Genomic DNA, 55,966 nt, shown 5'->3' with positions numbered 1-55,966 from the left:
TGGAACAGATCCGCGCCGACCATCCGGGGCTCCCGGTGGTCCTCGTCGGGCATTCCATGGGCGGCCGCGTCGCGCTGCGCGTCGCCGACGATCCCGCGGTGACCGGGGTGTGCGCGATGGCCCCGTGGACGCCGCAGGGCGAGCCGGTGGACGCCGTCGCGGGCCGCGCGGTGCTGATCGCGCACGGCACCCGCGACCGGATGACCTCGCCCGCCGAGTCCTACGCCTTCGCCGCGCGCGCCCGCGAGGTCACCGACCTGGTCGCGCGGTTCGAGATCGCCGGCGAGGGCCATTCGATGATCCGCCGTCCCGCGGTCTGGACCCGGCTCATGTGTGCTTTCACACTGGACCGGATCGGAGTGGGCGAGACGGACGAGACTCTTCGTCAGGCCTGGTCCCGCCCCTCCGGCGACCGGCTGCGCATTCCGGGGTAACCGGAGGGTGCGGCCCGGTCGCGAGGGCGACGGGGACGAAGCGGGAATATCATGGGGAAGGGCTCGAAAAGCCCGTTCGGAGGGAGTGTCTTGTCCACGTCACGAGTCGATCCGACAGTGGTCTCAGCGGTCTCGCAGCCGGTGCCCGACGAATCCCGATGGCCCGGTCTCGCCACGCCGCCGCATTCGCCGCTGCGGGCGCGCGCGGCCGAGGCGCTCTTCCGGCACGCGGTGAAAACGCTGGACGTGCGGGTGACGTTCCCGGACGGCACCGTGCTCGGCGCGGGCGGCCCGGACGCGCCGGAGATGCGCATCCACCGGCCCGCGGCGTTCTTCCACCGGCTCGGAGCCGACGCGAAGATCGGCTTCGGCGAGGCGTACCTGGTCGGCGACTGGACCGCGGAGGACCTGGCCGGCGTGCTGACGCCGTTCGCCGAGCGGCTCGCCACGCTCGTGCCGCCCTTCCTGCAGCGGTTCCGCCGGTTCGCCGAGCGCATGCAGCCGTCCGCGGAGGAGAACACGATCGAGGGCGCGCGGTCGAACATCCACCGGCACTACGACCTGTCGAACGACCTGTTCAGCGCGTTCCTGGACGAGTCGATGATGTACTCCTCTGCGCTGTTCGGGCCCGGGGACACGCTCACCCAGGCGCAGCACCGCAAGCTCGACAGCGTGCTCGACTACGCCGGCGTGCGCAAAGGCAGCGAGGTGCTGGAAATCGGCACCGGATGGGGCGAGTTGTCCATCCGCGCGGCCTCGCGCGGCGCGAAGGTCACGTCGCTGACCATCTCGCAGGAGCAGAAGGTGCTCGCCGACGCGCGGATCGCCGAGGCGGGCCTGTCCGACCGTGTCGACGTGCGGCTGTGCGACTACCGCGAGGCCACCGGCGAGTACGACTCGGTGGTCAGCGTGGAGATGATCGAGGCGGTCGGCGCGTCCTACTGGCCCACGTTCTTCTCCACGATCGGCAAGCGCCTTCGCCCAGGCGGGCAGTTCGGCCTGCAGGCGATCACCATGGACCACGACCGGATGCTGGCCTCGGCGAAGTCCTACACGTGGATCCACAAGTACGTCTTCCCCGGCGGCATCATCCCGTCGGTGCAGGCGATCGAGGACGGGATGCGCGAGAACACCCGGCTGAAGCTGGCCGGGATGCGCGAGTTCGGCCAGGACTACGCCCGCACGCTCAAGCTGTGGCGGGACCGCTTCCAGCAGCGCTGGGACGACATCCGCGGCTTCGGGTTCGACGACGTGTTCCGGCGGATGTGGGAGTTCTACCTCGCCTACTCCGAGGCCGGGTTCCGGTCGGGGCACCTGAAGGTCCACCAGTTCGGGTTCGCCGACCCGCGCTGACCTCTCCTCCCCCTTCCGGAACAACCCGCGTAGGGTCCCGCACGTCCACCGCAGGAGGACCGTGCAGGACTCTGCGCGGCCACACCCACCGGATCGGGGAGACAGGCCCATGACGTACGGAGGCGACGACGGCAGGCGGCGGATGCCGCCCAGGCCACCGCAGCCCCCCGCACGCCCGCGTCAGCAGCAGCGGGCGCAGATGCTGCCGCTGCCGGGGAGAGGGCAGAGCCCCTACGACGCCCGCACCCGGCCGATGGGCGCGCGCGGCGAGGCCCCCGCTCCGCCGCCCGCACCGCCGAGGCAGGACCCGCCGGAGTACGGCGGCCGCCAGCCGCGGCCGCGCCGTCGCCGCCGGTGGAGCATCGGCAAGATCCTGATGACGCTCCTGATCGTGTTCGTGCTGTTCGTCGGCGCGATCTGGGCGTATCTCGAGTTCTCCATCAACCGGGTGGACGCGATCGGCGACTACTCCGGGCGCCCGGCAGCCGCGTCGGGCACGAACTGGCTGATCGTCGGCTCGGACAGCCGCCAGGGCCTGACCGCGGAGGACGAGGAGCGGCTGGCCACCGGCGACAGCGGCGAGGCGGGCGGGCAGCGCACCGACACGATCATGATCGCGCACCTCCCGGACAACTCGACGAAGCCGACGCTGCTGAGCCTGCCGCGCGACTCGCAGGTGAAGATCCCCGGCCACGGCACGAGCAAGATCAACGCCGCGTTCGCGCTCGGCGGGCCGAAACTGCTGGTCCAGACGGTCGAACAGGCCACCGGGCTGCGGATGGACCACTACGCGGAGATCGGCTTCGGCGGATTCGCGAACATCGTCGACGCGATCGGCGGCGTCGACATGTGCATCGACAAGGACATGAGCGACCCGATGACCGGCATCGACATCAAGGCGGGCTGCCAGAAGCTCGACGGCCGGTCGGCGCTCGGCTTCGTCCGGATGCGGCACGCCTCCGCGACGCCGCGCTCGGACCTCGACCGGGTCGCGAACCAGCGGAAGTTCATCGGCGCGCTGGTGAGCCAGGTGGCGAGCCCGGGGACGCTGCTGAACCCGTTCGACTTCTTCCCGCTGCTGGGCTCCGCGCCGGACGCGCTGACCATGGACACCGGCGACCACGTGCACAACCTGGTCGGCCTGGCGATCGCGATGCGCGGCATTTCCTCCGACGGCGTCACGACCACGACGATGCCGATCACCGACGCTTCGGCGCAGCACTGGGACAAGAAGAAGTCGGCGCAGCTGTTCGACGCGCTGAAGAACGACACCGAGGTGCCGCAGGACATCGTGGTGAACTGACGTTTTCTTGGGAAACGGCGGCGGCCTTCGCGAAATTCGCGAGCCTGCCGCCGTTTCTGCTGTCAGGATGGCTCGCATGGAAACTCTCGCCGACGGTGTGATCACCCTCGTTCGCTGGCGCCCGGACCATCGCGACGCGCAGGTGGCGACCGTCGTGGGATCCCTGGACCACCTGGCCGCCTGGATGCCCTGGGCGATCGACGGTTACGACTCCGCCAAGGGAGACGAGTTCCTCGCCCGCGCGGCCGCGCAGTGGGAGAGCGGCGAGGAGTACAACTACGCGATCTTCACGCCGGACGACGAACTGGCGGGCAGCTGCGGGCTGATGCGCCGCGGGGACGGGTGGGAGATCGGGTACTGGCTCGCGAAGTCCCAGACTGGCAAGGGTTATGTGACGCGGGCGAGTGCTTTGCTGGTGTCTTTGGCTTGGCGGCTGGACGCCACTTTTGTGTTAATCAAGCACGATTCGGAGAACGTGCGCAGCGGCGCGGTTCCGGCTCGGCTGGGGTTTTCGCGGGTGGGGGAGGAGAAGGCCGAGGGGCGGCTTCCGTCGGCTTGCAGCGGGGTGAATGTGGTGTGGCGGCTTGAGCGGGCCGCTTGAGTCTGCGGTTGGCTTCTGTCGAAAGCCGTGAGGGGAACCCTGAGGGAATCAGATTCCCGGAGGGTTCCCCTCACGTACGTTCGCCGGGGTAGTCAGGCGTCCGCTCGCTCCCGAAGCACCTTCAATGCCCGATCCGCATGCGCCGTGAAGTTCAGTTCGCTCTTGATCACGTCCAGCACCCGCCGGTCCTCGCCGATCACGAACGTCTGGCGTTTCGTGTGCAGGGGCAGGATTTTGCGCCACACGCCGAACTGCTTCGCCACCGTCCCGTCCACATCGGACAGCAGCGGATAGTCGAAACCGTGCTTCGCGGAGAATTCGCGCTGTTTGCCGACCGCGTCCGGGCTGATGCCGACCCGTTGCGCGCCCGCCTCGGCGAATTCCGCGGCGAGGTCCCGGAAGTGGCAGCTTTCGGCGGTGCAGCCGCTCGTCATCGCGGCCGGGTAGAAGAACAGCACGACCGGGCCGTCGGCCAGCAGGGCGGACAGGGTGCGTTCGACGCCCTGGTCGTCGGGGAGGGTGAAGTCGGGGGCGAGGTCGCCAGGCTGCATCGGAGTAACCTTTCGGTCGTCGGCAACGTCATCTTGCCTGGGTGCCGGACACGTCGTCGCGGCGACCTCGGCAAACGACCGCGAGACCGTCTGAACCCTCCTGCTCACCAGCCCTGCTCGCCCCGGTTCCTCCGGGGCGCGTGCTGGCCGTCGCCTGATAGAGATCAGCTGTCCGTAACTTCTGAGCCGCTGAGACCGACAAGAAAGGACGTCAACTGCGGCTGAAGTCGATTGCGGAGGAAACTGTGGCGCTGCTCAAGAAGAAGACGCCCGAAGAGGCAGCCGCGGAAGCCGCGGCGAAGGAGCAGGCACGCCTTGCGGCGGAGGACCGCAAACGCCAGGCGCAACTGGAGAAGGAAAGGCAAGCGTTCGAGCAGTCCCCAGCCGGGCGCGCCCGGGCGGCATTCAGGAACGGCGACCACGTCTTCCAGTTCTCTATCGACGTAATGAACCAGAAGGCCGTCATCGTCGCGATGGTCGGCGGCACGACGACTCAGCGGACGAGCGACCCTGTCGACGTGCTCAACTCCGTGTGCCGCGAAGGCTGGGACCTGGTCAACGGTTCGTTCGTCTTCGTCGAGCAGGGCCAGGAGAGCCGTGACAAGTTCATGTCGTCCGGACAGAACGTTGCGGTCAAAGGCGAAGTGGTGGGCTACTACCTGTTCAAGCGCTGCGAGGCGAACCGGCAGGCGGCATAGGCGCACGAACGCCAGCGTCAGCTGGCGTGCCGGGCGATCATTTCGTCGACCTCGTCGCCCGTCGCGGACTCCGCTACGAACGAACCCCGCGCTGCCAGCACGCCCTGTTCCCGCAGGCGTGCGGCATGACCGTGGTCGCGCACGCCCTCCGCGCCGATGCGCAGGCCCAGTTCCTTCGCTCGCGTGACCAGTAGCGACAGGTGCCGCACGTCAGTCTCCGCCGGGTTCGGGTCGGCCAGTGCGTCGACGACCGGGCCGCTCAGGATCACGTGTTTCACCGGGAGCTGGTAGCGCGGGATGAGTTCCAGGTCGGACGATCCGGTGATCGTGAGCACGAGCTGCGCGCCGAGGTCGGCGAGCACGCTGAACGAGTCCAGCAGTTCGCCCTCGCTGTCGAACATCGACTCGCGGTCGGTGCACAGCCGCAGCGCTCGTGCGGGCAGGCGGTGCCGGTCGAGCTGGTTCTTGACCATCAGCACCAGGTCCTCGTCGGTGGCGAGGCGCTTCGGCAGGCGGATGCACACGTCCGGCGCGGCGGGGCCGTACTGTTCGCGCCAGCGCGCGGTCGCGCCGAGCGATTCCTGCAGCAGCCATTTGCCGAGCGGCACGGTCATTCCGGTGGTCTGCGCGAGCGGATAGAACTCCTCGGGCCCGAGTTCGCCGCGTTCGGGGTGGCTCCAGAGCAGTCCGGCGTTCACCGCCGCGATCTCGTCCGGCTTCGCGAGTTTGACCGTCGGCTGGTAGATCAGCGAGAACTCGCCGTTCTCCAGCGCACCGGCGATCACCGCACCGAGCTGGTAGCGGTTGCGGTCCCGTGCGTCGAGCTGCGGGTCGAACAGCATCCACTGCGCCTTGCCTGCCTCCTTGGCGCGGTGCAGCGCCAGTTCGGCCGCGCGCAGCAGGTCGCCGTGGCTGCCTTCGTTCGCCGGGCGCACGACGATCCCGATGCTCGCGCTGACGCCGATGCCGTGTCCGTCGACGTACACCGGCTCGCTGAGTTCCTCGAGCACCCGGTCGGCCAGCAGGACCGTCTCCTGCCCGGTCAGTTCCGGGCCGCGCAGCAGCACCGCGAAACCGTCGCCGGACAGCCGCGCGACGTAACCCTCGTGCTTGCCGGCGAACACCGCCGTCAGTTTCCGCGAGATCTCCTTCAGCACCTGGTCGCCCATGCCGGCGCCGAGCCCGTCGTTGATCACCTTGAACCCGTCGATGTCCAGGTACAGCAAGGCGATCTCGGAGGAGCCGCCCGAACCGAGCGCGAGTTCGAGCTGGGCGGTGAACGCGGCGCTGTTGGGCAGCCCGGTAAGCGGGTCGTGCAGGTTCTGGTGCCGTAGCCGTTCCCCGAGCAGGTGCAGGTCGTCGTCATCGGCGGCCATGAACACCGGGAAGTACGTGCCCGGCCGGTCGCCGGGCAGCGACGCGAGCGTGACGTTCGTGGTCAGTTCGCCGTCGCGGCTGTGGCCGAGCTGCACGCTCTGCACGGTCCGGCGCGCGTCGGCGGTGAGCGGCAGGCCTTCGAGCGCGGTGCGCAGCCGGGTGGCGTCCTGCGGGCCGGCGGCGAGGTCCGCGATGTGCTTGTCCCGCAACGCGGCCGCGGACGTGCCGAGCAACCGGGCCAGCGCGCCGTTCGCCTCGACGACGTTCCCGGCCGGGTCGGTGAGCGCGATGCCGAGCGGCGCGGAGGAGAAGAGCGCGGTGAACCGCCGCGTGGCGCCCGCGTCCTCGGGACGCGCGGCGACCTCGCCGGCGAAGTCGAGCAGGATCCGCTCCACCTCGGCGGGAGGGAGCGTTACTCCGTTGGTGTCGGTCAGCGCCGCCGCGTACTTGCGCGCGACGTCGACCAACCCTGGCATGGCACCAGGCTCCGGCACACTCCACCTCTTCATACGCGGACAAAGACCAGCTCAGACCCGGTGCGGAGGATCCGAAGACCCACACTGGGTACGAGTTGGCCGCAAGTGATGCCACGGCATCACGGACCAAACAGGGTGTCTACCGGCTGAACGAGTGATGGGCACTACACAACTGGTGACATCAAGTCACCTTGAGTACACGAAGGTGGCTTGTACTGCAGTTTTGTCTCCAGCTGTCGACCTTTCTGTCCCGCTCGGCGGCCGTCAACGATAGGCCAACCGGGCGGGCAGTCCGTCGGCGGGCACCGGAAGCGAGACGTAGTCCCACTTCGCGACGTAGTCCTCGGGCACCGACCAGCGGTGCGCCCGCAGCAGTTCGTGCATGAGCGCTTTCACCTCCAGGCCGCCGAACTGCAGCCCGATGCACTTGTGCGCGCCGCCGCCGAACGGCATCCACGCGAACCGGTGCGCTTTGTCCTCGCGGCGGTCCGGGCCGAACCGCTCGGGGTCGAAGCGCAGCGGATCGGTCCAGTGCTCGGGGGAGTAGTGGTTCAGCGTCGGCGAAACCGCGACCATCGTGCCTTCCGGCAGGTAATGGCCGAGGACGGCAGTGTCCTTTGTGGTCTTTCGCGCCAGCGACGGCACAGGCGCGCGCAGCCGCAGCGCTTCCTTCATCACCAGGTCCAGCGTTTCGAGGCTTTCCAGCGCGTCGAGGTCCGGCAGGTCGTCGCCGAGGCGCAGCGACTCCTCGCGGGCGCGGTCCTGCCATTCCGGGTGTTTCGCGAGGTAGTAGGCCATCGCGCTGGCGGTGATGGTGGTCGTGTCGTGCGCGGCCATCATCAGGAAGATCATGTGGTTGACGATGTCGGCGTCGCTGAACCGGTCGCCGTCCTCGGAAACGGCGTGGCAGAGAGCGGAGAACAGGTCGTCGCCGTCCGCGTCGCGCTTGGCTGCCAGGTTCTCGCCGAAATAACGCTCCAGCGTCCGCCTGCCGCGCAAACCCGCGGCCCAGCGACCGCCAGGCACCGGATAGCGCACGACGGCGGTACCGGCGCGCACAGCGGCCACGAACGCGCGGTTGATGCGCTCGGCGTCGGAGGCGGAGCGCATGCCCATGAAAACCTGCGTCGCGACGTCCAGCGTCAGCTGTTTGAACGCCCAGTACAGCTGGGGACGGCCGGACGGCAGCGCGGCGACGCCTTCGCGCAGCGCCGGACCCATCTGCGCGACGTAGCCGCGGAGCCGGTCGCGGGTGAACGCCTCCTGCATGATCCGCCGGTGCAGGTGGTGCTCGCCGAAATCGAGCAGCATGAGCCCGCGCTCGAAGAACCGCTCGATGAAGAACTTCCAGCCCTCCTGGGAAAACGCCTTGTCCTTGTTCACGAGCGCGGCCTGGGTGGCCTCGGCTCCGGACAGGGTCACGATCCGCTGGCCGAACACGCCCATCCACGACACCGGGCCGAACTGCTCGAAGCGGTGCAGGCTGAAGTCGAGGCCGAACCGCATCCCGTCGAGCGTGTGGCCGATCAGCGGCGGCCCGTCGTCGCCGAGCACCGGCTTCAGGCCGCTGCCCGCCGGGGGCGCCGCGAGTTCGCGGACCGGCCAGCGCGCGCCGAGCCAGCGTTCGTCGAACTTGCGCGGCAACGGGATCGCGGTCAGCGGCGGCATCCGGCCGCGCAGGTTCTCCGACAGCCGCGTGACGCCGTCGCTCCCGGCGTGGGCGACCTTGCCGAGCGCGCCGCCTGCCGCCGGGAGCCTCGTCCTTCCGGTCACGTCCGCCATGGCGACCACCTCCCGGTCAGGGTATCGGCCGCCTCCACGGTCCCGCGTTATTGACGCATTGACAATACCTCGCGGGCCTGCCGTTCGGGTGATCCTCGGACCGGTGCCGGGCAGCGGGACGCGCTGCCCGGCACCGGGACGCGTCAGCGAGGTTCGGCGCGCAGTTCCCGGGCCGCGCCGACCAGATGCCGCAGCGCCGGCTCGACCTCGGCGTAACCGCGGGTCTTGAGACCGCAGTCCGGATTGATCCACAGCCGTTCCGCCGGGACCGCGCCGAGCGCCGTACGCACCAAGTCCGCCATCTCGGTCTGGTCCGGCACCCGCGGCGAGTGGATGTCGTACACGCCGGGCCCGACGCCGCGGCCGAAGCCCGCTCCGTTCAGATCGGCGAGCACTTCCATCTTCGAGCGGGCGGCCTCGATGCTGGTGACGTCGGCGTCGAGGGCGTCGATCGCGGGCAGCACGTCGCCGAATTCCGAGTAGCACATGTGCGTGTGGATCTGCGTTGTTTCCGCGACGCCTGAAGTGGCCAGCCGGAACGCGGGCACTGCCCAGTCGAAGTACGCGTCGCGGTCCGCCGCGTGCAGCGGCAGCAGTTCGCGCAACGCCGGTTCGTCGACCTGAATGATGCGGATTCCGGCGGCCTCCAGATCCGCGACCTCGTCCCGGACGGCCAGCGCGACCTGGCGTGCGGTGTCGGCCAGGGGCTGGTCGTCACGGACGAACGACCACGCCAGGATCGTGACCGGGCCGGTCAGCATGCCCTTCACCGGACGGTCGGTGCGGCTTTGCGCGTACTGCGCCCATTCGACGGTCATCGGGCGTGGCCGGGAGACATCGCCGAAGAGGATTGGCGGGCGGACGCAACGGGATCCGTACGACTGGACCCAGCCGAGGGCGGTCGCCGCGAAGCCGGTCAGTTGTTCGGCGAAGTACTGGACCATGTCGTTGCGCTCGGGTTCGCCGTGGACCAGGACGTCTAGGCCGAGGTCTTCCTGCAGCCGTACGACGCGGTCGATTTCGGTGCGCATCGCGGTGCGGTGGGCGGTGTCGTCGAGTTTGCCCGCGCGGTGTGCGGCTCGGGCTCGGCGGACCTCGCTGGTTTGCGGGAAGGAGCCGATTGTGGTGGTCGGGAGTGGGGGCAGGTTCAGTGATTGTTGTTGTGCCGCAGCGCGTTCTGCATACGGCGCGCGGACGGTGTCTACTGGGCGGAGTGCGTTGACTCGTGCACGGACGTTGGCGTCGTTGAGTTCGGCGGCTCCGGCTCGGTCGGCGGCCGCGGCTCGGGCTGGAGTGAGGTCTGCGGTCTCTCCGCTGAGGGCTCGGCCTAGCAGGACGACCTCGTCCACCTTTTGCTTCGCGAACGCCAGCCAGTTCTTGAGGCGCGGGGCGAGGTCTGTTTCCGCGTTCACGTCGTAGGGGACGTGAAGTAGCGAGCACGACGTTGAGATGCTCACGTGTGCGGCGGTGTCTCGCAGTTGTGCTGCGTGGGCTAGTGCGACGTCTGGGTCGGTGCGCCAGACATTTCGGCCGTCTACTACTCCGGCTAGGACTTCCTTGTCTCGCAGTGCTCCTTCTGCTGCAATTTTGTCCACAAAGGACTCATCGGTTACCAGGTCCACGGCTATTGCTTCGATGGGGGAGCGGGCCAGGACGCCCAGTGCTCGGCCGAGGCCGCCGAAGTATCCGGCTGCCAGGAGTTTCGGGCGGTGGGTTTCCTTGGCCAGCCAGTGGTAAGCGCGGGTGAGTGCGTTGAACTCCGGCGTGGTTCGGTCTGTCGCGAAGGCTGGTTCGTCCAACTGGACCCATTCGACGCCCTCGTCGGCCAGCTTGCCCAGAAGTTCGGCGTAGGCGGGCAGTAGTTCGTCCAGCAGTTCCAGCGGGGTGAAGCCGGGTTCGGTGGGCTTGGCCAGCAGTAGGAAAGTGACCGGTCCGACGAGTACCGGGCGTGGCGTGATGCCTAGCGCTTGTGCTTCGCGGACTTCGTCGATCGGGGCGGTGCCGGTGAGTGCGAAGCGGGAGTCCGGGCCTAGTTCGGGGACCAGGTAGTGGTAGTTGGTGTCGAACCACTTCGTCATTTCGAGGGCGGGTGCGTCCGGGACTCCCCGCGCGGCGGCGAAGTAGGTGTCCAGTGGCGACAGGCCCAGCAGGGTGAAGCGGTCCGGCAGAGCGCCGAAGAGGGCGGCGGTGTCCAACACCTGGTCGTAGAGCGAGAAAGTGCTGGACGGGATTGAGTCGAGGCCCTGGTCTCGCAGGGCTGTCCAGGTTTGCTCGCGCAGCTGCCGTCCGGCGGTCAGGAGGTCTTCTTCGGTGGTTTTTCCTGACCAGTAGGACTCGAGTGCTCGTTTGAGTTCTCGGGCTGGGCCGATCCGCGGATAGCCGAGAATCGTGGTGCCGATCGTGTTCACAGCAATGCATCCTCACGTGCTCGCCGGAAGAGTCCGGGCACGCGGAAGTCGTGCTTCGGTCGGTGCCCTTCCCGCGAGGCCCGGACTCACGCACGCCGTCGGCGTGCGTGCCATTGGCAGGTATTCGGACTCGTGGGCGTATCGCTCGTGCCTACCGGCTGTCGCTTCCCGGGCTGGGCGCCCAGTGCTTTACCGCGTTTCGCGGTGACAGCTTTCGTTCCCACATACCGCTGCGGGGCAGTCCCGGAATCGCACCGGGTTCCCTGTTGCCTCGCCGGGACGCGGCTGCGTCCTGGCGAACCAGTGGCGTGGGTCAGCTTACCGAATCCGGGGCCAGGAGGCGGGTGTCCCAGGATTCGGGAGGGATCGTGCTGTTTGCCGGAGCAGGCGGGAGCGTCGGAAGGTGCTCGTCGTCAGCAGGCGGGAGCGTCGGAAGGTGCTCGTCGTCCGGCGGTGACATCGCACTCGGCGTGTGCGAGACGAACGGGGGAGTTGCACTGTGCTGTCTGGCGTCTTGCCGACGTCGAGCATGGTGCGGCTGATGTTTTTGGCGCACTTCCCGTTAACGCCTGGCCATTGCTCACTGACAGGTCGTATTTTCTGCTTATTTTTCAGTCGCCGCTCGAAATCGCTGCGCACGCAGGGCGTATCCGTTGACTGGGTTGTCACCCGGTCAGCGGTTCCTTGCGTGCAACAGGAAGGACAAAGTGTGGTGTTGGTGGCCAACCAACATTCGGGGGATGCAGGGGTTCTGCGCTTTCTGCTCTTGCGTAAGCGGAAGATCGCGTCCGGATCACCCGGTGAAAGTTCGTGACTTCGCGAAGGAGGGGCGATGCGAATTCTTTCTCCTGTTCGATCATTTTCTGCGGTTTTAGTGCTTATTTCTTCGATGTTTGCGGCGGGTGTCAGTCAGGCAAGCGCGGCCAGTCAACCAGCGTGCACGATTTCTGATCACTGCTACGCTGTGGGATTCATCGGATCCAAGCAGCAGCCGTTGTGGATGAACGGGGTCGGTTCGGATCTGACGGTCGGCTGTCTTCATGTGGACAACCGAGATGCCGAGTTCGCCAACTGGGAGCAGTGGCTTCTCACCAACCTCAACAATCCGAAGCTGGACACCTGGGTTGAAGCAGGAATGACCGCGGGTACACTGTACAGTTCCCCAGGGCGAGAGAAAGGGTTTCTGTGGTACTGGGCAGATCAGCGGCCAGGTGTTCCGTACCGTGAGTTCTACATCAAGTCCGCACATGAGCTCACCAGCGAGAACGTGACCTTCCGCTGGGTTCCCAACAGTCCCAATTGGGAGATTCGCCAGAACGGGGGTCTCGTCGGTATTTCCGAAGGCAACGGGGCATTCGGCGGCCAAGCGGGCAATGGACTCGAGGTAACGGTCCCGAGTGCTCGAGTGTTTGCCAACTCTTCAAAGTTTCAATACCAGGATACCGGCAACCAGTGGCATCCCGCTCAAGCGGAACTGGTCAACGATCGACCAGATCTGTTTCTTATGTACACAAACGGGCAAAACATAACAGGTGCAACGCGCAAGCCTTGCATAGACAAGACGGAGAAGATGTCTGCCGAAAGCAACGTCACGCCGCCCACTTCCGCCGACCTGCTGGGCGTGGCGAAGAGGTTGGCTGCCGCGAATGGCGAGAGCAGCCCGGCCGATATTCGATATGTGAAAACCGACCGCAATGCTCTTAAGTATATTGACGGAACGCAGCCCAAGGCCAACGATCCGGTGTACTTGATTCAAATGACCGGTAACTTCGTGGGGTACGCCGCCAAGATCCCCCGGGGAAGCAATGCCCCCAGGGGAAACGTGCTCACCGTCACGGTAGATGCGAAATCCGGGCAGATGCTGGGCTGGTCGATCCTGGTGGAGCCACACGACCTTGCGACGTTCGGAGTGGTGTCGGCGTTGCAGTAGCGCGGGGCCCGGCAAACGAACTCGGCCGCACCCTGGGCAGGGTGCGGCCGAGTTCCAGCAGGTGCCTCGGGGTGGGATCAGTCCCAGTCGAGCGCGCCGCCGGACTGGTATTCGATGACGCGGGTTTCGAAGAAGTTCTTTTCCTTCTTCAGGTCCATCGCCTCCGACATCCACGGGAACGGGTTTTCGTTCTCGCCGTAGATCGGGGTGAGGCCGATCTGCTGGGCGCGCCGGTCGGTGATGAAGTGCATGTACTGCTCGCACAGGTCAGCCGACAGGCCGAGCATGCCGCGCGGCATGGTGTCTCGGGCGTACTTCACCTCGAGCTCGCACGCGTCCTGCAGCATTCCGCGCACCTCGGCCTGGAACTCTTCGGTCCACAGGTGCGGGTTCTCGATCTTGATCTGGTTGATGCAGTCGATGCCGAAGTTCAGGTGGATCGACTCGTCGCGCAGGATGTACTGGTACTGCTCGGCGATGCCGACCATCTTGTTCCGCCGGCCCAGCGACAGGATCTGCGCGAAACCGGTGTAGAACCACATGCCCTCGAAGATCACGTAGAACGCCACGAGATCGCGCAGGAACGCCTGGTCGGCCTCCGGCGTGCCGGTCTCGAAGTCCGGGTTCTCCAGGTTCTGCGTGTACTTCAGCGCCCACGCGTCCTTGTCCGAAATGGACGGGACCTCGCGGTACATGTTGAACAGCTCGCCCTCGACCAGGCCGAGGCTTTCGCAGATGTACTGGAAGGTGTGCGTGTGCACGGCCTCCTCGAACGCCTGGCGCAGCAGGTACTGGCGGCACTCCGGGTTCGTGATCTGGCGATACACCGCGAGCACGATGTTGTTGGCCACCAACGACTCCGCCGTGGCGAAGAAGCCGAGGTTGCGCTTGAGCATCTGCCGCTCGTCCTCGGTGAGGCCGTCCGGCGACTTCCACAGCGCGATGTCGGCCTGCATCGCGACCTCGGTCGGCATCCAGTGGTTGTTGCACGCCGCCAGGTACTTGTCCCACGCCCACCGGTACTTCATCGGCAGCAGCTGGTTGACGTCGGCGCGCGCGTTGATCATGCGCTTGTCGTCGACGTTGATCCGGGCCGCGCCGACCTCGATCTCGCCGAGGCCGGTCGCGTCCGTCGTTTCCACGTTCGTCATGGTTCAGGAATTCCTTACTGGCAGGCTTCGCAGTCGGGGTCGTCGATCCGGCAGGCAGCGCCCTCGGTGGCGACGAAGTCGACGTCGGTCTTCGGCATCTCCTTCGGCTCCGCCGGGACGGTCGCGGCGGGCGACGGCGACGGTGCGGGGGAGGCGGCCGGGACCGCGGCGGACGGCGACGGCGACGGTGCCGGGGAAGGCGCGGCGGCCGGGGCGGCGGCGGCCGGAGCGGCCGGGGCGGGGGTGGCGGAGACGGCGTTCAGCTTGCCGTCCGTGCCGCGCAGGGTGCTCTTCTCCACGTGCGTCGCGGACTGCGCCCGCAGGTAGTACGTGGTCTTGAGGCCCTTGTGCCAGGCGTAGCGGTACAGCTCGTCGAGCTTGCGGCCGCTCGGAGCCGCGATGTACAGGTTCAGCGACTGCGCCTGGTCGATCCACTTCTGGCGCACCGAACCGGCGTCCACGATCCACTTCGACTCGATCTCGAAGGCGGTCGCGTACAGCGCCTTGAGGTCGTCCGGAACGCGGTCGATCTGGCCGAGGCTGCCGTCGAAGTACTTGAGGTCGCTGACCATGACCTCGTCCCACAGGCCGCGCGCCTTGAGGCTCTTGACCAGGTGCGGGTTGACGACGGTGAAGTCGCCGGACATGTTCGACTTGACGTACAGATTCTGGAACAGCGGCTCGATCGACTGGCCGACGCCGGAGATGTTGGAGATCGTCGCGGTCGGCGCGATCGCCATCACGTTCGAGTTGCGCATGCCGACGGTCTTGACGCGCTCGCGCAGCGGGGCCCAGTCCAGCGTCGTGGAGGTGTCGACGTCGAGGCCGTCGCCCTGGCGGGCGTCGATGAGCAGCTGCATCGAGTCGATCGGCAGGATTCCCTTGCTCCACAAGGAACCCTCGAACGTCTGGTACTGGCCGCGCTCCTCGGCGAGGTCGGTCGAGGCCGAGATCGCGTAGTAGGAGAGGTGCTCCATCGACACGTCGGCGAACTTCACCGCGTCGGCGGACGCGAACGGCACGCCCAGCTCGAACAGCGCGTCCTGGAAGCCCATGATGCCCAGGCCGACCGGACGGTGGCGCAGGTTGGAACGGCGCGCCTCCGGGATCGTGTAGAAGTTGATGTCGATCACGTTGTCGAGCATGCGGACCGCGGTGCGCACGGTCTTCTCGAGCCGCTCAGTGTCCAAACCGGACGGAGTGACGTGCTTGAGCAGGTTCACCGAGCCGAGGTTGCAGACCGCGACCTCTTCGGTGTTCGTGTTCAGCGTGATCTCGGTGCACAGGTTGGACGAGTGCACGACGCCGACGTGCTGCTGCGGCGAACGCAGGTTGCACGGGTCCTTGAAGGTGATCCACGGGTGGCCGGTCTCGAACAGCATGGTCAGCATCCGCCGCCACAGCTCGACCGCGCGGACCTTGCGGAACACCTTGATCTCGCCGCGCGCGGCGGCCGCCTCGTACTCGCGGTAGCGCTGCGCGAACGCGTTGCCGTAGAGGTCGTGCAGGTCCGGCGTCTCGTTCGGGGAGAACAGCGTCCACTCGGCGTTCGCCTCGACGCGGCGCAGGAACTCGTCCGGGACCCAGTTGGCGGTGTTCATGTCGTGCGTGCGCCGCCGGTCGTCGCCGGTGTTCTTGCGCAGGTCGAGGAATTCCTCGATGTCGACGTGCCAGGTCTCCAGGTACGCGCACGCCGCGCCCTTGCGCTTGCCGCCCTGGTTGACCGCGACCGCGGTGTCGTTGGCGATCTTCAGGAACGGCACGACGCCCTGGGACTGGCCGTTGGTGCCCTTGATGTGCGCGCCGAGGCCGCGGACCGGGGTCCAGTCGTTGCCGAGGCCGCCCGAGTACTTCGCCAGCAGCGCGTTGTTCTTGTACGCCTGGAAAATCGAGTCCAGGTCGTCGTCCACCGTGGTCAGGAAGCAGGACGACAGCTGGGCGCGGTTGGTGCCGCTGTTGAACAGCGTCGGGGTCGACGCCATGAAGTGGAACGTCGACAGCAGCTCGTAGAACTCGATCGCGCGGGCTTCGCGGTCGTCCTCGCGGATCGCCAGGCCCATCGCGACGCGCATGAAGAACGCCTGCGGCAGCTCGAACCGCACGCCGTTGTGGTGCTGGAAGTACCGGTCGTACAGGGTCTGCAGGCCGAGGAAGCCGAAGTCGAGGTCGCGCTCGGCGTGGATGGCGGCGGTGATCTTGTCCAGGTCGAAGCGCAGCAGTTCGCCGTCGACCAGTTCCAGCTCGACCGCGCGGCGCAGGTAGGCGCGGAAGTACGCCGGGTATTCGGCCGCCATCTCGTCCTGGCTGGCCTGGCGCGGCTGCTGCGCGAGGTAGCTCAGCGCCTCGCCGCGCAGCTTGTCCAGCAGCAGGCGGGCGGACACGAACGAGTAGTTCGGCTCCTGCTCGACGAGCACGCGCGCGGCCATGATCTGCGCGAGCGCCAGTTCGTCGGCGGTGATGCCGTCGTAGAGGTTGCGCTTGGCCTCGGCCAGCACCGGCTCGGCGGAGACGTCCTCGAGCCCGGCGACGGCCTCGCCGACGACGTGCGAAACACGCGCCCAGTCGAGCGGGCGCAGCGTCCCGTCGGCGCCCTTGACGCTCAGCGCGACCTCGGCGGACGCCGGCGCGGCGGCCTCGCGGGCCTTCGTGCGCTCGTCGCGGTAGAGCACGTAGGCGCGGGCGACCTTGTGGTGCTCGCCGCGCATGAGGGCGAGTTCGACCTGGTCCTGGATCTGCTCGATGTGCAGCGCGGTCTCCGGGCCGGTGTGGCGCAGCAGCGCCGCCTCGACCTGCCCGGTCAGCTCCGCGACCACGTGGTGCACGCGGGAGGACGCGGCGGCGTCGCCGCCCTCGACCGCGAGGAAGGCCTTGGTCAGCGCCACCGAGATCTTGCCCGCGTCGAAGGGCGAGACGCTTCCGTCCCGCCGGATGACGCGGACCGCGCTCGGGGCCCCCTCCGCCGCCGACGGCGGCCGCTGACCGGTTTCCACTGACATGCGTGTCTCCAACAGTTCCTCGAAATGGGCGCGTTCGAGCGGCACACGGCCGGTCAAGGCCATGCGCTGCGGTTTCGGCGAAACAGCCCGGCCGCCCTCTTCAAGCGGTCTCCCCGTCGCTGGGGGCTGCCGGTTCCCAGAGACTACATGTTGGGGTGGGGGCTCGCACGGGCCCCAAGGTATGGCGTGTCGGTCTCACCCTGGCGGGTTATCCGATCACCGAGGGCAAGATCCGAAACGGAGCCTCGTGGCACCCAGTGCGGCACTGGCCACGGGCCGTTTCCCGGCGAGATACGCCAGCGGACCGGCCGGGTTGACCGACCAGTCGGCGGCCGCCGCGCGGGGCTTCGAACGCCACTCGACCGGGGTACGCAACGGGCTGCCGCCGCGGTCCTGAGCGATCTCGAAGCGTACCGGGAGCGTGATCGGGAGCCCGACCCGCGGGGTGAAGGCGGCGGTGGCGATCCAGTCGTCGGAGGTCGCCGCGGTGAAGGTGCGTCCGCCGGTGAAGGCGAAGGACGCGAGGTCCTTCGGGATGCCCCACAACTCGCGCCCGCCCGCGCGCGAGACCTCGCTGTCGACCCAGATGTCGGTGATCGACGCGGCGAGCCCGCGGCCGCGCACGGCGACGCAGGAGAGGAGTTCGTGGTAGCTCAGCTGACCGGACGGCAGGTAGTCGATCCAGGCGGTGAAGACGGCGGCCTGCTTGCCCAGGAGCAGCGGTTCGGTGCCGGCGGGCAAGGCGGGCAGCTCGTCGACGGGGACTCGCCACATCGACACGCACGCGTCGGCGGCGAGGTGCCACGGTTCGGGCGGGTACTCGGTCATTCGTCGATCCATGGCAGGTAAGGCGGCAGATCGCGGTCCACGCGCAAGGGGAACTCCGGCGGGCGTTTCTGGAAGAACGAGGCGATGCCCTCGACAGCGTCCGGGTTTGAGCCCAGCTGGGAGATGAGCTTCGAGTCCACCTGGTGGACGTCGAACGGAGACGGGGCCGAGGCCATCCGGTAGAGCAGCTGCCGGGTGACCGCTACCGCGACCGGCGCGGTCGTTTCGGCGATCTCCCTCGCCTTGGCTTGGGCTTGGGCGAGGACGTCCCCGGGGGCGTGGATCTGGTGGACGAGTCCGGCCTGGAGTGCCTCGTCGGGTCCGAAGAGCCGTCCGCTGACCATCCAGTCGACGGCCGCGCCCATCCCGACGAGGCGGGGGAGGAACCACGCGGACGCGCCTTCGGGGTAGATGCCGCGGCGGGTGAAGACGAAGCCGAACTTGGAGTCGGTGGAGGCGAACCGGTAGTCGCAGGACAGCGCGATGGTGATGCCCGCGCCGACGGACGCCCCGCGCAACGCGGCGAGCACCGGCTTGTTCATCGTGAAGATCCGCTTCGAGACGCGGCCGGCCGGTTCCTGCCAGTCGTCCGGCGGGCGGTCGCCGAAGTCGAAGCCGCCGGAGGAGAGGTCGGCCCCGACGGAGAAGTCCTTGCCGGTGGTGCCGAGCACGACGGCGCGGACGTCCTCGTCCCGGTCGGCCCGGTCGAGGGCGTGGGCTAGTTCGTCGGCCATCCGGATCGTGTAGCCGTTGCGGGCTTGGGGCCGGTCGAGCAGGACGGTCGCGACCTTGGCGGCGACCTTGTAGGCGATCTCCGCGTAGGAGTCCATGGGAGGACGGTAAGGGGCTTGTTTTCACGGTGTCAATAGCGGTGGGGTCCGCCTCGTCGCCTGGCGGCGACATCGGCCTCGTTGGTTGCGTGGGGCACCCCGAAGGTTGATTGTGCTGACGGTTCGGGGGTGCTTGTCAAGGCGGGAAAGATGCCTTGACAAGCACCCCCGAACCGCAGATGGGCTTCGTATCGGGGTGCGGGGGAGGTGTGGGTGCCTCGCTCGTGGGGTGCACCGGTGCGGTTTGGGTTGGCGCGGGGCTAGCGCCCCAATGCCGCATTGGGTGCGTCCCATGCACCCAATGTGGCGTTCGGTGCGTCCCATGCACCCAATGTGGCGTTCGGTGCGTCTGACGCAACCAATGCCGCATTGGGGCGGCATCCCGGTGGCTGGCGGCGGGCGTCGTGGGTCGTGAGGGGAACCCTGAGGGAATCAGAGTCAATGAGGGTGGCCCTCACGGACTCCGTGCCGGAGCAAAACAATCAGGCGCGCTTGATTTTTCTCTCGACAGGGGTCACGCTGGGTCCGCACGAGGTGGTGCGGCGGACGCAGGGAGGCGCAGGAATGGCTGATCTCGCGGGGATCCTCCGGGATCTCGCGGCCGAATCGCAGGCGGTCGACGACCTGGTCGCCGGGTTGCCCGCCGGGGAGTGGGCGCGGCCGACGCCCGCGCCCGGCTGGAGCATCGCGCATCAGGTGGCGCATCTGGCGTGGACCGACGGCAAATCGCTGATCTCCGCGAGCAGGCCGGAGGACTGGCAGTCCGAGGTCGAAAACCTGTTGAGCATCGGCGAGAACTACGTCGACCAGGGTGCCGAGGACGGGGCTCAGCTCCCGCCGGACGAGCTGCTGGCGCAGTGGCGCGCGGGACGGGCCGCCCTCGCCGAGGCGCTCGCCGCGGTGCCGGACGGGCAGAAGCTGCCGTGGTACGGCCCGCCGATGAGCGCGGCTTCCATGGCGACCGCGCGGATGATGGAGACCTGGGCGCACGGCCAGGACATCGCCGACGCGCTCGGCGTCACCCGCGAACCCACCGAACGGTTGTGGCACATCGCCCGGTTCGGCACGCGCACGCGCGATTTCGCGTACAAACTCCACTCGCTCGCGCCGCCGACGGAGGAATTCCGGGTCGAGCTGACCGCGCCGGACGGCAGCACGTGGGCGTTCGGGCCGGAGGACGCGGAGCAGCGGCTGACCGGCAGCGCGCTCGACTTCTGCCTGGTCGCCACGCAGCGGCGGCATCCGGCGGACACTGATCTGGTCGCGACCGGCGCGGACGTCGAGGAATGGCTGGGCATCGCGCAGGCATTCGCCGGGCCGCCCGGGGCGGGGCGCAAGCCGGGGCAGTTCGCGTGAGCGCGCCGTTGCGCGTCGGGAACGCGTCCGGGTTTTACGGCGACCGGTTCTCCGCCGTGCGGGAAATGCTGACCGGCGGCCCGCTCGACGTCCTGACCGGCGATTACCTTGCCGAGCTGACCATGCTCATCCTCGGCCGCGACCGGATGAAGGACCCGGCGCGCGGCTACGCCAAGACGTTCCTCCGGCAGATGGAGGCAAACCTCGGCCTGGCGAAGGAGAAGGGCGTCCGGATCGTCGCGAACGCGGGCGGGCTCAACCCGGCGGGGCTGGCCGACGCGTTGCGTGAACTGGCCGAGAAGCTCGGCCTCGATGTCCGCGTCGCGCACGTCGAAGGCGACGACTTGATCGCGCGCGCCGATGAGTTCGGCTTCGAGAAACCGTTGACTGCCAACGCTTATCTCGGCGCGTGGGGCATCGCGGAGTGTCTTAAGGCTGGTGCCGACATCGTGGTGACCGGGCGCGTTACGGACGCGTCGGTGATCGTCGGGCCGGCGGCGGCGCACTTCGGCTGGGCCCGCGACGACTACGACGCGCTCGCCGGAGCGGTCGCGGCGGGGCACGTCATCGAGTGCGGCGCGCAGGCGACCGGCGGGAACTACTCGTTCTTCCGGGAACAGCCGATCGGCCTGCCCGGGTTCCCCCTGGCGGAGATCCACGCGGACGGCTCCAGCGTGATCACGAAGCATCCGGGCACGGGTGGCGTGGTCAATAAAGGGACTGTGACGGCGCAGCTGTTGTACGAAATCACCGGTGCGCGGTACGCGAATCCTGATGTGACGGCGCGGTTCGACACGCTGTCGCTGTCGGACGACGGACCGGACCGCGTGCGGATCAGCGGGGTCCGCGGGGAAGCGCCGCCGCCGACGTTGAAGGTGTGCCTCAACCGGCTCGGCGGCTTCCGGAACGAGACGACGTTCGTCCTTACTGGACTGGACATCGAAGAAAAAGCCGCGCTGGTACGGGAACAGCTGGAAGGCGCGCTGGCGAAGCGTCCGCCAGCCGACGTCCGGTGGACGCTCGCGCGCACCGATCACGCGGACGCCGACACCGAGGAACGCGCCAGCGCGCTGCTGCACGTCGCGGTGAAGGACAACGATCCGAAGATCGCCGGACGTGCGTTCAGCGGAGCGGCGATCGAGCTGGCGCTCGCGAGCTACCCGGGATTCCACGTGACCGCTCCGCCCTCGGACGCTTCGCCGTTCGGGGTGTACTCGGCGGCCTTTGTGGACGCTGCCGCGGTTCCGCATGTCGCGGTGCTGCCGGACGGGTCCAAGGTGGACATCGCGCCTGCTGCCGAGACGCTTGCACTGTCTGAAGTGGACGAACCGGCGCTGCCGGAACCGTTTCAGGCGAACAAGGTGCGGCGCGTTCCGCTCGGGCTCGTCGCGGGCGCGCGCAGCGGCGACAAGGGCGGCAACGCGAACCTCGGCGTGTGGGTGCGGTCCGAGGAGGCGTGGCGCTGGCTCGTGCACCGGCTGACGGTCGGGGAATTCCGCCGTCTGCTGCCGGAAACCGAAGGGCTGCCGGTCACCCGGCATCTGCTGCCGAACCTGTGGGCGATGAACTTCGTGGTCGAGGGCATTCTCGGCGACGGCGTCGCTTCGCGGGCCAGGTTCGATCCCCAGGCGAAGGCGCTCGGCGAATGGCTGCGGGCGCGCGAACTCGACGTCCCGGAGGCGCTGCTGTGACCGTGGATCCGTTCCGCACGCCGGAACGCACCGAACTGCGCGCGACGGTGCGCCGGTTCGTGGAGAAGGACGTGCTGCCGTACCTGGACGACTGGGAGCGGGCCGGGGAACTGCCGCGCGACCTGCATCGCAAGGCCGGGCAGTTGGGTCTGCTCGGGGTCGCGTTCCCCGAATCCGCGGGCGGCGGCGACGGCAATTACCTCGACGCGCTCGTGGTCGCCGAGGAAATGCACTACGCGGGCGGGTCCGGCGGGCTGTTCGCGTCGCTGTTCACCTGCGGGATCGCGGTCCCGCACATCGTCGAGGCCGGCGACCCGGTGCAGATCGAACGCTGGGTGCGGCCGACGCTCGAAGGCGAGAAGATCGGCTCGCTGGCGGTCACCGAACCGGACGGCGGTTCTGACGTCGCCGGGATCCGCACCACTGCGGTGCGCGAGGGCGACGAGTACGTGATCAACGGGGCGAAAACGTTCATCACTTCCGGCTGTCGCGCGGACTTTGTGACCACTGTGGTCCGAACTGGCGAAGCGGGCGCGCACGGGCTTTCGCTGATCGTGGTCGAGCGCGGGACGCCAGGGTTCACGGTGTCGCGCAAGCTGGAGAAGATGGGCTGGGCGGCGTCGGACACCGCGGAACTGTCTTATGTGGACGTCCGAGTTCCGGCGGAGAACTTGGTCGGCGCGGAGAACAGCGGCTTCGCTCAGGTGGCCACGCAGTTCGTCACCGAACGGCTTTCGCTGGCGGTGCAGGCATACGCGCACGCGCAGCGGGCGCTGGATTTGACGCTGGACTGGTGCCGGATGCGCGAGACGTTCGGGCGTCCGCTGATCTCGCGGCAGCTGGTGCAGCACAAGCTCACCGAGATGGCCTGCAAGGTCGACGTCGCGCGGACGTACGCCCGGCAGGTCGCGCTCCGGCACGTGTCCGGCGAAGAAGTGATCGCCGAGGCGTGCTTCGCGAAGAACACCGCGGTGCAGACCGCCGAATGGGTCGTGAACGAGGCGGTGCAATTGCACGGCGGGCTCGGCTACATGCGCGAGTCCGAAGTGGAACGGCACTACCGCGACGTCCGCATTCTCGGCATCGGCGGCGGCACCACCGAAATCCTCACCGGACTGGCCGCGAAGCGATTGGGATACACCGCATGACCACTATCAGGTCCACAGTGGACACCCGGGCCGACGAGTTCGCCGCGAACCGCGAGGCGATGCTGGAGAAGCTCGCGGAGATCGACGCCGAACAGGCGAAAGCGGTCGCCGGCGGCGGGGAAAAGTACGTCGAACGCCACCGCAAGCGCGGGAAGCTGCTGGCGCGCGAGCGGATCGAATTGCTGCTGGACGAGGACTCGCCGTTCCTGGAGCTGTCGCCGCTGGCCGCGTGGGGTTCGGACTACAAGGTCGGCGCGAGCGTGATCACCGGGATCGGCGTGGTGGAAGGTGTCGAATGCCTGATCTCGGCGAGCGACCCGACCGTCAAGGGCGGCGCGAGCAACCCGTGGACGACGAAGAAGTCGTTCCGGGCGGCGGACATCGCGGCGCAGAACCGGCTTCCGGTGATCAACCTGGTCGAGTCCGGCGGCGCGGATCTTCCGACGCAGAAGGAAATCTTCATCCCGGGCGGCCGCGTCTTCCGCGACCTGACGCGGTCCTCGGCGGCGAAGGTGCCGACCGTCGCGCTGGTGTTCGGCAACTCCACCGCGGGCGGCGCGTATCTGCCCGGCATGTCCGACTACGTCGTGATGGTGAAGGAGCGCGCGAAGGTGTTCCTCGGCGGGCCGCCGCTGGTCAAGATGGCGACCGGCGAGGAATCCGACGACGAATCCCTCGGCGGCGCGGAAATGCACGCCCGGACGTCCGGGCTCGCCGATTACCTCGCGGTCGACGAGGAGGACGCGATCCGGCTCGGCCGCAGCATCATCAAGCGGCTCAACTGGACCAAACAGGGCCCGACGCCCAAACCGGACTACGCCGAACCGCTGTTCGACGCCGAAGACCTGCTCGGCATCGTGCCGACCGACCTGAAGATCCCGTTCGACCCGCGCGAGGTGATCGCGCGCGTCGTGGACGGTTCGGACTTCGACGAGTTCAAGCCGCTGTACGGGCCGAGCCTGGTCACCGGATGGGCGAGCATCCACGGGTATCCGGTGGGAATCCTGGCCAACGCCCAGGGCGTGCTGTTCGGCGAGGAATCGCAGAAGGCCGCGCAGTTCATCCAGCTGGCCAACCAGATCGACACGCCGCTGGTGTTCCTGCACAACACGACCGGCTACATGGTCGGCAAGGAATACGAGCAGAGCGGCATCATCAAGCACGGTGCGCTGATGATCAACGCGGTCTCGAACTCGAAGGTGCCGCACCTGTCCGTCCTCATGGGAGCGTCCTACGGCGCCGGGCACTACGGGATGTGCGGCCGGGCCTACGATCCGCGGTTCCTGTTCGCCTGGCCGAGCGCGAAATCCGCGGTGATGGGACCGGCGCAGCTGGCCGGTGTGCTGTCCATTGTGGCCCGCGCCGCGGCGGCGAGCCGGGGACAGGAGTACAGCGAGGAAAACGACGCCGCGATGCGCGCCATGGTGGAAAACCAGATCGAGGCGGAATCGATGCCGATGTTCCTCTCCGGCATGCTTTACGACGACGGCATCATCGACCCGCGCGACACCCGCACGGTGCTCGGGCTGAGCCTGTCGGCGATCCACAACGGACCAGTGAAGGGCGTCGAAGGCGGCTTCGGCGTCTTCCGGATGTGAGGGCCATGATCCAGAATCTGCTGGTCGCCAACCGGGGCGAAATCGCCCGCCGCGTGTTCCGCAGCTGCCGGGACGCCGGAATCGGCACTGTCGCGGTGTTTTCCGACGCGGACGCCGACGCGCCGCACGCGCGGGAAGCCGACGTCGCCGTCCGGCTGCCGGGCAACGCACCGGGCGAGACCTATCTGCGCGGCGAACTGATCGTCAAAGCCGCGGCGGACGCCGGTGCTGACGCGATCCACCCCGGATACGGCTTCCTGTCCGAGAACGCCGGGTTTGCCCGGGCAGTGCTCGACGCCGGGCTGACCTGGGTCGGCCCGCCGCCCGCGGCGATCGAGACGATGGGCTCCAAAGTGGAGTCCAAGCGGCTGATGGCTGCCGCCGGGGTTCCGGTGCTGTCCGAATTGGACCCTTCCTCGGTAACCGATGCCGATCTTCCGTTGCTGGTCAAGGCTTCCGCTGGCGGCGGCGGTCGCGGCATGCGCGTGGTCCGCTCGCTGGACGAGCTGGCTGAGGCCGTCGAGAGTGCTCGCGCTGAAGCGGGATCGGCGTTCGGCGACCCGACGGTGTTCTGCGAGCGGTACCTCGAAACCGGACGGCACATCGAGGTCCAGGTGCTCGCCGACTCGCACGGCACCGTCTGGGCGGTGGGGGAGCGGGAGTGCTCCATCCAGCGGCGGCACCAGAAGGTGGTCGAAGAAGCGCCATCGCCCTTTGTGGACGATGCCATGCGGGCGGAGTTGTTCGACGCGGCACGCAAGGCCGCGCAGGCGATCGACTACGTCGGTGCGGGAACGGTCGAATTCCTCGCTGGCCCGGATGGCCGGTTCTACTTTCTGGAGATGAACACGCGGCTGCAGGTCGAGCATCCGGTGACGGAGAACGTCACCGGACTGGACCTGGTGGCGTTGCAGCTTTCGGTGGCCGAAGGCGGCCGATTGCCCGCCGAACCGCCTGCTGCTAATGGGCATTCGATCGAAGTCCGGCTGTATGCCGAAGACCCGTCGGCCGGATGGCAGCCGCAGAGCGGGACGCTGCACACGTTCGAAGTGTCCGGAGTGGACCGCGAATTCGTCCACGGTGCCGGGCTGCGCCTCGATTCCGGCGTGGAGTCCGGCTCGGTGATCGGCGTCCATTACGACCCGATGCTGGCGAAGGTCATCACGTGGGCTCCCACGCGGGCGGAAGCCGCGCGTCGGCTCGCCGGTGCCTTGGCTGGCGCGAAGATCCACGGCGTGGTCACCAACCGCGACCTGCTGGTCCGGATCCTGCGCCACGAAGCTTTCCTTGCCGGAGAAACGGATACCGCGTTCTTCGACCGGCACGGACTGGACACTCTGGCCGCGCCACTGGCCACTGTGGACACCGAACGCTGGTCCGCGCTGGCCGCCGCACTGGCCGATGCTGCGGGAAACCGGGCCTCCGCGACCACTCTGGGACGGCTGCCCAGTGGCTGGCGCAACGTCCGTTCCGGCGGACAGCGCAAGGTATTCGCCAAGGGAGACAACCGTTACGAGGTCGTCTACTCGCTGACCCGCGACGGTCTGCGTGCCGAGGGATACGACGACGTCGCCTTGGTCGCCGCGACGCCGGACCAAGTGGTCCTCGACATCGCCGGAGTGCGCCGGACCTTCGCCGTCGCCAGGCACGGCGCGGTGTCCTATGTGGACTCTCCGTTGGGTTCGGTGACATTGACCGCCGAGCCGCGGTTCGCCGATCCTGATTCGGCTTTGGCCGCGGGTTCACTGCTCGCGCCGATGCCGGGCACGGTCGTGCGGCTCGCAGTGTCCGCAGGGGACAGTGTGCGGGCGGGCGATCCGTTGCTGTGGCTGGAAGCGATGAAGATGGAACACCGGATCTCGGCCCCGGCGGACGGCGTGGTCGCCGAACTGCCGGTCGAGGTCGGGCAACAGGTCGAGGTAGGCGCGGTGCTGGCTGTGGTGGGAGAGACCGAATGAACGCGATGAACTTCGTCGAGCCCGAAGAGCGGGTGGCGCTGCGGAAGGCCGCGGCCGATCTGGCGGGCAAGTACGGGCACGACTATTACGCGAAAAAGGCCCGCGCGGGCGAGAAGACCGACGAGCTGTGGAACGAAGCCGGGCGGCTCGGCTACCTGGGCGTGAACCTGCCGGAGGAATACGGCGGCGGGGGAGCCGGGATCGCGGATCTCGCCGCGGTGCTGGAGGAATTCGCGGCCGCGGGCTCGCCGCTGCTGCTGATGGTGGTGTCGCCGGCGATCGTCGGGACGGTGCTGTCGCGCTTCGGCACGCCGGACCAGAAGAAGCAGTGGCTGCCCGGAATGTCGGACGGCAGCAAGAAAATCGTCTTCGCGATCACCGAACCGGACGCCGGTTCCAACTCGCACAAGATCACGACGACCGCCCGTCGCGACGGCGGCGACTGGGTGCTGTCCGGGCGCAAGGTGTTCATCTCGGGCGTCGACGAGGCGGACGCGGTGCTCGTCGTGGGCCGCACCGAGGATGCGAAGACCGGTCGCCTGAAGCCCGCGCTGTTCGTGGTGCCGACGGACACGCCCGGGTTCGAGTTCACGAAAATCGACATGGACATCGTCGCGCCGGAAAACCAGTTCTCGTTGTTCCTGGACGACGTGCGGCTGCCCGCGGAAGCCCTGGTGGGCGAGGAGGACGCGGCGATCGCGCAACTGTTCGCGGGCCTGAACCCGGAACGCATCATGGGCGCGTCGTTCTCGCTGGGCACTGCGAGGTACGCCCTGGACAAGGCGGTCGGCTACGCCAACGAACGGCAGGTGTGGGGCGCGCCGATCGGGTCGCACCAGGGGCTCGCGCATCCGCTCGCGCAGGTGAAAATCGAGCTTGAGCTGGCGAAACTGATGACGCAGAAGGCCGCCTCGCTGTACGACGCCGGCGACGATTTCGCCTCCGGGGAGTCCGCGAACATGGCGAAGTACGCGGCGGCGGAGGTCGCGATCCGCGCGGTCGACCAGGCAGTGCAGACCCACGGCGGAAACGGGCTGGCGACCGAATACGGCCTGGGAACCCTGGTGACGGCCGTGCGCCTGGGCCGGATCGCGCCGGTGAGCCGCGAGATGGTGCTGAATTTCGTGGGGCAGCACAGCCTCGGGCTGCCGAAGTCGTACTGAGCAAGGGTGAAGTCATGAGGTGCGTCGGCAATCGGAGGCCCGGCCGTGGAGTGCGGCCGGGTGCCCGGTGCGGGCCTGGTCTGAGGTCCGGGAGGGCTCCCGTCACGGACTTCCGCCGGAGCGGACCGGTTCGGGCGGGTGAGGGCTGATGCTTCGCGAGCTGCAACAGGAACGCAGCTGCACCACTCGGCGCGTGTCTGGTCTGAGGTCTGGGTGCGGGCTGGCTCGGGCAGGTGAGCGCTGATGCTCCGCGAACCGCAACAAGAACGCAGCCGCACCACCCGGCGGCGGTTGATCGAAGCCGCGATGGACTGCATCGGGGAGCGCGGGTGGCACGGGGTGACCGTCGCGGTCATCGCGGAGCGTGCCGGGGTTTCCCGGGGCGCCGCGCAGCACCACTTCCCGACGCGGGAATCGCTGGTCGCCGCGGCGGTCGAGTTGCTCGGCGAGGCCCAGCTGGACGAACTGCGCACGCGCGCGGCCGGATCGCCGGGCGGCTCGTCGCGGATCGAGTGGGTCGTCGAGATGCTGCTGACGCTCTACACCGGGCCGATGTTCCGCGCCGCGCTGCAGCTGTGGGCCGTCGCGTCGACGGACGACCAGTTGCGCGACGTGCTGGTGCCGCTGGAGGCGCGCGTCGGGCGGGAGGCGCACCGGGTCGCGGTCGAACTGCTCGGGGTCGACGAGGCTCAGCCGGGCGTTCGCGAACTGGTCCAGGCCACTCTCGACCTCGGGCGCGGGCTCGGCCTCGCCAACCTCCTCACCGACGACACCCGCCGCCGCGAGCAGATCGTGCGCGAGTGGGCGCGGACGCTCGAGTCTCGCCTGGCGGGAACCGAACAGGTCTAGGCATCGTCACATTCCCGAACCGCTACAGTGTGGCTGTTAACACATTCGGCCCAATCAGCGATAACGTTGAGTAAGTAGCCCACGAGGAAGAAGGCGATCCCGGTGTCCGGTGCAGAAGGGGTGACCGTCGAGCTGACCCATCGCGCGATGGCCATGCTCAAAGCGGTCGCGCAGCAGCGCGCGGAGATGTCCACCAGCTGCGAGCCCGACCTGTTCGTCGACGGTTTCGCTTGCTGCGACCAGATGACCGCACACGCACTCGCCAAGGGCGGCTACGTCCGTCCGGGTATCGGGGTCACCGCCGCGGGCCGGGTCCCCGCCGAACTGACCGAGGCCGGCGCGGCCGCGCTGTCGGTCACCGCCGCTGCCTGATCTTCACTCGTTCGGCCGCGTCCGTGCACGGTGTGTGACGGACGGCAGAACGGGGGCCTCCCGGGCGGGAAGGTCCCCGTCGCCAGACCCGACGGCCGCGATCCAGGCGTGCGCCAGGTGGTTCAGTCCACCGGGGTGACCCGCGAGTCTTCGCTCGAAGGGTGCCCGGTTCGCTCAGCCGAACCGCCGCCGGTTTGATCCGGGCCGGTCGAACCCGCCAACCTGACCCGAGTCGGCGGAGTTGCTGCCCGGCTTGATCCGGGCCAGCCCAATCGCTGCTCAGCCGGGCCAGGGCCAGTCGAGCCGCCGTCAGTCCGGCCGAGGTCGGCAGGATCGCTGCTCGGCTTAGCGCGCGTCGGCCGGACCGCTGCCAGTTCGGCCCAGGTCGGCAGGATCGCTGCTCGACCTGACCCGCCTCGCCCCAACCGCCGCCCGGCTCGGCCCAGCCCGGCTCCCGGTCAGCCGTTGTACCCGGCCACGACCTTCGTGAACGCGTAGTTCTCCTGGTCGATCCCGCTGCAGCCGCCGCAGTCGCGGTTTGTCGCCCAGAACGTGACGCGGCCCAGGTGGTGTTCGGCGGCCCAGTCGCGGATCGCGGTGAAGTCCGCGACCGACACGACCTCGCCCGCGCGGTCGGTCTTGCCGTTCATCGACGACAGTCCGGCGCGGTGGTAGGCGGTGGCGTCGTCCCAGCCGAACGTCGACTTCAGTTCGCCGACCAGGCCGTCCACCGCGGATTTCGTCATCGCGACCATGTCGCCGCCGTCGGAGAAGTCGAACGGCATGAGCGACCACACGTCGACGTCCGCGCCCAGTGCCTTCGCCTGCGAGACCAGGCGCTTGCCCCAGTCGTTCGGGCCCTGCGGCGTGGTGCCCATGGTGATCACGACGCGCACGTTCGGGTTCTTCTCCTTGACGATCTTGACCGCGCCGAGGATCCGGTCCTGCACCGCCGCGTTCTCGAACTCGTCGGTGTTCTCGATGTCGAGGTCGATCGCCTTGAGGTCGTAGGCGTCGATCACCTTCTGGTACGCGCCGGCCAACTCCTCCGGCGATCCGCAGTTCGGGCCCAGTTTGTTGCCCTGCCAGCCGCCGAACGACGGGATCACGTCGCCGCCCGCGGAGCGGATCTTCTGGATCATCGCGGCGTCGGTCCCGTCGAGGGGCCGGTTGCCGTCCCAGGCGGGCGTGCAGCCGCCGCCGGAAAGCATGAACGCGAGGGTGAACGCGCTGACGCCGGTCGCGTCCATCGCGGCGGACGGATCGCTCTGGCCGCCCCACTGGTACAGGTACGGGGCCGCGAGGACCGGGTCTCCCGCGGCTGAGGCGGTGCCGGTCGCGGTGGACAGAGCGGCGCCCGCGGCGAGCGCCAGCACGCCGAGACGTCCGGCGAGTTTCCGGCGGGAACTGGTGCGGCGCAAGGATTTCATGGGTCCTCCAACGGGGGAACGCGCACCTCGCGGCACGCGTCATCGGAGCACCTGGCGAAGCCGGACGTGGCGGCGGCGCCCCGCAGGCACTCGGGGGAGTGTGTGCGCAGTCACAATGGACTAGACCATTGAGAAGTGTCAAGACATGGGCGGGAGTGGGAAAAAACCTCACCGAGGGCGCCGAGGTTGCCGGGAGGTTCCGGGGCGCCGGTCAGCGGGACGATCGGGAAGCGGTGCGTGGCCGGGAGGGCAGCCGAGTCCGCTCAGCGAGCGCGGCCGCGGGGCTGTGTCAGGCTGGAAGGGCGAGCGAACGAAGTGGGAGCGTCATGACCGAACCGGTCCGGATCAGCCGTGCCGACGTCGCCCCGGAGCAGCAGGCTGTCCGGTACGAGCTGGCGATTCTGTCGTTCCAACTGCTCGACGGGCCGAAAGCCGTCGAAGGCGTGCTGCCGTGGGTCGAGGGGCACGGCGAACTGCTCGGCTGCTGGCAGACGGAGAACGGTCCGCTCGGCAGGCTGGTCGTGCTGCGCGGGTTCGAGAATCAGCAAGAGTTGGACGAGGAACGCTTGCGCGCCCGGCACAGCCGCGCACCGTTCGGCGGCGGCTGCCTGACCGACCTGTCGCTGCAGAGTTTCGCGCCATTCCCGTTCGTGCCGCCGGTGCGGCCGGGCAAGTACGGCTCGGTGTACGAGATCCGCGACTACCACCTCCGGCCGGGCGGGCTGACCGCGACGATCGACGGCTGGCGCGAAGCGTTGCCCGCGCGGCATCTGGTCGATCCGCTGACTGTCGTGATGTACGCGCTCGACGGCCCGGACCGGATCATCCAGATCTGGCCGTTCGCGAGCCTGGACGAACGGCTCGCGATCCGCCGCGACCTCTACGCGAAGGGGATGTGGCCGCCGCCGGGTGCGCCAGAGGAGATTCTCGACGCGGACTCGGTCATCGCGGTGCCGCTGGAGTTTTCGCCGCTGGCGTGAGTCACGTCGGTTCGCCGATGTCCTCGAACCAGAGCGCCGGTTCCCGTTCGATGAATTCCGTCATCAGGGCGACGCAGGCGGGGTCGTCGAGGAGGTCGACGCGGACGCCGTGGTCGGCGAGCCAGCCGTGGCCGCCGGTGAAGGTCCGGGATTCGCCGATCACCACGTGCGGGATGCCGAATTGCCGGACCAGGCCGCTGCAATACCAGCACGGCGACAGCGTGGTGACCATGATCGTGTCGCGGTAGTGCGGGCGGCGGCCGGCGGCGCGGAAGGCGGCGGTTTCGGCGTGCAGGGACGGGTCGCCGTCCTGGACGCGGCGGTTGTGGCCGCGGCCGAGCAGCTTCCCGTCGCGGTCGAACAGGGCCGCGCCGATCGGCACGCCGCCCTCGGCTTTTCCGGCTTCCGCCTCTTCGCGGGCGACAGCGAGCAGGTCGTCGAGCATGCGTCACTTTCGCACGTCGCCGCGTCGCCCTGGCGATCGAGGACCGAAGCTGTCCGCGAAGCGTGGCAGAGTGCTCGGCATGTACGGAACCTCCGAACGCCTGTTGCGCCTGCTCTCGCTGTTGCAGGCGCGTCGCGAATGGCCTGGTCCGGACCTCGCGGGCCGGCTGGGGGTCGACGTGCGGACGATCCGCCGCGACGTCGAACGGCTGCGGCAGCTCGGTTATCCGGTGCACGCGACGCCGGGGGTCGCGGGCGGGTACCGGCTGGGTTCCGGTGCGGCGCTGCCGCCGCTGCTGCTGGACGACGACGAGGCGGTCGCGGTGGCGGTCGGCCTGCGCACGGCGGCGAACGGCACGGTGGCGGGCATCGAGGAGACGTCCGTGCGGGCGCTGGCGAAGCTCGAACAGGTGCTGCCCGCGCGGCTGCGACACCGGGTGCGGGCGATGGATTCGGCGATGGTCCGGATCCCCGGCGGCGGACCGAAGATCGACGCGGAGCTGCTGACCGTGGTCGCGGCGGCGTGCCGGGACAACGAGCGCCTGCGGTTCACCTACGGCACCCACGCGGGCGAGGTGACCGAACGCGACGTGGAACCGTTGCGGCTCGTGCACGCTGGATGGCGCTGGTACCTCGTCGCGTGGGATCTTGGCCGAGACGACTGGCGCACCTTCCGGCTGGACCGCATCGACGGCCTCCCGGTGCCCAGTTTCCGTTTCACGCCAAGGGAACCACCGGCCGAGGACCTCGCCGCTTACGTGTCGAGCCGGATCGCGACCGCGCCGTATCCGCACATCGTGACGCTGCGCGTGTCGGCTCCGGCGGAAGTGCTGACGGCGTGGATTTCCCCGACGACGGCGGTGATCGAGCCGATCGACGACGAAACCTGCCGGATCCGGACCGGCGCGAAAACCTTCGAATCCATCCCGTTTTACCTGGCGCAGTGGGAATTCGACTTCGTGGTGGAGGACGGGCCGCCGGAATTGCTGGACCGGATGGCGAACATCGCGGAACGATTCGCGCGGGCGACGTCAGGCCGGACTTCCGCCGGTGGCGACGGCGAGCAAGTCCGCGGCGGCGGTTGACAGGGCTTCGGGGAAACTGTTGCTGTCGCGGTGTTTCTCGGTCATCCAGCGTTCGGTGGCGAGTCGTAGGACGGAGAGTCCGAGGTCGGTGGCGAGTCGGGCGGTTTGGGGATCGATGCCGCGGTCTTTCAGTGCGCTGGTGAGGGTTTCGGAGATGGTGACGAGTTTGATCAATTTTCGTTCGCGCAGCGGGGGATTGGCGGCGATCACGGTCGCTCGGCGCAGCAGGATGGGTGAGGTCAGGTCGGACTTCCGCCGGTGGCGACGGCGAGCAAGTCCGCGGCGGCGGTTGACAGGGCTTCGGGGAAACTGTTGCTGTCGCGGTGTTTCTCGGTCATCCAGCGTTCGGTGGCGAGTCGTAGGACGGAGAGTCCGAGGTCGGTGGCGAGTCGGGCGGTTTGGGGATCGATGCCGCGGTCTTTCAGTGCGCTGGTGAGGGTTTCGGAAATGGTGACGAGTTTGATCAGTTCCCGTTCGCGCAGCGGGGGATTGGCGGCGATCACGGTCGCTCGGCGCAGCAGGAATTCGCGCGGACGGAATACGCGTGGCGCGGTGGCGAAGGCAGCCAGCAGGGTCGGCAGCGCGGGCGTTCCTGGCGGGACGGCGTCGATCGCGGTGACGAATTCGGTTTCCAGTTCCTGGCTGCCGCCGAACAGCACTTCCCGTTTGTCCGCGAACCAGCGGTAGAACGACCGCTCGGTGAGGTTCGCGCGCTGGGCGATCTGCGCGACCGTCGTGCGGTCGTAGCCCTGTTCCTCGAACAGCTCCAGTGCGGCTTGCTCGAGCCGGTTCCGGGTGTTGCCCTCCCATCGCGCCATGGGGCCAGTGTAGCGACAGCAGATGCTGTCATCACTCTGGTAGCGTGAGTGACGACAGCTTCTGTCATCACTCACGAGGAGACAGCCGGATGCGCACCCTTCGTTTCTCTGAACACGGTCCTGCGGCCCAGGTCCTGCGGGTCGAGGACGCCGCGGCCCCCGAACCCGGGCCGGGGCGGATCCGCGTCGCGGTCCAGGCGTGCGGTCTGAACCCGGCGGACTGGGCGTTGTGCGAGGGCCTCTTCGCCGGTGACCTGCCGCGCGGGATCGGCCTGGAGGTGTCCGGCACGGTCGACGCGCTCGGCGAAGGCGTGACCGGCGTCGAGGTCGGCGACCCGGTTTTCGGCATCGCGCCGTTCACCGGCCCCACCGCGGGCGCGTCTGAACAGGCGCTGCTCGACACGTGGTTCCCGCGGCCCGACGGGCTCGACGCGGTCCACGCGGCGGCTCTGCCGATGGCGGTCGGAACAGCTTACGCGGCGCTCGACGCACTCGGCTCCGGCACTTTGCTTGTACACGGCGCGGGCACCACCACCGGGTTCGCCGCGGCGCAGATCGCGCTCCTGCGCGGGGCACGCGTGATCGTCACCGCGGGCGAAACGCACGCCGCCGCCCTCCGTTCGGCTGGTGCGGAAGTCACCGGCTACCAGGACAGAATCGCCGAACGCGTGACGGCGCTGGCCGGGGGACCGGTCGATCGCGTGCTGGACGCGGCGCCGTTCAGCGGCAAGGTGAGCGAGCTCGTGCGCACGGTCAAGGAGCCCGGACACGTGCTGACGCTCGACCTCAGCTCGGACCAGCCCGGGGTTCAGACCATTGTCAGCTCGGGCGCTCAGCCGCGCTACGACGTCCTCGGCGAGTTCGCGGCGCTCGCGGCGGAGGGCCGGTTTTCGATCCCGGTTTCCCGGATTTTCCCCCTGGACGACTGGCGGGCCGCGCTCGAACTGAGCCAGTCGCGGCAGGCACGGGGCAAGCTGGTGCTGGCGCTCTAGCCCGCGCCGAGCATGCGGAGAACGAGTTCGCCGTACTCCTTGCCGAGTTCAGTGGGGGTCTGGCGGGTACGTTCGCTGTACCAGCGCGCGACGTCGACGCCCAGCGACAGCACCGCGCGCGCCGCGATCCCGACGTCGCCGACGGTGAACGCACCGGACTCGACCCCGTCGGCGATCACCTCGCGCACGCGCTGCTCGATCTTCCGCCGAAGCTGCGCGACGACCTGGTATTCCTTCTCCGGCAACGCATTCAGCTCGTACTGCACGACCCGCGCGACCGTGTGCCGCCGCGCGTGCCAGGCGACGAAATCCTCGACGAGGAGCCGCATCCGCTCCACCGGACCGGTGACGCGCCCGATCACGTCCTCGACGAGGGCCAGCGTCTGCTCGTGCCCGTTGCGGCTGATCGCGAAAAGCAGCGCGGCTTTGGACGGGAAGTGCACGTACAGCGCGGCCGGGCTCATCCCCGCCGCGCCGGCGATGTCCCGCGTGGTGGTGGCGTGGTAGCCGCGCTCGGCGAACGACTCCACCCCGGCGAGCATCAGCCGTCGCGCGGTCTCAGGCTGCACGTCGGGCCACAGGTCGGCCGAGAGCGTGGTCATCCGGCGATCCTCCTCTAGTCCCGCGCCGGCCGGTGAGTCCGCCCGTCGGATTCATTGTAAGCGCTCGCTTTGTGGAGGAATCCGGTGATAGATCCCGCAATCGGGGATGTCATACCGATGAGCCTATCCGAGCCGCGCGGTTGAGACGGAGAGAACTAGCACCTTTAGGTGGTCGTGTGCTCGCGCCATGCAGCCGCTGGAGCCAGCCTCCGGAACACCGGCACGCGAGCTGTGCCGAGGGCGAGCTTCCGGCGGCGCCGGCGCGCCAGTTGCCCGGAAGTCCGTTCCGGAGCGGACGATCGGAGCAGCCGCGGCGACGGGTTTCGGACAAAATGCGGGTCGCCGCTGGGCCTGAACGAAACCATCAACTACGCCCGGGCGCGGTCTACGAAGCGACGCACACCAACGCGTGCGCGGAACGCGGCGACTCCGGCGGTTCGTTCGTCACCGGCGGCCAAGCCCAGGGCGTCACCTCGGGCGGCTTCGGCAACTGCAGCGCCGCGGCGAGACCTGGTTCCAGCCGGTGAACGAAATCCTGCAGACCTACGGACTGTCCCTCGTAGCCGCCTGACCCCGCCGGCTCGCCCGGACTCGGGTGCCGGCCGCTTCCCGGGTCGGCACCCGAGTCGCGTCGCCCAGCGCGTCTTTCCCGAACCGGAAAACTCAGCCGCCCGGCTGGTGCCGGGGCGACGTCCGCTGTGGACGCAGCCCGAGGGGTCTTCTCGTTGTGGCAAGCATCGAGATCGTCCGGCGTATTTGCAGGACTGTGAATCGGCCTCGCGAAGACCGGACTGACGTGCCGAACCCCAGAGCAAGCACGTTCCGACGTTCCCGCCTGGCACCGGCGGGGTCGTGAGCCGGACGAGAGCATCCGGCTCAGGAAGTCGGAAGCGGCGGCTGAGGTTCGAAAGAGCTGAATTTTCGGTATGCCCGGCGGGTACGCGCGCACGATCTTTGGCGCCGGATGAGGCCCGCCCGCTGTGCCGAGGTTCACGCGCTTCCGCCGGGTTTGCTCGATCCCCGCCGAGGAATCGAGATTCTCGCCGGACTTCGACACTTTACGGTGGAGGTTCGCTGAGTCCGGCGGTATGCTGAGGAGCGTGACGCGCGCAGATCTCATGACGGCGAGGGCCGACGTATCCGTCGCCCCCGACGGCCGGGTGACGATTCCGGCACAGCTTCGGCAAGCGGCGGGGATCTCTCCGGGATCGAACCTTGTCGCCTACGTCGAACGAGGCAGGGTGGTTCTCGAGGACCGCGATCATCTGCTGCAGAGGGTGCAGGACGAAGCGATCGCGGCGGCGCGGGCAGCCGGCGCGGCCGGAAGCGTGACGGATTCCCTGATTGCCGACCGGCGAGCTGAGGCGGCGCGGGAGGGCTCCAGCGGCAATGCGGCCGCGTCAGGCGAGCAGGCGGGGGGTTCGGCGTGACGGCGGTGCTGGACGCGAGCGCGGTCCTCGCGCTGATCTACCGCGAGGACGGCCACGACCAGGTTGCCGCGCAGATCCGAGGGGCGGTGATCAGCGCCGTGAACTTCTCCGAGGTCGTGCGGAAGCTCGCTCAGAACGGCCATCCGGCGCCGGCGGAAGCGGCAGGTGTCGTGCTTTCCCTCGGCGCGAAGGTGGCCGCGTTCACCGCTGCCGAAGCGGTAGACACCGCGGTGCTGTGGAGCAGCACCCGCAGCGGAGGGTTGTCGCTGGGCGACCGCGCGTGCCTCGCGGTCGCCCGTAGCGTCCCGGAAGGCCGTGCCGTCACCGCGGACAAGGCCTGGACACGGGTCGATGTCGGCGTGCCGGTCGACCTCATCCGCTGACCGCGCGCTCGGCGGCGTGGCGGGCAGCCTCGGACGGCGGCTGCCGGGACGAGCTGCGGCTCCGGCTTGCCCGGGAACGCGGCGAGACCCACCCGGACAACGCGATCCCGATTCTGCTCGCGGCCGCCGGTTTTGCGCCGGACTTTGCGGCCGGACGTCGAGGACGAGATGCGGCAGGCCAAGGCGGCGCTTGAGTCGTCCGGAGAGCTGCCGCCGGTGATTGACTCCCGCGGCGGTGGGTAATCAGTGATCGTGACTGCTTCCCCCATTGCCGTCCTCGACATCGACGGGACGCTCATCGATTCGAACTACCACCACGCTCTCGCCTGGTACCGGGCGTTGCGGTCGGTGGGCGAGGTGTATCCGGTGTGGCGGCTGCACCGGCTGATCGGGATGGGCGGGGACCAGCTCGTCGCCGCGGTCGGCGGGGAGGAGCTGGAGCGCCGGGCGGGCGATCGGGCCCGGGAGCAGCAGGGCAAGGAGGTCGACACGCTGCTCGAGGAGATGGCGCCGTTGCCGGGCGCGCGCGACCTGCTCGTGGCCCTCAAGGAGCGCGGCCACCGGGTGGTGCTCGCCAGTTCGGCTCAGCAGCGTCACGCGGATGTCTTCCTCGACAAGCTCGACGCGCGCGACCTCGTCGACGACTGGACCACCAGCGCCGACGTCGAGGCGTCCAAACCGGCCCCGGATCTGCTGCAGGCGGCGTTGAAGAAGCTGGGTGCCCCGTCCGACGCGTCCGCGGTAATGGTCGGCGACTCGGTGTGGGATGTCGAAGCGGCGAAACGAGCCGGGATGCCCGCGATCGTCGTCCGCTCCGGTGGCTTCGGAGACGACGAACTCCGGGAGGCCGGCGCCGTCGCCCTCTATGACACGCCGGGGGATCTCGCGAAGGCTCTGGACGACACCCCGCTCGCTTGAGCCGAGCGCCGAAAGCCATTCACGCAGCGGGGCGCTCGACGGCTAGGCCGACGCCGAACGCCGCGAGTATCGCGCCGCCCGTCCGGAGAATTGCGCGGACCACTCGTGTGTTGCGCAGCATTCTGGCAGCGGCGCTGAAAAGCAGGGCATAGCCGGTGAGGGAGAGGAAGCCGATCACCGCGAACGCCGCCCCGAGGACCAGCGTGTCGACAGGTCGCGCGCCGTGGTGGAGGAATTGGGGGATGACGCTGGTGAAGACGATGACGGTCTTGGGATTGGACAAGTCGCTGAGCAGTCCTTCCCGGAACGCGCGCCATCCGCTGCGCGGCCTGCCGGTGCTCAGCGCCGCCAAATCCGGTCCGGCGCGGGTCAGCAGGAGTTTGCCGCCCAGGAAGATCAGGTAGGCCGCGCCCAGGTACCGGACCACGTCGAACGCCACCTGCGAGGACACCAGCAGTGCGGTCAGTCCGGCGACCGACGCGCCCGCCCACAGCAGGTCGGCTGTCAGCACTCCCAGCGCGGTCAGCAGGGCCGGACCCCGGCCGCGAGCGATCGCGCTCTTGAGGATCAGCATGACCGCGGGTCCGGGAATGAGGACCAGGAGGACGGACAGGGCCGAGAAAGCCGCAATCGAAGACATGGGGACATTGTTGCCCTAGTCCTGTCGATTCAGGTCCGGTTCACCCGCCCCGCCCATCTGAGCGGCAGCGGCGCGCCTGTTGCCCGGAAGTCCGTTCCGGAGTGAACGAACGGAGCAGTCGCGGCGACAGGTTTCGGACAAAACGTGGGCCGTCGCTGGACCGGCTTCGCGCACCCTCCGCACACTCGGCCGACAGTGGGTTTCTTTCCCCGGCCTTCGAGGAGTTCCGATGCGTCGAAGAATCACCCTCAGCCTCACCGGTGCGGCCGTTCTCGCGGCCAGCCTCACCGCCGTGGTCGCGCCCGCCGCCCAGGCGTCGCCCGGACTGATCTCGGCCATGCAACGGGATCTCGGCCTCAGCGCCGCACAAGCGCAGACCCGGCTCCGGCAGGAGCTGACCGCGTCGAAGCAGATGCCCGCGGCCCAGCAAGCGGCTGGAACGGCCTTCGGCGGGGCCTGGTTCGACCCGGCGCGCGGCAAGCTGGTCGTCGGCGTGACGGACCCGGCCGTTGCCGACGCCGTTCACCGGACCGGTGCGGAAACCGTTCCGGCAAAGGTCACCGCCGCGGCGCTGGACGCGGCGAAGACGGCCATCGACACCGCCGCGAAAGCGAAACGAGCTCCCGCCGCGGTCAGCGGCTGGCACGCGGATCCCCGCAGCGGCAGTGTGGTCGTCACCCTCCAGCCCGGCGCGCACGGTCCGGACGTCGACGCCTTCCTCGCGCGAGCCCGGGAAGCAGGACCGGTGACCGTGGCATCCGGCGCCCGGCCGCAGACCTTCTCGGCAGGCACTGTCGGCGGGGATCCCTACTACATCAACGGAAACACCCGCTGCTCCATCGGTTTCTCGGTGCACGGCGGGTTTGTCAGCGCCGGGCACTGCGGCAGCAAGGGCAGCTCCGTCGTCGGCTGGGACAACTCGGCGATGGGCACGTTCGCCGGATCTTCCTTCCCCGGCAACGACTACTCCTACATCACCATCGGCAACGGCTGGTGGACCGCCCCCGTCGTGCTCGGCTGGGGCACGGTCAGCGACGTGATCGTCCGCGGGTCGGCCGTCGCGCCGGCCGGTTCGTCGATCTGCCGCTCCGGCTCGACCTCGCATTGGCACTGCGGCACCGTGCTGGGATTGAACGAGACCATCAACTACGCCCAGGGCGCGGTTTACCAGGCGACGCACACCAACGCGTGCGCGGAACCCGGCGACTCCGGCGGTTCGTTCATCACCGGCGACCAAGCCCAGGGCGTCACCTCGGGCGGCTTCGGCAACTGCAGCGCCGGCGGCGAGACCTGGTTCCAGCCGGTGAACGAGATCCTGCAGACCTACGGCCTGTCGCTCGTCACCGGGTGACCCGTCCGGGCTGCGGCACCGGCCTCTTCGGAGACCGTCGCCGCAGCCCGGTGTCGACCGCGCCAGAATCAGCTGCCGGTGGACGCGAGTTCTTCCGCAGCCGGGGCCGGGGGAGCGGTCACGCGGGACCGGTTGCCCAGCAAGACGTAGGCGGCTCCGACGAGAAGCCCGCCGCCGACCAGGTTTCCCAGCCCGACGAACAGCAGGTTGCGGCCGAACGCGCCGATCGTCGCGCCGGGCACGCCGTCCAGGATGCCGAGGGTGTAGGTCGTCATGTTGGCGACCACGTGCTCGAATCCGGAGCTGACGAACGCGAGCAGGCACCAGAAGATCAGCGCCAGCTTCGCGCCGTCCGACTTCGTGCGCGCGGCCATCCACACGGCGAGGCAGACCAGGAAGTTGCACAGCACGCCGCGGAAGAACAGCGCACTCGCCGATTCCGCGGTTTTCGCTTTGACCAGGCTCGCGAGCAGAGCCGCACCCGGACCGGGGTGCCCGGCCGAGCCGCCAGCGGACAGCACTCCGCCCTCGTGCACGAGCCAGGCGAAGACGAGCGAACCGAGCAGGTTGCCGACGAACGACACCACGATCACCGCCGCGGCCGCACCGGCGCCGCGCCGCCGGACGAGCGCGCCCTGCACCATCGTCATCATGTTCCCGGTGGACAATTCCGCGCCGGCGAACACCACGGCGGTCAGCGCGATCCCGAACACCAGGCCCTGCACCGTTTTCGTCCACGGCGAGCTCGCCGCGTTGAGCGGTCCGGTCGCGGACAGCAGCAGCACGACCGCCACGCCGATGAACGCCCCGGCGAGCATCGAGCTCACCAGGTAGCGGCCGGGACGGCGCAGGTCCTCGATCTTTCCGTCGGCGACATCCGCCTGCAGGTCGAGAGCTTCGGATACGGGAATCGGCATGGCGCGGGCCTTCCGGGCCGGGGGCGGGTACCCCGGCATTCGACCCCGCGGACTCTGCGTCCGGGTAGCGTCGTGATCAGCATCTGGTGTCCGAGTGCGCACAGCCCGCGGCGGCCGCGGTGAATTCCACTATTCAGCGCGTAACAGACATAGTGGGCATTCGATCGATCGCGCCCGCTGGGGGTACGTCGTCGCGGGCGCGAACACCGGACGGCCCGGCTCCGGTACGGAGATGCTCGGCGAGGCGAAGTACCTGATCGCCGAGAACTCCCGCAGGGCAACATTTTCCAGGACCGCATCGATCCGAGCGATGTGTCCGTTGTGGATTGCTTCCACCCGAGCGCGAAAGGGCAGCCGAGCGCTGCTCACGTCGGGGCGGCGGCAAGCGCGGCGGCGAAGGGACGCCGAGGAATTCCTAACGCTCCGCTGCAGACGCGGCCGAGTCCTCGGATGTCGTCCGAGCCGGAATCGCGTCGGCGAGCCCGTGCTCGCCGAGCCGTTCGGCGGCGAAGTCGAGAAGGGCGGAGGCGCGCGGAGTGAGCTTCATGTCCGCGGGCCAGATCCCCACCACGTGGGTCACCGTGACCGGGGGGTCGAGGGGCCGGATGACGACCGGTCGTCCCTCGATGCTCATGGGGAGCGCGTGGGGCCGGGACATGAGCAGCCCGTAGCCGAGTCCGCGGCCCACCAGTGCCTCGACGAGGCCGATCTGGGAGACCCTGGCTTCGATCTTGGGCTCCAGGCCGCGCGCGGTGAACGCGTCCGCCACGTTGCGGACCCCCGGTGTCGCGTCGTACTGGATGTAGGGCTCGTCGGCGAGATCCGCCAGGTCCACTGTTTCGGCCGCCGCGAGCGGATGCCCGGGAGGCAGGTGCGCCTCGAGTTCGGTCGCGTAGATCCTGCGGCGGCGGCATCCGGTCGGCAGCGACACGTCGTACACGAGGGCCACGTCGAGCCGCCCTGCCTCGAGATCGGAGAGCAGCTCTTCGTTGGTGCCCACCGTGATCCCGATGCTCACGCCGGGATGCCGCTTGGGAAAGCCCTCGAGAAGCTCCGGCACCACGTTCGCGGCGAAGCTCGAGTAGCAGCCGAGCCGCACCGGACCCCGCAGCTCCTGTTCGCGCCCGGCGTTCAGGACGAGTTCGTGCGTGTCGGCCACGATCTGACGGGCCCGTCTGGCGAAATCCTGACCGGTCGGAGTGAGCGTGAGCCCTCTGGCCTTGCGCCGCACGCACAGCTGCTCGCCCACGGCGCTTTCGAGGCTCGACACGGCCTGCGACAGCGCTGATTCCGAGATGTGCAGGTGCGCCGCGGCCGCGCTGAGCGTGGGGAAGTTCGGCAGTGCCGCGAACAGTTCGAGTTGCCGCAGGCTCACCTCGGAGATGGCTGCCCTTCCCCTTCTTCAGTTCAACCGAATTACATCCTCACATTACCACGATTTACACGCAGAGGAAGGCCTCCCATGATGGGAGGAACAGCTTCCCGATCCCTCCGAACGGAGGGCTGGCAAGGACTTTGGGGGAGAAGCAGTGGCAAGTCAGGACACTCGCATCGCGATCATCGGCGGAGGGATGGGCGGGCTGACGGCCGCGATCGCGCTGCGGAAGATCGCCGGAGTACGGGCCACCGTGTTCGAGCAGGCAAGCAAGCTGGGCGAAGTGGGCGCGGGGGTCACGGTCGCGCCGAACGCCGCGCGCGTCCTCGAGAGACTCGGCGTGCTCGATCGGATCAGGCGGGTCGGAGCGGTCCCGGACGGGCACGGCGTCTACCTGAACGCCATGGGCGGTCTGGTGACCGACGCGGCCTGGGAGGACTCGGCCAAGCAGCACCAGAACATCGGCATGTACCGCCCGGACCTGATCGACGCCTTGGCGCAGGAGGTCGATCCGGCGACCATCCGTCTCGGCCACCGGCTGGTTTCCGTGGAGCGACTGGGCTCCGGCGTTCGCGTCGAGTTCGAGAACGGCGCGGACGAAGTGTTCGACGCCGTGATCGGAGCGGACGGCATCCATTCGGTGGTGCGGGGAGCCGTCGGCCAGTTCCCGGAGCCGGTCTACTCCGGGTACATCGTCTATCGCGGAGTGGTCGACGCGTCCCGCCTGCCCGGCGACTGGCCCATGATCAGCCAGGTGTGGATGGGCAACCGGCGGCACTTCATGTGCTATCCGCTGCAGCAGCGGAAGCTGTTCAACTTCGTCGCAGGCATCCCGAGCGACCGGCCGCTCGACGGGGCCTGGTCCGGCCCGGCGGCGGTCGGCGAACTCGCCGCCGAGTTCGCGGGCGCGGACTGGGACCCGAAACTCCAGGAGTTCATCGGGCGCATCGAGCACACCTTCTGGTGGGGCCTCTTCGATCACGAACCTCTCGCCAACTGGTCCCGAGGGCCGATCACGTTGCTCGGCGACGCGGCGCACACGATGCTGCCGCACCAGGGGCAGGGGGTGAACCAGGCGATCGAGGACAGCATGGCGCTCGCGACGTTCCTCGCAGCGGCCGACAGCGTCGCCGACATTCCCGAGGCGTTCAGGCGCTACACCTCGGTCCGCATGCAACGCACGGCGATCCTGCAGAACGGCTCTCGCCGGGCCGGCGCCATGTTCGACGCGCAGTACGAATTCGCGGACCTCGAAAAGCGCGACGCCGATCTCCGGGTCGGGCGCGACTTCCGGCGGAGCGCGGTATTCGACTACGACGCACAGAAGGTGGCCGAACAGGCGCTCAACCGATTTCAGGGGGTTCCGGTCGCATGACCTCGATCAGCATCATCGGCAGCGGCAAAATGAGCGGGGCGATCGCGGAGGTCGCGGCCCGGGCCGGCGCAGGCGTCCAGATCATCAAGCGCAGTGCGGAAAGCAGGTCCGCGGCGCGTCCAGGTCCGGGCTACGGCGTCATGGGCGACAAGCTCACCGGAGACCTGGTCGTGCTCGCCGTTCCCTACGGGGCGTACCCGGGCATCGTCGAGCACTATCGGGACCAGTTCCGCGAAAAGGTCGTCATCGACATCAGCAACCCCATCGATTTCTCCACCTACGACCGGCTGAAGTCGCCCGCTGATTCGTCCACCGCGGCCGAACTCGTGAAGCTGCTGCCCGCGGGCACTGCAGTCGTCAAGGCGTTCAACGTCAATCTCGGAGACACGCTCGTCAGCGGCACGAACGGCACGACGCGCACGACCGTCCTGTTCGCCGGCGACTACGCCGAGGCGAAGATGGCCGTCGCGGAGTTCATCGAGGCGGCGGGAATGCGCGCGGTCGACGTCGGCCCGCTGACCCGCGCAAGGGAACTCGAGGCGATGGGGTTCCTCCAGATCGTGGTGGCGGCGCTCGGCAAGACGCGGTACGAGTCGGGCTTCGCGCTGCTGGAGTGAGCGGGATTGATCGCCTCCGCGTGCTCCGGTGAACGGGGTCAGTGCCGGCAGGCGGCCGCCCCGTGGCAGGAGGCCATCGCCCGCAGCGTGTCGTGCAGTTGCCGGGCCTTGTCCGGCGCCAACTGAGCGGCGGTGTTGTGCAGTTCCTGCGGATCTGTGGTCCGGTCGTAGTACTCCTTGGCGCCGTCGGCGTACTCGACGTAGGTGTAGGCGGTGCTCCGAATCGCCTCGTAGGTGGTCGGGTTGCCGCTGTTCTTCGCGGGCTTGTCCGGGTCGTTCTTGTCGAAGTCGGGACCGTGGTGCTCCACCAGCCCGACGGTGCGCCACGCCGGTGGTGCGGTGCCGTTCAGCAGCGGCACCAGGCTTTCGCCGTCCACCGGTGCGGGGGTCGGCGCCCCGGCCAGCGCTTCGAAAGTCGGCCGCAGGTCGATGTTCTCGGCGGGCTGGTCCACCGTCGCGCCCGCCTTGACGCCGGGGCCGGTGACCACCAGCGGCACGTGCACGTCCGTGTCGAACGCCGTCTGCTTTCCGGGCGTGAGCCGGTACTCGCCCATGTGGTAGCCGTTGTCCGAGGTGAAGACGAGGTCGGTGTTCCCGCGTACTCCGGCTTTGTCCAGTGCCGCTTGCACGGTGCCGATCATCTTGTCGACCGACTGCACGGCTTGCGCTCGCTTGCGGAAGTCCTTGTCGATGGTCTGTTTTTCCCGGTCGGTCAACGGGGTGCGGGAGGCGAGCCACGACGGCGGCGACGACGGGAGCGTGTCGTACGCGGGGCCGCGCGGTGCGGTGAGCCCGGGGAACGCGCCGGCGTCGCGGGGCGCTGGGGTGTAGGGGCTGTGCGGGGCGAACGTGGCGAGTTCCATCGCGAACGGGGTGTGGTCGGCTGCCGAACTGGCCACGAATCGCGCGGCCTTGTCCGCCATGACGTCGACGAGGTAGTCCTCGGGCTTCTTGCCGTAATGCTTGACGGTGCCGTTCTCGTTGAGGTCGTAGTCGAATTCGCGGTAGCCGTTCCCCGCGACGTCCCATTCGTTCCAGCCGGGCGGGATCCCGTCGGATTTCGGCTGGTAGCCGTTGAGATACTTGCCCATCATCGCGGTCCGGTACCCGGCCTGCTGCAACGACGTCGCGTAGGTCGACTTGTCGTCGCCGCGGTCGTGGAAGACGCGGTAGCCGCCGTCCTCGCCGCCGTTGGTGAACACGCCGGTGTCGTGCGGGACCATCCCGGTGAACAGCGACGAGCGCGACGGGCAGCAGAGGGAGTCGGTGACGGTGTAGTTGGCGAACGAGGTGCCGTTCCTGGCCATTTCCTGGACATGCGGCAGATACGGCAGCAGGTTCATCGACAGATCGTCGGTGAGCACGAGGACGATGTTCGGTTTGCCCCCGGCCGCGGCGGGCTGGCCCGGCACGCAGGCGACGGCCATCGAAGCTACTGTCAAGGCCAGCAGCGAGATCAGGAGCGAACGAGCGCGTTGCGGCATGCCCCGCACGCTAGAACCGCGATCCGCGAGCTCGGTTCGAAGCGTGTTCGGGTTCGGTAAATCCGCCGCGCGCTCAGCCGAGCTCCTGAGCCAGCCCGACGACGATGTTCTCCGGCCCCCGCACGTAACACAGCAGATAGATGTCCTCGTACTGCACCACCTCGTCGACCAGTTCGGCTCCGTGGGCGCGCAGGCGGGCGAGGGTGTCCTCGAGGTCGTCGACCGCGAACATCATCCGGCGGATGCCGAGCGTGTTCGCCGGGGCCCGCCACGGCTCCGGAGCGATCGCTTTTGGCTGGTGGAATTTCGCCAGCTCCACCCGGCCGGGTCCGTCGGGGACGCGCAGCATGGCGACGTCCTGCCGGATGTCCTTAAGGCCGACCACCCGTTCCGCGCCGCGCCAGTCCAGCGGGCCCTTGTTTTCCAGTTCCAGCCCCAGTTCGACGAAGAACGCGATGACCGCGTCGAGGTCCTCGACGACGATGAGGACGTTGTCCATCCGCTTGACCGTCATGCGGTCACCGTAGCCTGCTCCGAAAAGTCTTAGTGGTGCTATTCTTAGCCCAAAGCTATTCAGGGGGTGCCGGATGCCGAAGCGGACCGAGCCGGACGAGGTCGACGAGATGCTCGCGCAGTGGCGGGACGAGGTGCCGGAGGTAGACACGTCGCCGCTCGCGGTGTTCGGGCGGTTGCACCGTTCGTTCGACCGGTACCAGCGGCAGCTGACGCGCGTGTTCGCCCGGCACGGGATCACGGTGGCGGACTTCGGGATCCTCGCCGCACTCCGGCGGGGCGGCGCGCCTTACCGCCGCACAGCCGGGGACCTCGCCGACACGAACCTGCTCACCACCGGCGGCATCACCCAGCGGGTCGACAAGCTGGTGCAGGCCGGTCTCGTCCGCCGCGAACGCGACGAGGACGACCGCCGGGTCGTGTTCATCGGCCTCACCGAGGAGGGGCTCGCGGCCACGGACAAAGTGGTGCACGAGCATTTCCCCAACGAGAATCGCATGCTGACCGGGTTGACCGCGGCGGAACGGGCGCAGCTGGCGAAATTGCTGGGGAAGCTGGAGCAGTCGCTGGACCAGGCCGAGTTCGGGGACTGACTCCGTCCGGCCGGGGCCGAGCGCGGCGCCGCATTGATCGCTGCGGTGCGTGCGGTGCCGTCGATCCCCGACCGAGGTCTGCGGGGAGTCGACGGCGCGGCACTGGACGGCCAAGCCCGAACCTGCTAATTCAGCCCCGAGCCCACGGAATCGGTTCGTCCGCCAGGCTCAGATACAAGCTCTTCTGCCGCTGATAACTCCGGATCGCGGTGCGGCCCTTGTCCGTCCCGAGGCCGCTTTCCTTCGTGCCGCTGAACGGGGTCGAGATGCTGAACTGCTTGTACGTGTTGATCCACACCGTCCCGGCCTCGACGCGGCGGGCCAGGCGGAGCGCGCGGCGGTAGTCGGCGGTCCAGATGCCGCACGCCAGGCCGTAGACGGTCGAATTCGCCTGGGCGACCAGGTCTTCCTCGTCGTCGTAGGGCAGCAGGACGCCGACCGGGCCGAAGATTTCCTCCTGGCACGTCTTCGCGTCGGGCGCGAGGCCGTCCAGCAGCGTCGGCAGGTAGTACGCGCCGCGCGACAGGCGTTCGTCGGAAGGGATTTGCCCGCCACAGCGGACTACCGCGCCTTCTTCGCGGGCGCGGTCTACCATCGCGGCCACCTTGTCGCGGTGGGCGAACGTCGCCAATGGACCGACCTGGGTGGCCGGGTCGGTGCCGGGGCCCAGTCGCAGGGCGGTGGCCGCCTCGATCAGGCGGGAAGCCCATTCGCCGTACTGCTTGCGCGGCAGGAAGATCCGCGATCCGGCGATGCAGCTCTGCCCGGTCGACGAGAAGATTCCATACAGGATTCCGGCGACAGTCTCCTCGACGTCGGCGTCCTCGCAGACGATCGTCGGGGACTTGCCGCCGAGTTCCATGGTGACCGGGATGATCCGGTCCGCGGCGATCCTGCCGAGCACGCGTCCGGTGGTGGTGCCGCCGGTGAAGGCGAGCTTGCCGACCAGCGGGTGGCGGGAGATCGCGTCGCCGACGACCGAGCCGGGGCCGGGCAGGACGGACAGCAGCGCGGGCGGCACGCCGGCGTCGTGGACGAGGCGGGCCAGTGCCAGCGAAACCAGGGGAGTGGCTTCCGCCGGTTTGAGCAGGACGGCGTTCCCGGCGGCCAGCGCCGGGGCGATTTTCTGGGCGTCGCTGGCGATCGGCGAGTTCCAGGGCGTGATCGCGCCGACGACGCCGATCGGTTCGTGCACGCTCATCGTCAGGTGTGCGCCGCGGCTGGGCGGGAGTTCGCCTTCGAGGGTTTCGAGCGCGGCCGCGTAGTAGCGGAAGGTGCCAGCCGCGCTCGCGACCAGCGCACGCGTTTCGCCGAGTGCTTTGCCGGTATTGCGGGTTTGCAGCAGGGCGAGTTGCTCGGCGTGGTCCTCGATCGCGTCGGCGACGCGGGTCAGCAGCCGGGCGCGCTGGTGCGGCAGCAGGTCTCGCCACGCCGGGTCCGCGGCGGCCGCGGTGCCGGCCCGGGCGGCGGCGTCGACCTGGGCGGAGTCGGCGGCGTGGATCGAGGCGACCGCCGATCCGTCGGCGGGGTCCACGCACGCGGACGCGGGACCGCCGCCGCGCTGCCAGTCGCCGCCGACCGGGATTTCGTCGGGCGGGACGGGGAAGGGCTGCATGGCGACGTCCTTTCGGCGCGGATGACGAGGAGTGCGACCGAGGAAACCTTAGACCTAAGATTTCGTCAAGGCCTGGCGCTGCACGCGAGCCGCCGGGAGACCGCCGGAAAGAATTTTAGGCCTAAGGGGTTGTGCGGATCACAGCCCTCAGGGTACAACCCTTATCAGTAAGTCTCTTAGACCTAAGGCATTCGGCGGCGAGCCCGCCGAGGACCACCGGAGGAGTTGCCCCGCGATGACCACCACCGAAAACAAGCACCAGGAACTCGAGGAGCTCATCGACTCGTGCATCGCCGCTCGCGAGACGCGGTACGAGGACTGGGACACTCTCGGCTTCCAGGCCGCCGCGAAGGGCGACGAGTTCCGCCGCGCGCAGATCCGCTACATCGGCTCCGGCGCGACCGGCAACCACGAGGGCGACGCGCGCCAGCTGCCCTCGGAGCACTTCACCTTCTCCAACATGCGGCTGCCGGTCGGCGCGATCGGCCCGGAGCACACCCACCACGACGTGGAAGAGGCGTTCTTCGTCCTCGAGGGGACGCTGGAGGTGACCGTGCACGACGTCGAGGACGGCACCAAGACCGCGACCCGCGTGCTCGGCTACCGCGACCTGATCCGCGTGCCCGCCGGGGTGCCGCGCAGCCTGCGCAACGCCGGCGACACCGACGCGCTGTTCTGCGTCATCATCGGCGCGCAGAAGCCGCAGCTGCCGACTTACCCGCCCACCTCGCCGATGCACGGCGTCACTCGCTGAGAAGAGACCGCGATGCCGACGATGCTGCGGGTGCACCGGACGACGTGGCTGGCCGACCGGGTCACGCAGGTGGAACTGCGCGATCCGGAAGGAAAGCCGCTGCCCGGCTGGGAGCCGGGAGCGCACCTTTCCCTGCACCTGCCGAACGGGCTGGTGCGCGAGTACTCCCTCTGCGGCGACCCGGCCGATCGGCACAGCTGGACGGTCGCGGTGCTGCGGGAGGAATCCTCGCGCGGCGGCAGCGCGTGGGTGCACGAGCGGCTCACCGCGGGGAGCGTCATCCCCGTCGAGGGCCCGCGCAACACCTTCGAACTGCACGACGCCCCGGAGCACCTGCTCATCGCCGGTGGCATCGGCGTCACCCCGATCCTCGCGATGGCCCGGCAGCTCGCGGCGGGCTCCGCGCCGTGGTCCATGCTCTACTGTGGACGGTCGCGCGGCGGAATGGCTTTCCTGGACGAGCTTTCCGGGCTCGCCGGGGACCGGCTGGAAGTGCACGCCGACGACGAGCACGGCGGTCCGCCCGATCTGGCCGCGAGGCTGGCCGGGCTCGCCCCGGGCACGGTCGTGCACTGCTGCGGCCCGGAACCGCTGCTCCAAGCGGTCGAGGCGGCTTTGCCGGAAACGGCGACCTTGCGGGTCGAACGCTTCCGGGCCCCCGAGGCTCCGGCCGCCGCGCCGGGAACGGGATTCGACGTCGTGTGCGCCGGTTCCGGGACCCGGGTCGCGGTCGCCGCCGACGAGTCCATTGTGGACGCCCTCGGCCGCACCGGGATTTCCGTGCCCACCTCGTGCCGCGAGGGCGTGTGCGGGACTTGTGAAACGAAGGTGCTCTCCGGCGAACCGGACCACCGCGATTTCGTGCTCGACGACGACGAGAAGGCGACCTCCGGGACCATGATGCTGTGCGTGTCGCGGTGCCGGTCCGCCGAACTCGTGCTCGATCTGTAGAAGAACCGATCCTGAGGAGCCGGCCATGGCCGGACACACCCACCGGCAGCTCGCCGTGCTGCGCGCCGCCGCCGCGGGGCACGTGGAGATGACGTGCAGCCGCGAACCGCACCTCTACGTCGACGGCCTCGCCTGCTGCGACCCGACCCTCGGGCACCAGCTGGCCGGCCTGCTCGCCCCCGAACCGGCCGCGCCGCGCGGACCGGGGCTCCGGGTGCCCGCGGTGCTCACCGCCGCCGGGCAGGCCGTGCTCGCCCCGTCCGCCGCCTGACGGCTCGTGCGCGGCGCCGCCGGTGAGAACCGGCATCGCCACGCACGACGCCCGACCCACCACGAACCGAAGGGAACGCCCGATGCCGCTGCAGCTGCGGCCGGTGCAGAGCCGCACCGCCCCGCCAACGAGCTACGAGAACGCGCTGGCCGACGAGCTGGAAGCCGTCTACGGCCGGGGCGTGCACGACCTGCCCGGCGTGGTCTCCGCGCTCAACGCGGGCGGCCTGCGCCCGGCGGACGGCTCCGACTGGACCGAAGAGACGTTCACCGCCGAACTCGCGCGGCTGGCAGGGGAGGCGTGATGCCGACCAAAACCGCCGAAGAGCTGCTGGCACTGGGCCTGCGCGACCGCTGGTACCCGCTGTGCCCGTCCGGCACTGTCAAACGCGGCGAGCTGACCCGCATCGAACGCGCCGGGGAGCAACTGCTGCTCTGGCGCGACTCCGCCGGGGTCGTGCACGTTCAGGAAGACCGCTGTCCGCACCGCGGCGCGCGGCTTTCGCTCGGTGTGCACATGGGCGACCGGGTCGCCTGCAACTACCACGGCGTGCAGGTGGACGGCGACGGTGTCGTCGTGTCGGTCCCCGGCAGCCCGGGGTGTGCGCTGGAGGGCCGGCGCGCGCTGCGGACGTTCCCCGCGGAGGAACACGCCGGTGCCGTTTTCGCCTGGTTCGGCCTGGACGAGTCAGCCGAGCCGACGCCGTTGCAGCTGCCGGACCCGATCGCGGGCGGCGAGTGGGACAACTTCCTCTGCTACGTCGAATGGGACGCGCCGTACGGCTACTCCCTGGACAACCTGCTCGACCCGATGCACGGCGCGTTCCTGCACCGCAACAGCCACACCATGTTCGGCGGCAAGCGCGAGGCCGTCTTCCAGATCCGCGCGATCGACGACGGGTTCGTCTTCGAGAAAACCGACCAGCGCGGCGTGAACTTCGACTGGGTGCAGCTCACCGACGCCGGCGCGCAGTGGGTCACGCTCGACATCCCGTATCCGGACACCGCCGGTCCGGGCGGCGCGTTCACCATCGTCGCCGCTCTGTGCGCGATCAACGAGACCCAGCACGCGGCCTTCTTCTGGCGCTGCCGCAAGGTTTCCGGCTGGGAACGCGACAGCTGGCGCGTCCTCTACCGCAACCGGCTGGAAGCCCGGCACTGGGCGGTGCTGGAGCAGGACCGCGAGATGGCCGAGGCGATGCCGCTCGACGCGTGGGACCGGGAAAACCTGTACCAGCACGACATCGCGCTCGTCCGGATGCGCCGGCTGCTGCGGTCGGAAGCCCGCCGCCAGGCCGCCGCGCTCGCCGCTCCCGCCGCCGCACCGGCCCCCGCCGCGCCCGTGCCCGCCCCGACCCGCTGACGTTTCAGGAGGCCCCATGTCCGCCGAACCCATCGCGCGGCTCCGCGCCCTGCGCGCGGTGACGCTGCGTTCGACGCAGTGCGCCGATTCCGGCGAGTTCTACCGCGAAGTCTGGGGGCTGCAGCAGGTCGAAGCCGACCGCGGCGCCGTGTGGCTGCGCGGTTCCGGCGACGAGCACCACGTGCTGCAGCTCGAACAGGCCGACCAGAACGCGCTGGGCAAGATCGCGTTCGCGGTCGCCACTCCGCGCGAGGTCGACGCGGCCGCCGCCCGGCTGGCCGCGCACGGCGTCCCGCTGGTCACCGAACCCGGCAAGCTCGACCAGGTCGGCGGCGGGTACGGCCTTCGCTTCGCCGACCCGGAAGGCCGGCTGGTGGAGCTGTCCGCCGAGGTCGACGCGGTCGTCCCGGGCGACCCTTACGGTCGCGCCGCGGTGCCGCGGAAACTGGCGCACGTCGTGCTCAACACGGTCGACATCGACGCGGCCTGCGAGTTCTACACGCGGGTGCTGGGCATGCGGATCTCGGACTGGTCCGAGCACCAGATGGCGTTCCTGCGCTGCAACGCCGACCACCACGTGATCGCGTTCAACCAGGCGGAATTCGCGTCGGTGAACCACATCGCGTACGAGATGAACTCGATCGACCACTTCATGCGCGGCATCGGGCGGCTCAAGCACAACGGCGTTACGCCGCTGTGGGGCCCCGGCCGGCACGGTCCGGGCAGCAACACCTTCGGCTACTTCGCCGACCCGGCCGGGCTCGTCTGCGAGTACACCTCCGAGGTCGCGCAGGTCGAGGAAGACGCGTGGCTGTGCCGGGTGTGGCGGCGCACGCCGGAGCTGTCCGACCTGTGGGGCACCGCGGGTCCGCCGTCGAAGGACGTCCGCGCGCACATGCGCGGCGTGCCGGACCCCGGCTACTCGGCGTGGTGGCAGTCGTGAAGGTAGGAGTGCTGGGCGCGGGATCGATCGGCTCGGTCGTCGCGGAGGCGTTGCGCGACGGGCTGGTGCCGGGCGCGGAGCTGGCCGGGGTCGTCGATCCGGCGCTGTCCCCGGCGGGACTGCCGATGTGCGCGCTGCCGGAGCTGCTGTCCACTTCGGACTTGGTGGTCGAGGCGGCGGGACAGCGGGCGCTGGCGGACGCGGGGCCGCAGGTGCTGTCGGCGGGGTGTGACCTGCTGGTGGTGTCGGTCGGCGCGCTGGCGGCGGACGGGCTGCTGGAGAAGCTGCTCGCGGCCGGCCCGGGCGCGGTCCATTTGTCGACCGGCGCGATCGGCGGGCTCGACCTGCTGCGTTCGGCGGCGCTGCTCGGGCAGTTCGAGCGGGTGGTCATCGAGACGACGAAGAAGGCGTCTTCGCTGGTCCAGCCGTGGATGTCCGAGGCGGAGGCGGAGGAGTTGCGGCAGGCGACCGCACCGGTCGAATTGCGGCGCGGGCCCGCGCGGGAGATCACCGCGGCGTTCCCGAAGTCGGCGAACGTGGCTGCGTCGGTGGCGCTGGCGGTGCGGGATTGGGACGTCGTGGAGGCGGCGGTGATCGCCGATCCGGCCGCGCCGTTGACCTCGCACGTGATCACCGCGGCCGGTCCGGCGGGGGAGTACCGGTTCGAGATCCGCAACCGGCCGTCGCCGCAGACGCCGACGTCGAGCCAGGTCGTGCCGTACGCGGTGCTGTCCGCGCTGGAAGCGTTGGCGACGCCGAGGGCGGTGTTCCGGTGACTTCCACAGTGGACGGTGTGCGGGTACGGATCGCCGGGGACGGCAGTCCAGTGCTGTTGCTGCACGGCATCGGCGGATCGAGCGCGTCGTTCGACGCGCAGGTGGCTGGTCTGGCGCCGAAACACCGGGTGCTGGCTTGGGACGCGCCGGGCTACGGCGGTTCGGCCGATCCGGAGAAGCCGCTGGGCATGGCCGGATACGCGGCGCTCGTCGGCCGTCTGCTGACCTCGCTGGACGCGGCGCCCGCACATCTCGTGGGCGTCTCGTGGGGCGGCGTGATCGCGACCCGCGTCGCGCTGGATTACCCGGAGGTCGTGCGGTCGCTGGTGCTGGCCGATTCGACCCGGGGCTCCGGCGTCGACTCCGAGCGCGCTGCGGTGATGCGGGCCCGGCCGAGCGAACTGAACCGGGTAGGTGCGGCGGAATTCGCCCGTCGGCGCGCGCCTCGGCTGCTCGCGCCCGGCGCGGATCCCGCGGTGGCGCAACGGGTCGAGGACATCATGGCGGGCATCCGGCTGCCCGGGTACACGTCCGCCGCGGAATCGATGGCGGAGACGGATCACGGTCCGCGGCTGTCCCGGATCTCGGTGCCGACGCTGGTGCTCGTCGGCGAGCACGACCAGGTGACCGGGGTGTCCGAGTCACGACGGCTCGCCGCGTCGATCCCGGGTGCTCGGCTGGAAGTGCTGCCTGGCGGGCACGCGGCGCATCAGGAATCGCCGCGCCGGTTTTCCGCCGAGGTGCTGGACTTCCTGTCCCAAGTGGACTCGGTGGTGGCGCGATGAAGGATCGGTTGTATGTGGTCACCGGCGCGGGCCGCGGGCTCGGCTGGGCGATCGCCCGCGAGATCGGGCGTCAAGGCGGTCGCGTCGTGATTGCCGAACGTTCTCCGGATCGGGCCGCGGACGGGGTCGCCCGGTTGCGGGCGGAAGGCGTTGAGGCGCACCGGATCGACACGGATGTCGCGGATCCGGAGTCGGTTGCGGCTTTGGCGGACGCGGTCGCGAAGCTCGGCCCGTTGCACGGCTTGGTGAACAACGCGGCGATGGCCGATGGCGTGGGCGGCAAGCACTTCGCGGAACTGGACGTCGAAGCGTGGGACACGTTGATGACCGTCAACGCGCGCGGCCCGTGGCTCGTCTCTCGCGCGTTGTATCCGCAGCTCGCGCAGACGGGCGGACGCATCGTCAACCTCGCGTCCGACGCCGCGCTGTACGGCTCGCCGCGGCTGGTCCAGTACGTGGCCTCGAAGGGCGCGGTGATCGCGATGACCCGCGCGATGGCGCGGGACGGCGGCCCGGACGGCGTGACCGTCAACGCGGTCGCACCCGGGCTGACCGAGGTCGAAGCCACCGCGGGCATTCCGCAGGAACGGCACGACCTGTACGCGATGAACCGCGCGCTGACCCGGCCGCAACAGCCGGAGGACGTCGTCGGTTCGGTGGCGTTCCTGCTGTCCGACGCGGCCTCCTACATCACCGGCCAGACCCTCGTGGTCGACGGCGGATTCGTCTGCAGCTGAAGGGAAAACCCGTGGATTTGGGATTGAAGGGCGCGGCGGTGCTCGTGACCGGGGCCAGCTCCGGCGTCGGGCTCGCGACCGCGGCCGCGCTGCTGGCCGAGGGCGCGCACGTCGCCGCCTGCGCCCGCGACGGCGTCCGGCTGGAGAAGGCCCTCGCCGACCTGCCCCGTGCCGACGGAGCCCGGCTGTACACCGCGTCCTGCGACGTGCTCGACCAGGCGCAGGTGGAAACCTTCGTCGCCGACGCCGCCCGCGAGCTGGGCGGCCTGGCCGGGGTCGTGAACAACGCGGGCCGGTCGCTGATGGCGCGGCTCGCCGAGACCACCGACGACCAGTGGCGGGACGAGCTGCACCTCAAGATCTTCTCGGTCCTGCACGTCGTCCGGGCCGCGTTGCCGTGGCTGCGGGCAGCGGCGAATCCGGCTGTGGTGAACGTGAACGCGATCCTCGCGCGCCAGCCTGAACCTCGGTTGGCAGCCACTTCGGCGGCGAGGGCGGCGTTGCTCAATCTCTCCACGACGTTGGCGACCGAATTGGCCGAGGACGGCGTACGAGTCAACTCGGTCTGCCTCGGCCTGGTCGACACCGGACAGTGGCGGCGCCGGTACGAGGCCTCCGGCAGCGAGCTGTCCTTTGTGGACTGGTCAGCGGAGCTGGCAGCCGACCGCGGCATTCCGCTCGGTCGCCTCGGCACCGCGGAAGAGGTCGCTTTCCCCATCGTCACGCTGCTTTCGCCGCGTGCCTCCTACGTGACCGGCGCGACGATCGACGTCGGCGGCGGCATTGCACGTTACGTCTAGAAGGGACGGACCCATGAATCACGGTCACGGAGGCGAGCTTCTCGTTCGCCTGCTGTCCGAAGCCGGAGTGGACACCGCCTTCGGCGTGGTGAGTGTGCACAACCTGCCGCTGGTGGAAGCGGTCGCGCAGCAGTTGCGGTTCGTGCCCGTGCGGCACGAAGCCGCCGCGGTG

The 55,966-nt window shown here is 69.1% G+C and carries 54 protein-coding genes, 1 pseudogene and 1 riboswitch (2 of these 56 only partly in view); of the genes and pseudogenes, 36 read left to right on the top strand and 19 right to left on the bottom strand.

The window, feature by feature from the left end:
* The 4 genes from EIZ45_RS17225 to EIZ45_RS17210 all read left to right on the top strand — a co-directional run.
* Positions 1–434, top strand: partial view of an alpha/beta hydrolase gene (locus EIZ45_RS17225; RefSeq protein ID WP_235146761.1) — the 3' portion only. The gene continues 307 nt to the left of window position 1, outside the view; 434 of the gene's 741 nt are visible here — the last part of the coding sequence; its start codon lies off the left edge, out of view; it ends in the stop codon at positions 432–434.
* A gap of 90 nt (positions 435–524) precedes the next feature.
* Positions 525–1,787 (top strand): cyclopropane-fatty-acyl-phospholipid synthase family protein, encoded by a 1,263-nt coding sequence (locus EIZ45_RS17220; RefSeq protein ID WP_051172325.1) that lies wholly within the window; start codon positions 525–527, stop codon positions 1,785–1,787.
* Between the two features lie 109 nt (positions 1,788–1,896).
* The gene (locus tag EIZ45_RS17215; RefSeq protein WP_134663610.1) at positions 1,897–3,090 is read left to right on the top strand and encodes an LCP family protein; all 1,194 of its coding nucleotides are present in this window, start codon (positions 1,897–1,899) and stop codon (positions 3,088–3,090) included.
* Positions 3,091–3,166: 76 nt separating this feature from the next.
* Positions 3,167–3,691 (top strand): GNAT family N-acetyltransferase, encoded by a 525-nt coding sequence (locus tag EIZ45_RS17210; protein ID WP_205669964.1) that lies wholly within the window; start codon positions 3,167–3,169, stop codon positions 3,689–3,691.
* 92 nt (positions 3,692–3,783) lie between these two features.
* Here EIZ45_RS17210 and EIZ45_RS17205 read toward each other — a convergent pair whose 3' ends face one another.
* Positions 3,784–4,242: a peroxiredoxin gene (locus EIZ45_RS17205; RefSeq protein WP_037814731.1), complete on the bottom strand. Its 459-nt coding sequence runs from the start codon at positions 4,240–4,242 to the stop codon at positions 3,784–3,786.
* A 245-nt stretch (positions 4,243–4,487) separates the two neighbouring features.
* Between EIZ45_RS17205 and EIZ45_RS17200 the strand changes: the two genes are divergently transcribed.
* A complete protein-coding gene (locus EIZ45_RS17200) occupies positions 4,488–4,940 on the top strand; it encodes a hypothetical protein (RefSeq protein ID WP_037814737.1) in 453 nt (150 codons plus the stop codon).
* 17 nt (positions 4,941–4,957) lie between these two features.
* Here EIZ45_RS17200 and EIZ45_RS17195 read toward each other — a convergent pair whose 3' ends face one another.
* The 3 genes from EIZ45_RS17195 to metE all read right to left on the bottom strand — a co-directional run bounded on the left by EIZ45_RS17195 (position 4,958) and on the right by metE (position 10,983).
* On the bottom strand, positions 4,958–6,793 hold the full coding sequence (locus tag EIZ45_RS17195) for a diguanylate cyclase domain-containing protein (protein ID WP_167756470.1): 1,836 nt from the start codon (positions 6,791–6,793) through the stop codon (positions 4,958–4,960).
* Between the two features lie 264 nt (positions 6,794–7,057).
* Positions 7,058–8,461 (bottom strand): cytochrome P450, encoded by a 1,404-nt coding sequence (locus tag EIZ45_RS17190; protein WP_134663625.1) that lies wholly within the window; start codon positions 8,459–8,461, stop codon positions 7,058–7,060.
* 257 nt (positions 8,462–8,718) lie between these two features.
* On the bottom strand, positions 8,719–10,983 hold the full coding sequence (gene metE, locus EIZ45_RS17185) for a 5-methyltetrahydropteroyltriglutamate--homocysteine S-methyltransferase (RefSeq protein WP_134663607.1): 2,265 nt from the start codon (positions 10,981–10,983) through the stop codon (positions 8,719–8,721).
* A 97-nt stretch (positions 10,984–11,080) separates the two neighbouring features.
* Positions 11,081–11,303: riboswitch (cobalamin riboswitch) on the bottom strand.
* Between the two features lie 512 nt (positions 11,304–11,815).
* Between metE and EIZ45_RS17180 the strand changes: the two genes are divergently transcribed.
* Complete coding sequence (locus EIZ45_RS17180) at positions 11,816–12,913, top strand: hypothetical protein (protein ID WP_134736058.1); 1,098 nt, start codon at positions 11,816–11,818, stop codon at positions 12,911–12,913.
* Between the two features lie 77 nt (positions 12,914–12,990).
* Here EIZ45_RS17180 and EIZ45_RS17175 read toward each other — a convergent pair whose 3' ends face one another.
* The 4 genes from EIZ45_RS17175 to EIZ45_RS17160 form a co-directional block, all read right to left on the bottom strand.
* Positions 12,991–14,064, bottom strand: a complete 1,074-nt coding sequence (locus EIZ45_RS17175) for a ribonucleotide-diphosphate reductase subunit beta (protein WP_134663605.1) — start codon at positions 14,062–14,064, stop codon at positions 12,991–12,993.
* Between the two features lie 14 nt (positions 14,065–14,078).
* A complete protein-coding gene (locus EIZ45_RS17170) occupies positions 14,079–17,060 on the bottom strand; it encodes a ribonucleoside-diphosphate reductase subunit alpha (RefSeq protein ID WP_134663604.1) in 2,982 nt (993 codons plus the stop codon).
* 216 nt (positions 17,061–17,276) lie between these two features.
* Positions 17,277–17,888, bottom strand: coding sequence for an acetoacetate decarboxylase family protein (locus EIZ45_RS17165; RefSeq protein ID WP_134663603.1), 612 nt, complete (start codon positions 17,886–17,888; stop codon positions 17,277–17,279).
* On the bottom strand, positions 17,885–18,718 hold the full coding sequence (locus tag EIZ45_RS17160; protein ID WP_134663602.1) for an enoyl-CoA hydratase-related protein: 834 nt from the start codon (positions 18,716–18,718) through the stop codon (positions 17,885–17,887). The genes EIZ45_RS17165 and EIZ45_RS17160 overlap by 4 nt, the downstream gene beginning before the upstream one ends.
* A 564-nt stretch (positions 18,719–19,282) precedes the next feature.
* On the opposite strand from EIZ45_RS17160, the gene EIZ45_RS17150 reads away from it, so the two are divergent.
* The 8 genes from EIZ45_RS17150 (at position 19,283) to EIZ45_RS17115 (ending at position 28,853) form a co-directional block, all read left to right on the top strand.
* Positions 19,283–20,074 (top strand): TIGR03084 family metal-binding protein, encoded by a 792-nt coding sequence (locus EIZ45_RS17150; RefSeq protein WP_134663601.1) that lies wholly within the window; start codon positions 19,283–19,285, stop codon positions 20,072–20,074.
* Positions 20,071–21,765: an acyclic terpene utilization AtuA family protein gene (locus EIZ45_RS17145; RefSeq protein WP_134663600.1), complete on the top strand. Its 1,695-nt coding sequence runs from the start codon at positions 20,071–20,073 to the stop codon at positions 21,763–21,765. Before EIZ45_RS17150 ends, EIZ45_RS17145 begins: the two co-directional genes overlap by 4 nt.
* The gene (locus EIZ45_RS17140; protein WP_134663599.1) at positions 21,720–22,913 is read left to right on the top strand and encodes an acyl-CoA dehydrogenase family protein; all 1,194 of its coding nucleotides are present in this window, start codon (positions 21,720–21,722) and stop codon (positions 22,911–22,913) included. Before EIZ45_RS17145 ends, EIZ45_RS17140 begins: the two co-directional genes overlap by 46 nt.
* Positions 22,910–24,511 carry an acyl-CoA carboxylase subunit beta gene (locus tag EIZ45_RS17135; RefSeq protein ID WP_051729070.1) on the top strand — a complete coding sequence of 534 codons (1,602 nt, stop codon included), beginning with the start codon at positions 22,910–22,912 and terminating at the stop codon, positions 24,509–24,511. Before EIZ45_RS17140 ends, EIZ45_RS17135 begins: the two co-directional genes overlap by 4 nt.
* A gap of 5 nt (positions 24,512–24,516) precedes the next feature.
* Positions 24,517–26,469, top strand: coding sequence for a biotin carboxylase N-terminal domain-containing protein (locus EIZ45_RS17130; RefSeq protein ID WP_134663598.1), 1,953 nt, complete (start codon positions 24,517–24,519; stop codon positions 26,467–26,469).
* Complete coding sequence (locus EIZ45_RS17125; protein WP_134663597.1) at positions 26,466–27,632, top strand: acyl-CoA dehydrogenase family protein; 1,167 nt, start codon at positions 26,466–26,468, stop codon at positions 27,630–27,632. The genes EIZ45_RS17130 and EIZ45_RS17125 overlap by 4 nt, the downstream gene beginning before the upstream one ends.
* Positions 27,633–27,875: 243 nt before the next feature.
* A complete protein-coding gene (locus tag EIZ45_RS17120) occupies positions 27,876–28,481 on the top strand; it encodes a TetR/AcrR family transcriptional regulator (RefSeq protein ID WP_037814758.1) in 606 nt (201 codons plus the stop codon).
* A gap of 102 nt (positions 28,482–28,583) precedes the next feature.
* A complete protein-coding gene (locus EIZ45_RS17115; protein ID WP_101438633.1) occupies positions 28,584–28,853 on the top strand; it encodes a hypothetical protein in 270 nt (89 codons plus the stop codon).
* 458 nt (positions 28,854–29,311) lie between these two features.
* Here the strand turns inward: EIZ45_RS17115 and EIZ45_RS17110 are convergent, their stop codons facing one another.
* Positions 29,312–30,283 (bottom strand): chitinase, encoded by a 972-nt coding sequence (locus EIZ45_RS17110; protein ID WP_051729071.1) that lies wholly within the window; start codon positions 30,281–30,283, stop codon positions 29,312–29,314.
* Between the two features lie 326 nt (positions 30,284–30,609).
* On the opposite strand from EIZ45_RS17110, the gene EIZ45_RS17105 reads away from it, so the two are divergent.
* The gene (locus EIZ45_RS17105) at positions 30,610–31,263 is read left to right on the top strand and encodes an NIPSNAP family protein (protein WP_134663596.1); all 654 of its coding nucleotides are present in this window, start codon (positions 30,610–30,612) and stop codon (positions 31,261–31,263) included.
* 1 nt (position 31,264) lies between these two features.
* Here EIZ45_RS17105 and EIZ45_RS17100 read toward each other — a convergent pair whose 3' ends face one another.
* Entirely contained in the window at positions 31,265–31,708 is a 444-nt protein-coding gene (locus EIZ45_RS17100; RefSeq protein WP_134663595.1) for a nucleoside deaminase, read from the bottom strand.
* Between the two features lie 79 nt (positions 31,709–31,787).
* Between EIZ45_RS17100 and EIZ45_RS17095 the strand changes: the two genes are divergently transcribed.
* Positions 31,788–32,792, top strand: coding sequence for a YafY family protein (locus EIZ45_RS17095; RefSeq protein ID WP_134663594.1), 1,005 nt, complete (start codon positions 31,788–31,790; stop codon positions 32,790–32,792).
* Here the strand turns inward: EIZ45_RS17095 and EIZ45_RS17090 are convergent.
* Together EIZ45_RS17090 and EIZ45_RS17085 are read right to left on the bottom strand one after the other, a co-directional pair.
* Complete coding sequence (locus EIZ45_RS17090) at positions 32,739–33,002, bottom strand: hypothetical protein (protein WP_205669963.1); 264 nt, start codon at positions 33,000–33,002, stop codon at positions 32,739–32,741. The two genes, EIZ45_RS17095 and EIZ45_RS17090, sit on opposite strands and share 54 nt — an antisense overlap.
* 29 nt (positions 33,003–33,031) lie before the next feature.
* A complete protein-coding gene (locus EIZ45_RS17085) occupies positions 33,032–33,610 on the bottom strand; it encodes a TetR/AcrR family transcriptional regulator (protein WP_134736056.1) in 579 nt (192 codons plus the stop codon).
* Positions 33,611–33,699: 89 nt separating this feature from the next.
* Between EIZ45_RS17085 and EIZ45_RS17080 the strand changes: the two genes are divergently transcribed.
* The gene (locus EIZ45_RS17080) at positions 33,700–34,602 is read left to right on the top strand and encodes an NADP-dependent oxidoreductase (protein ID WP_134663592.1); all 903 of its coding nucleotides are present in this window, start codon (positions 33,700–33,702) and stop codon (positions 34,600–34,602) included.
* Here the strand turns inward: EIZ45_RS17080 and EIZ45_RS17075 are convergent.
* A complete protein-coding gene (locus EIZ45_RS17075) occupies positions 34,599–35,204 on the bottom strand; it encodes a TetR/AcrR family transcriptional regulator (RefSeq protein ID WP_037814765.1) in 606 nt (201 codons plus the stop codon). The two genes, EIZ45_RS17080 and EIZ45_RS17075, sit on opposite strands and share 4 nt — an antisense overlap.
* Before the next feature lie 333 nt (positions 35,205–35,537).
* Here EIZ45_RS17075 and EIZ45_RS17070 point away from each other — a divergent pair.
* The 4 genes and pseudogenes from EIZ45_RS17070 to EIZ45_RS17055 form a co-directional block, all read left to right on the top strand.
* Positions 35,538–35,775 (top strand): annotated as a pseudogene (locus tag EIZ45_RS17070) (S1 family peptidase); the annotation flags it as partial.
* Between the two features lie 529 nt (positions 35,776–36,304).
* Complete coding sequence (locus EIZ45_RS17065; protein ID WP_134663591.1) at positions 36,305–36,634, top strand: AbrB/MazE/SpoVT family DNA-binding domain-containing protein; 330 nt, start codon at positions 36,305–36,307, stop codon at positions 36,632–36,634.
* Positions 36,631–37,017 carry a type II toxin-antitoxin system VapC family toxin gene (locus EIZ45_RS17060; protein WP_134663590.1) on the top strand — a complete coding sequence of 129 codons (387 nt, stop codon included), beginning with the start codon at positions 36,631–36,633 and terminating at the stop codon, positions 37,015–37,017. The genes EIZ45_RS17065 and EIZ45_RS17060 overlap by 4 nt, the downstream gene beginning before the upstream one ends.
* 252 nt (positions 37,018–37,269) lie before the next feature.
* Positions 37,270–37,935: an HAD family hydrolase gene (locus EIZ45_RS17055; RefSeq protein ID WP_134663589.1), complete on the top strand. Its 666-nt coding sequence runs from the start codon at positions 37,270–37,272 to the stop codon at positions 37,933–37,935.
* Between the two features lie 19 nt (positions 37,936–37,954).
* Here the strand turns inward: EIZ45_RS17055 and EIZ45_RS17050 are convergent, their stop codons facing one another.
* Positions 37,955–38,575 (bottom strand): LysE family translocator, encoded by a 621-nt coding sequence (locus EIZ45_RS17050; protein ID WP_134663588.1) that lies wholly within the window; start codon positions 38,573–38,575, stop codon positions 37,955–37,957.
* Between the two features lie 229 nt (positions 38,576–38,804).
* On the opposite strand from EIZ45_RS17050, the gene EIZ45_RS17045 reads away from it, so the two are divergent.
* Positions 38,805–39,926: a S1 family peptidase gene (locus tag EIZ45_RS17045; protein WP_134663587.1), complete on the top strand. Its 1,122-nt coding sequence runs from the start codon at positions 38,805–38,807 to the stop codon at positions 39,924–39,926.
* Between the two features lie 68 nt (positions 39,927–39,994).
* Here the strand turns inward: EIZ45_RS17045 and EIZ45_RS17040 are convergent, their stop codons facing one another.
* On the bottom strand, positions 39,995–40,843 hold the full coding sequence (locus EIZ45_RS17040; protein ID WP_134663586.1) for a formate/nitrite transporter family protein: 849 nt from the start codon (positions 40,841–40,843) through the stop codon (positions 39,995–39,997).
* Between the two features lie 415 nt (positions 40,844–41,258).
* Positions 41,259–42,218: a LysR family transcriptional regulator gene (locus tag EIZ45_RS17035; protein ID WP_205669962.1), complete on the bottom strand. Its 960-nt coding sequence runs from the start codon at positions 42,216–42,218 to the stop codon at positions 41,259–41,261.
* A gap of 154 nt (positions 42,219–42,372) precedes the next feature.
* Between EIZ45_RS17035 and EIZ45_RS17030 the strand changes: the two genes are divergently transcribed.
* Together EIZ45_RS17030 and EIZ45_RS17025 are read left to right on the top strand one after the other, a co-directional pair.
* Positions 42,373–43,593 (top strand): FAD-dependent monooxygenase, encoded by a 1,221-nt coding sequence (locus EIZ45_RS17030; RefSeq protein ID WP_134663584.1) that lies wholly within the window; start codon positions 42,373–42,375, stop codon positions 43,591–43,593.
* Positions 43,590–44,210, top strand: coding sequence for an NADPH-dependent F420 reductase (locus tag EIZ45_RS17025; RefSeq protein ID WP_134663583.1), 621 nt, complete (start codon positions 43,590–43,592; stop codon positions 44,208–44,210). The genes EIZ45_RS17030 and EIZ45_RS17025 overlap by 4 nt, the downstream gene beginning before the upstream one ends.
* A gap of 38 nt (positions 44,211–44,248) precedes the next feature.
* Here the strand turns inward: EIZ45_RS17025 and EIZ45_RS17020 are convergent, their stop codons facing one another.
* The gene (locus tag EIZ45_RS17020; RefSeq protein ID WP_134663582.1) at positions 44,249–45,694 is read right to left on the bottom strand and encodes a sulfatase; all 1,446 of its coding nucleotides are present in this window, start codon (positions 45,692–45,694) and stop codon (positions 44,249–44,251) included.
* 73 nt (positions 45,695–45,767) lie between these two features.
* Positions 45,768–46,208 carry a VOC family protein gene (locus tag EIZ45_RS17015; RefSeq protein ID WP_134663581.1) on the bottom strand — a complete coding sequence of 147 codons (441 nt, stop codon included), beginning with the start codon at positions 46,206–46,208 and terminating at the stop codon, positions 45,768–45,770.
* 73 nt (positions 46,209–46,281) lie between these two features.
* Here EIZ45_RS17015 and EIZ45_RS17010 point away from each other — a divergent pair, with 73 nt between their 5' ends.
* Positions 46,282–46,800 (top strand): MarR family winged helix-turn-helix transcriptional regulator, encoded by a 519-nt coding sequence (locus EIZ45_RS17010; protein WP_134663580.1) that lies wholly within the window; start codon positions 46,282–46,284, stop codon positions 46,798–46,800.
* A gap of 130 nt (positions 46,801–46,930) precedes the next feature.
* On the opposite strand, the gene EIZ45_RS17005 is transcribed toward EIZ45_RS17010, so the two are convergent.
* A complete protein-coding gene (locus EIZ45_RS17005) occupies positions 46,931–48,415 on the bottom strand; it encodes an aldehyde dehydrogenase family protein (protein WP_134663579.1) in 1,485 nt (494 codons plus the stop codon).
* Between the two features lie 235 nt (positions 48,416–48,650).
* Here EIZ45_RS17005 and EIZ45_RS17000 point away from each other — a divergent pair, with 235 nt between their 5' ends.
* From EIZ45_RS17000 to EIZ45_RS16950, 11 genes are all read left to right on the top strand, one after another.
* Positions 48,651–49,169, top strand: coding sequence for a cupin domain-containing protein (locus EIZ45_RS17000; RefSeq protein ID WP_037814787.1), 519 nt, complete (start codon positions 48,651–48,653; stop codon positions 49,167–49,169).
* A 12-nt stretch (positions 49,170–49,181) separates the two neighbouring features.
* Positions 49,182–50,120 (top strand): PDR/VanB family oxidoreductase, encoded by a 939-nt coding sequence (locus tag EIZ45_RS16995; RefSeq protein WP_134663578.1) that lies wholly within the window; start codon positions 49,182–49,184, stop codon positions 50,118–50,120.
* A gap of 25 nt (positions 50,121–50,145) precedes the next feature.
* On the top strand, positions 50,146–50,391 hold the full coding sequence (locus EIZ45_RS16990; protein ID WP_037814791.1) for a hypothetical protein: 246 nt from the start codon (positions 50,146–50,148) through the stop codon (positions 50,389–50,391).
* A gap of 82 nt (positions 50,392–50,473) precedes the next feature.
* Entirely contained in the window at positions 50,474–50,695 is a 222-nt protein-coding gene (locus tag EIZ45_RS16985) for a recombinase-like helix-turn-helix domain-containing protein (protein ID WP_037814792.1), read from the top strand.
* Positions 50,695–51,753, top strand: a complete 1,059-nt coding sequence (locus EIZ45_RS16980; protein ID WP_134663577.1) for a Rieske 2Fe-2S domain-containing protein — start codon at positions 50,695–50,697, stop codon at positions 51,751–51,753. The genes EIZ45_RS16985 and EIZ45_RS16980 overlap by 1 nt, the downstream gene beginning before the upstream one ends.
* A 16-nt stretch (positions 51,754–51,769) precedes the next feature.
* Positions 51,770–52,696, top strand: a complete 927-nt coding sequence (locus tag EIZ45_RS16975; protein WP_037814795.1) for a VOC family protein — start codon at positions 51,770–51,772, stop codon at positions 52,694–52,696.
* Positions 52,693–53,472 (top strand): aspartate dehydrogenase domain-containing protein, encoded by a 780-nt coding sequence (locus tag EIZ45_RS16970; protein ID WP_240690664.1) that lies wholly within the window; start codon positions 52,693–52,695, stop codon positions 53,470–53,472. Before EIZ45_RS16975 ends, EIZ45_RS16970 begins: the two co-directional genes overlap by 4 nt.
* Entirely contained in the window at positions 53,469–54,257 is a 789-nt protein-coding gene (locus EIZ45_RS16965; RefSeq protein ID WP_134663576.1) for an alpha/beta fold hydrolase, read from the top strand. The genes EIZ45_RS16970 and EIZ45_RS16965 overlap by 4 nt, the downstream gene beginning before the upstream one ends.
* The gene (locus EIZ45_RS16960; protein ID WP_134663575.1) at positions 54,254–54,994 is read left to right on the top strand and encodes a 3-oxoacyl-ACP reductase family protein; all 741 of its coding nucleotides are present in this window, start codon (positions 54,254–54,256) and stop codon (positions 54,992–54,994) included. The genes EIZ45_RS16965 and EIZ45_RS16960 overlap by 4 nt, the downstream gene beginning before the upstream one ends.
* Positions 54,995–55,005: 11 nt before the next feature.
* Positions 55,006–55,794, top strand: a complete 789-nt coding sequence (locus EIZ45_RS16955) for an SDR family oxidoreductase (RefSeq protein WP_134663574.1) — start codon at positions 55,006–55,008, stop codon at positions 55,792–55,794.
* Between the two features lie 13 nt (positions 55,795–55,807).
* Positions 55,808–55,966, top strand: the 5' end (the start) of a protein-coding gene (locus EIZ45_RS16950) for a thiamine pyrophosphate-binding protein (protein WP_134663573.1). The gene runs 1,467 nt beyond the window's last position; only the first 159 of its 1,626 coding nucleotides appear in the window; the start codon lies at positions 55,808–55,810; its stop codon lies off the right edge, out of view.

Source organism: Amycolatopsis sp. CFH S0740 (genome assembly GCF_004522315.1).
GTDB classification, from domain to species: Bacteria; Actinomycetota; Actinomycetes; order Mycobacteriales; family Pseudonocardiaceae; genus Amycolatopsis; species Amycolatopsis nivea.
Note: the sequence above shows the minus strand (reverse complement) of the source record. Positions and strands in the feature narration are given on the sequence as shown.

Coding starts and splice junctions, on each gene's coding strand:
- EIZ45_RS17215 (WP_134663610.1), top strand. CDS start 1,897: ATGACGTACGGAGGCGACGACGGCAGGCGGCGGATGCCGCCCAGGCCA.
- EIZ45_RS17210 (WP_205669964.1), top strand. CDS start 3,167: ATGGAAACTCTCGCCGACGGTGTGATCACCCTCGTTCGCTGGCGCCCG.
- EIZ45_RS17205 (WP_037814731.1), bottom strand. CDS start 4,242: ATGCAGCCTGGCGACCTCGCCCCCGACTTCACCCTCCCCGACGACCAG.
- EIZ45_RS17195 (WP_167756470.1), bottom strand. CDS start 6,793: ATGCCAGGGTTGGTCGACGTCGCGCGCAAGTACGCGGCGGCGCTGACC.
- EIZ45_RS17190 (WP_134663625.1), bottom strand. CDS start 8,461: ATGCCGCCGCTGACCGCGATCCCGTTGCCGCGCAAGTTCGACGAACGC.
- EIZ45_RS17180 (WP_134736058.1), top strand. CDS start 11,816: ATGCGAATTCTTTCTCCTGTTCGATCATTTTCTGCGGTTTTAGTGCTT.
- EIZ45_RS17175 (WP_134663605.1), bottom strand. CDS start 14,064: ATGACGAACGTGGAAACGACGGACGCGACCGGCCTCGGCGAGATCGAG.
- EIZ45_RS17170 (WP_134663604.1), bottom strand. CDS start 17,060: ATGTCAGTGGAAACCGGTCAGCGGCCGCCGTCGGCGGCGGAGGGGGCC.
- EIZ45_RS17165 (WP_134663603.1), bottom strand. CDS start 17,888: ATGACCGAGTACCCGCCCGAACCGTGGCACCTCGCCGCCGACGCGTGC.
- EIZ45_RS17160 (WP_134663602.1), bottom strand. CDS start 18,718: ATGGACTCCTACGCGGAGATCGCCTACAAGGTCGCCGCCAAGGTCGCG.
- EIZ45_RS17150 (WP_134663601.1), top strand. CDS start 19,283: ATGGCTGATCTCGCGGGGATCCTCCGGGATCTCGCGGCCGAATCGCAG.
- EIZ45_RS17140 (WP_134663599.1), top strand. CDS start 21,720: ATGGCTGCGGGCGCGCGAACTCGACGTCCCGGAGGCGCTGCTGTGACC.
- EIZ45_RS17135 (WP_051729070.1), top strand. CDS start 22,910: ATGACCACTATCAGGTCCACAGTGGACACCCGGGCCGACGAGTTCGCC.
- EIZ45_RS17130 (WP_134663598.1), top strand. CDS start 24,517: ATGATCCAGAATCTGCTGGTCGCCAACCGGGGCGAAATCGCCCGCCGC.
- EIZ45_RS17125 (WP_134663597.1), top strand. CDS start 26,466: ATGAACGCGATGAACTTCGTCGAGCCCGAAGAGCGGGTGGCGCTGCGG.
- EIZ45_RS17120 (WP_037814758.1), top strand. CDS start 27,876: ATGCTCCGCGAACCGCAACAAGAACGCAGCCGCACCACCCGGCGGCGG.
- EIZ45_RS17110 (WP_051729071.1), bottom strand. CDS start 30,283: ATGAAATCCTTGCGCCGCACCAGTTCCCGCCGGAAACTCGCCGGACGT.
- EIZ45_RS17105 (WP_134663596.1), top strand. CDS start 30,610: ATGACCGAACCGGTCCGGATCAGCCGTGCCGACGTCGCCCCGGAGCAG.
- EIZ45_RS17100 (WP_134663595.1), bottom strand. CDS start 31,708: ATGCTCGACGACCTGCTCGCTGTCGCCCGCGAAGAGGCGGAAGCCGGA.
- EIZ45_RS17095 (WP_134663594.1), top strand. CDS start 31,788: ATGTACGGAACCTCCGAACGCCTGTTGCGCCTGCTCTCGCTGTTGCAG.
- EIZ45_RS17085 (WP_134736056.1), bottom strand. CDS start 33,610: ATGGCGCGATGGGAGGGCAACACCCGGAACCGGCTCGAGCAAGCCGCA.
- EIZ45_RS17080 (WP_134663592.1), top strand. CDS start 33,700: ATGCGCACCCTTCGTTTCTCTGAACACGGTCCTGCGGCCCAGGTCCTG.
- EIZ45_RS17075 (WP_037814765.1), bottom strand. CDS start 35,204: ATGACCACGCTCTCGGCCGACCTGTGGCCCGACGTGCAGCCTGAGACC.
- EIZ45_RS17050 (WP_134663588.1), bottom strand. CDS start 38,575: ATGTCTTCGATTGCGGCTTTCTCGGCCCTGTCCGTCCTCCTGGTCCTC.
- EIZ45_RS17045 (WP_134663587.1), top strand. CDS start 38,805: ATGCGTCGAAGAATCACCCTCAGCCTCACCGGTGCGGCCGTTCTCGCG.
- EIZ45_RS17040 (WP_134663586.1), bottom strand. CDS start 40,843: ATGCCGATTCCCGTATCCGAAGCTCTCGACCTGCAGGCGGATGTCGCC.
- EIZ45_RS17025 (WP_134663583.1), top strand. CDS start 43,590: ATGACCTCGATCAGCATCATCGGCAGCGGCAAAATGAGCGGGGCGATC.
- EIZ45_RS17020 (WP_134663582.1), bottom strand. CDS start 45,694: ATGCCGCAACGCGCTCGTTCGCTCCTGATCTCGCTGCTGGCCTTGACA.
- EIZ45_RS17015 (WP_134663581.1), bottom strand. CDS start 46,208: ATGACGGTCAAGCGGATGGACAACGTCCTCATCGTCGTCGAGGACCTC.
- EIZ45_RS17010 (WP_134663580.1), top strand. CDS start 46,282: ATGCCGAAGCGGACCGAGCCGGACGAGGTCGACGAGATGCTCGCGCAG.
- EIZ45_RS17005 (WP_134663579.1), bottom strand. CDS start 48,415: ATGCAGCCCTTCCCCGTCCCGCCCGACGAAATCCCGGTCGGCGGCGAC.
- EIZ45_RS17000 (WP_037814787.1), top strand. CDS start 48,651: ATGACCACCACCGAAAACAAGCACCAGGAACTCGAGGAGCTCATCGAC.
- EIZ45_RS16995 (WP_134663578.1), top strand. CDS start 49,182: ATGCCGACGATGCTGCGGGTGCACCGGACGACGTGGCTGGCCGACCGG.
- EIZ45_RS16990 (WP_037814791.1), top strand. CDS start 50,146: ATGGCCGGACACACCCACCGGCAGCTCGCCGTGCTGCGCGCCGCCGCC.
- EIZ45_RS16985 (WP_037814792.1), top strand. CDS start 50,474: ATGCCGCTGCAGCTGCGGCCGGTGCAGAGCCGCACCGCCCCGCCAACG.
- EIZ45_RS16980 (WP_134663577.1), top strand. CDS start 50,695: ATGCCGACCAAAACCGCCGAAGAGCTGCTGGCACTGGGCCTGCGCGAC.
- EIZ45_RS16975 (WP_037814795.1), top strand. CDS start 51,770: ATGTCCGCCGAACCCATCGCGCGGCTCCGCGCCCTGCGCGCGGTGACG.
- EIZ45_RS16960 (WP_134663575.1), top strand. CDS start 54,254: ATGAAGGATCGGTTGTATGTGGTCACCGGCGCGGGCCGCGGGCTCGGC.